Annotated in this window: 50 protein-coding genes, 2 pseudogenes and 1 riboswitch (2 of these 53 only partly in view); of the genes and pseudogenes, 38 read left to right on the top strand and 14 right to left on the bottom strand. The window is 43.7% G+C overall.

Annotated features, from left to right (window positions below; genetic code table 11):
• The 6 genes from napA to SPUTW3181_RS10890 form a co-directional block, all read left to right on the top strand.
• Positions 1–2,114, top strand: the 3' portion of a protein-coding gene (gene napA, locus SPUTW3181_RS10915) for a nitrate reductase catalytic subunit NapA (RefSeq protein WP_011789404.1). The gene continues 376 nt to the left of window position 1, outside the view; the window shows 2,114 of its 2,490 coding nt (coding positions 377–2,490); the start codon falls outside the window, past its left edge; the stop codon is at positions 2,112–2,114.
• A 10-nt stretch (positions 2,115–2,124) separates the two neighbouring features.
• Positions 2,125–2,610 (top strand): nitrate reductase cytochrome c-type subunit, encoded by a 486-nt coding sequence (locus SPUTW3181_RS10910; protein WP_011789403.1) that lies wholly within the window; start codon positions 2,125–2,127, stop codon positions 2,608–2,610.
• 8 nt (positions 2,611–2,618) lie between these two features.
• Complete coding sequence (locus tag SPUTW3181_RS10905) at positions 2,619–3,206, top strand: cytochrome c3 family protein (protein WP_011789402.1); 588 nt, start codon at positions 2,619–2,621, stop codon at positions 3,204–3,206.
• 144 nt (positions 3,207–3,350) lie between these two features.
• Entirely contained in the window at positions 3,351–3,731 is a 381-nt protein-coding gene (locus SPUTW3181_RS10900) for a DUF1801 domain-containing protein (protein ID WP_011789401.1), read from the top strand.
• A gap of 8 nt (positions 3,732–3,739) precedes the next feature.
• The gene (locus tag SPUTW3181_RS10895; protein ID WP_227498113.1) at positions 3,740–4,078 is read left to right on the top strand and encodes a hypothetical protein; all 339 of its coding nucleotides are present in this window, start codon (positions 3,740–3,742) and stop codon (positions 4,076–4,078) included.
• Positions 4,079–4,165: 87 nt separating this feature from the next.
• Positions 4,166–5,326, top strand: a complete 1,161-nt coding sequence (locus SPUTW3181_RS10890) for a cupin domain-containing protein (RefSeq protein ID WP_011789399.1) — start codon at positions 4,166–4,168, stop codon at positions 5,324–5,326.
• Between the two features lie 118 nt (positions 5,327–5,444).
• Here the strand turns inward: SPUTW3181_RS10890 and SPUTW3181_RS10885 are convergent, their stop codons facing one another.
• Positions 5,445–6,836: an SLC13 family permease gene (locus SPUTW3181_RS10885; RefSeq protein ID WP_011789398.1), complete on the bottom strand. Its 1,392-nt coding sequence runs from the start codon at positions 6,834–6,836 to the stop codon at positions 5,445–5,447.
• Between the two features lie 80 nt (positions 6,837–6,916).
• On the opposite strand from SPUTW3181_RS10885, the gene SPUTW3181_RS10880 reads away from it, so the two are divergent.
• The 3 genes from SPUTW3181_RS10880 to SPUTW3181_RS10870 all read left to right on the top strand — a co-directional run bounded on the left by SPUTW3181_RS10880 (position 6,917) and on the right by SPUTW3181_RS10870 (position 9,642).
• On the top strand, positions 6,917–7,717 hold the full coding sequence (locus tag SPUTW3181_RS10880) for an AraC family transcriptional regulator (protein WP_011789397.1): 801 nt from the start codon (positions 6,917–6,919) through the stop codon (positions 7,715–7,717).
• Positions 7,718–7,770: 53 nt separating this feature from the next.
• On the top strand, positions 7,771–8,064 hold the full coding sequence (locus SPUTW3181_RS10875) for a YciI family protein (RefSeq protein ID WP_011789396.1): 294 nt from the start codon (positions 7,771–7,773) through the stop codon (positions 8,062–8,064).
• A gap of 570 nt (positions 8,065–8,634) precedes the next feature.
• Positions 8,635–9,642: a class I SAM-dependent rRNA methyltransferase gene (locus SPUTW3181_RS10870; RefSeq protein ID WP_011789395.1), complete on the top strand. Its 1,008-nt coding sequence runs from the start codon at positions 8,635–8,637 to the stop codon at positions 9,640–9,642.
• Positions 9,643–9,710: 68 nt separating this feature from the next.
• Here the strand turns inward: SPUTW3181_RS10870 and SPUTW3181_RS10865 are convergent, their stop codons facing one another.
• The 3 genes from SPUTW3181_RS10865 to SPUTW3181_RS10855 form a co-directional block, all read right to left on the bottom strand.
• Positions 9,711–10,160, bottom strand: coding sequence for a carboxymuconolactone decarboxylase family protein (locus SPUTW3181_RS10865; RefSeq protein ID WP_011789394.1), 450 nt, complete (start codon positions 10,158–10,160; stop codon positions 9,711–9,713).
• Positions 10,161–10,197: 37 nt separating this feature from the next.
• The gene (locus tag SPUTW3181_RS10860) at positions 10,198–11,094 is read right to left on the bottom strand and encodes a helix-turn-helix domain-containing protein (RefSeq protein ID WP_011789393.1); all 897 of its coding nucleotides are present in this window, start codon (positions 11,092–11,094) and stop codon (positions 10,198–10,200) included.
• A 244-nt stretch (positions 11,095–11,338) separates the two neighbouring features.
• Positions 11,339–12,208: a universal stress protein gene (locus SPUTW3181_RS10855; protein ID WP_011789392.1), complete on the bottom strand. Its 870-nt coding sequence runs from the start codon at positions 12,206–12,208 to the stop codon at positions 11,339–11,341.
• 316 nt (positions 12,209–12,524) lie between these two features.
• On the opposite strand from SPUTW3181_RS10855, the gene SPUTW3181_RS10850 reads away from it, so the two are divergent.
• The 4 genes from SPUTW3181_RS10850 (at position 12,525) to SPUTW3181_RS10835 (ending at position 17,807) form a co-directional block, all read left to right on the top strand.
• The gene (locus SPUTW3181_RS10850) at positions 12,525–13,262 is read left to right on the top strand and encodes a tRNA (adenine(22)-N(1))-methyltransferase (protein ID WP_011789391.1); all 738 of its coding nucleotides are present in this window, start codon (positions 12,525–12,527) and stop codon (positions 13,260–13,262) included.
• Between the two features lie 254 nt (positions 13,263–13,516).
• The gene (locus SPUTW3181_RS10845) at positions 13,517–16,603 is read left to right on the top strand and encodes an EAL domain-containing protein (RefSeq protein WP_011789390.1); all 3,087 of its coding nucleotides are present in this window, start codon (positions 13,517–13,519) and stop codon (positions 16,601–16,603) included.
• Between the two features lie 120 nt (positions 16,604–16,723).
• Positions 16,724–17,257: an NUDIX hydrolase gene (locus SPUTW3181_RS10840; protein ID WP_011789389.1), complete on the top strand. Its 534-nt coding sequence runs from the start codon at positions 16,724–16,726 to the stop codon at positions 17,255–17,257.
• Positions 17,258–17,318: 61 nt separating this feature from the next.
• On the top strand, positions 17,319–17,807 hold the full coding sequence (locus tag SPUTW3181_RS10835) for a DTW domain-containing protein (RefSeq protein ID WP_041408384.1): 489 nt from the start codon (positions 17,319–17,321) through the stop codon (positions 17,805–17,807).
• A gap of 50 nt (positions 17,808–17,857) precedes the next feature.
• Here the strand turns inward: SPUTW3181_RS10835 and trhA are convergent, their stop codons facing one another.
• Positions 17,858–18,541, bottom strand: coding sequence for a PAQR family membrane homeostasis protein TrhA (gene trhA / locus SPUTW3181_RS10830; protein ID WP_011789387.1), 684 nt, complete (start codon positions 18,539–18,541; stop codon positions 17,858–17,860).
• 377 nt (positions 18,542–18,918) lie between these two features.
• Here trhA and SPUTW3181_RS10825 point away from each other — a divergent pair, with 377 nt between their 5' ends.
• The 9 genes from SPUTW3181_RS10825 (at position 18,919) to SPUTW3181_RS10785 (ending at position 29,625) form a co-directional block, all read left to right on the top strand.
• Positions 18,919–19,980 (top strand): hypothetical protein, encoded by a 1,062-nt coding sequence (locus SPUTW3181_RS10825; RefSeq protein WP_011789386.1) that lies wholly within the window; start codon positions 18,919–18,921, stop codon positions 19,978–19,980.
• 167 nt (positions 19,981–20,147) lie between these two features.
• Positions 20,148–20,246, top strand: a riboswitch (TPP riboswitch).
• Positions 20,247–20,446: 200 nt separating this feature from the next.
• Positions 20,447–22,567, top strand: coding sequence for a phosphomethylpyrimidine synthase ThiC (gene thiC, locus SPUTW3181_RS10820; protein WP_011789385.1), 2,121 nt, complete (start codon positions 20,447–20,449; stop codon positions 22,565–22,567).
• Positions 22,568–22,569: 2 nt separating this feature from the next.
• Entirely contained in the window at positions 22,570–24,474 is a 1,905-nt protein-coding gene (locus tag SPUTW3181_RS10815) for a bifunctional hydroxymethylpyrimidine kinase/phosphomethylpyrimidine kinase (RefSeq protein WP_041408184.1), read from the top strand.
• Complete coding sequence (locus tag SPUTW3181_RS10810; RefSeq protein WP_025007649.1) at positions 24,467–25,369, top strand: HesA/MoeB/ThiF family protein; 903 nt, start codon at positions 24,467–24,469, stop codon at positions 25,367–25,369. The genes SPUTW3181_RS10815 and SPUTW3181_RS10810 overlap by 8 nt, the downstream gene beginning before the upstream one ends.
• Before the next feature lies 1 nt (position 25,370).
• Entirely contained in the window at positions 25,371–25,574 is a 204-nt protein-coding gene (thiS, locus tag SPUTW3181_RS10805; RefSeq protein WP_025007650.1) for a sulfur carrier protein ThiS, read from the top strand.
• 1 nt (position 25,575) lies between these two features.
• Positions 25,576–26,340: a thiazole synthase gene (locus tag SPUTW3181_RS10800; RefSeq protein ID WP_011789381.1), complete on the top strand. Its 765-nt coding sequence runs from the start codon at positions 25,576–25,578 to the stop codon at positions 26,338–26,340.
• Positions 26,337–27,452 (top strand): 2-iminoacetate synthase ThiH, encoded by a 1,116-nt coding sequence (thiH, locus tag SPUTW3181_RS10795; protein ID WP_011789380.1) that lies wholly within the window; start codon positions 26,337–26,339, stop codon positions 27,450–27,452. Before SPUTW3181_RS10800 ends, thiH begins: the two co-directional genes overlap by 4 nt.
• A gap of 101 nt (positions 27,453–27,553) precedes the next feature.
• Positions 27,554–27,817 (top strand): hypothetical protein, encoded by a 264-nt coding sequence (locus SPUTW3181_RS10790; protein ID WP_011789379.1) that lies wholly within the window; start codon positions 27,554–27,556, stop codon positions 27,815–27,817.
• A gap of 5 nt (positions 27,818–27,822) precedes the next feature.
• A complete protein-coding gene (locus SPUTW3181_RS10785; RefSeq protein WP_011789378.1) occupies positions 27,823–29,625 on the top strand; it encodes a putative metalloprotease CJM1_0395 family protein in 1,803 nt (600 codons plus the stop codon).
• A gap of 44 nt (positions 29,626–29,669) precedes the next feature.
• On the opposite strand, the gene SPUTW3181_RS10780 is transcribed toward SPUTW3181_RS10785, so the two are convergent.
• The 4 genes from SPUTW3181_RS10780 to cmoA all read right to left on the bottom strand — a co-directional run bounded on the left by SPUTW3181_RS10780 (position 29,670) and on the right by cmoA (position 34,158).
• Positions 29,670–30,581, bottom strand: a complete 912-nt coding sequence (locus tag SPUTW3181_RS10780; protein WP_011789377.1) for a LysR family transcriptional regulator — start codon at positions 30,579–30,581, stop codon at positions 29,670–29,672.
• 106 nt (positions 30,582–30,687) lie between these two features.
• Positions 30,688–32,439: a M3 family metallopeptidase gene (locus tag SPUTW3181_RS10775; RefSeq protein WP_011789376.1), complete on the bottom strand. Its 1,752-nt coding sequence runs from the start codon at positions 32,437–32,439 to the stop codon at positions 30,688–30,690.
• Positions 32,432–33,430 carry a tRNA 5-methoxyuridine(34)/uridine 5-oxyacetic acid(34) synthase CmoB gene (gene cmoB / locus SPUTW3181_RS10770; RefSeq protein WP_011789375.1) on the bottom strand — a complete coding sequence of 333 codons (999 nt, stop codon included), beginning with the start codon at positions 33,428–33,430 and terminating at the stop codon, positions 32,432–32,434. The genes SPUTW3181_RS10775 and cmoB overlap by 8 nt, the downstream gene beginning before the upstream one ends.
• Complete coding sequence (gene cmoA / locus SPUTW3181_RS10765; RefSeq protein ID WP_011789374.1) at positions 33,427–34,158, bottom strand: carboxy-S-adenosyl-L-methionine synthase CmoA; 732 nt, start codon at positions 34,156–34,158, stop codon at positions 33,427–33,429. Before cmoA ends, cmoB begins: the two co-directional genes overlap by 4 nt.
• A 149-nt stretch (positions 34,159–34,307) precedes the next feature.
• Here cmoA and SPUTW3181_RS10760 point away from each other — a divergent pair, with 149 nt between their 5' ends.
• The 14 genes and pseudogenes from SPUTW3181_RS10760 (at position 34,308) to SPUTW3181_RS10690 (ending at position 51,765) form a co-directional block, all read left to right on the top strand.
• On the top strand, positions 34,308–37,121 hold the full coding sequence (locus tag SPUTW3181_RS10760; RefSeq protein ID WP_011789373.1) for a transporter substrate-binding domain-containing protein: 2,814 nt from the start codon (positions 34,308–34,310) through the stop codon (positions 37,119–37,121).
• A 184-nt stretch (positions 37,122–37,305) separates the two neighbouring features.
• Positions 37,306–39,084 (top strand): aspartate--tRNA ligase, encoded by a 1,779-nt coding sequence (gene aspS, locus SPUTW3181_RS10755; RefSeq protein ID WP_011789372.1) that lies wholly within the window; start codon positions 37,306–37,308, stop codon positions 39,082–39,084.
• A 239-nt stretch (positions 39,085–39,323) separates the two neighbouring features.
• Positions 39,324–40,070, top strand: coding sequence for a YebC/PmpR family DNA-binding transcriptional regulator (locus SPUTW3181_RS10750; protein ID WP_011789371.1), 747 nt, complete (start codon positions 39,324–39,326; stop codon positions 40,068–40,070).
• 103 nt (positions 40,071–40,173) lie between these two features.
• Positions 40,174–40,695 (top strand): crossover junction endodeoxyribonuclease RuvC, encoded by a 522-nt coding sequence (ruvC, locus tag SPUTW3181_RS10745; protein ID WP_011789370.1) that lies wholly within the window; start codon positions 40,174–40,176, stop codon positions 40,693–40,695.
• Positions 40,692–41,309: a Holliday junction branch migration protein RuvA gene (gene ruvA / locus SPUTW3181_RS10740; protein ID WP_011789369.1), complete on the top strand. Its 618-nt coding sequence runs from the start codon at positions 40,692–40,694 to the stop codon at positions 41,307–41,309. The genes ruvC and ruvA overlap by 4 nt, the downstream gene beginning before the upstream one ends.
• Before the next feature lie 14 nt (positions 41,310–41,323).
• Positions 41,324–42,328, top strand: coding sequence for a Holliday junction branch migration DNA helicase RuvB (gene ruvB / locus SPUTW3181_RS10735; RefSeq protein ID WP_011789368.1), 1,005 nt, complete (start codon positions 41,324–41,326; stop codon positions 42,326–42,328).
• A 940-nt stretch (positions 42,329–43,268) separates the two neighbouring features.
• Positions 43,269–45,473 (top strand): annotated as a pseudogene (locus SPUTW3181_RS10730) (TonB-dependent receptor plug domain-containing protein); the annotation flags it as partial.
• Positions 45,474–45,548: 75 nt separating this feature from the next.
• Positions 45,549–47,104, top strand: a protein-coding gene (locus SPUTW3181_RS10720) for an IS3-like element ISSpu6 family transposase (RefSeq protein WP_086022278.1) whose coding sequence is annotated in 2 segments (ribosomal slippage) — positions 45,549–46,011 and positions 46,011–47,104 — 1,557 coding nt in all. Because the reading frame shifts where the segments join, the coding sequence is not laid out codon by codon here.
• A 40-nt stretch (positions 47,105–47,144) separates the two neighbouring features.
• Positions 47,145–47,459, top strand: a pseudogene (locus SPUTW3181_RS10715) (TonB-dependent receptor); the annotation flags it as partial.
• A 199-nt stretch (positions 47,460–47,658) separates the two neighbouring features.
• A complete protein-coding gene (locus SPUTW3181_RS10710) occupies positions 47,659–48,339 on the top strand; it encodes a response regulator transcription factor (protein ID WP_025007657.1) in 681 nt (226 codons plus the stop codon).
• Between the two features lie 195 nt (positions 48,340–48,534).
• Positions 48,535–49,662 (top strand): M14-type cytosolic carboxypeptidase, encoded by a 1,128-nt coding sequence (locus SPUTW3181_RS10705; RefSeq protein ID WP_011789364.1) that lies wholly within the window; start codon positions 48,535–48,537, stop codon positions 49,660–49,662.
• A gap of 11 nt (positions 49,663–49,673) precedes the next feature.
• The gene (locus tag SPUTW3181_RS10700) at positions 49,674–49,991 is read left to right on the top strand and encodes a hypothetical protein (protein WP_011789363.1); all 318 of its coding nucleotides are present in this window, start codon (positions 49,674–49,676) and stop codon (positions 49,989–49,991) included.
• Positions 49,988–50,269 (top strand): YeaC family protein, encoded by a 282-nt coding sequence (locus tag SPUTW3181_RS10695; protein WP_011789362.1) that lies wholly within the window; start codon positions 49,988–49,990, stop codon positions 50,267–50,269. The genes SPUTW3181_RS10700 and SPUTW3181_RS10695 overlap by 4 nt, the downstream gene beginning before the upstream one ends.
• 302 nt (positions 50,270–50,571) lie before the next feature.
• Positions 50,572–51,765 (top strand): amino acid aminotransferase, encoded by a 1,194-nt coding sequence (locus tag SPUTW3181_RS10690; RefSeq protein WP_011789361.1) that lies wholly within the window; start codon positions 50,572–50,574, stop codon positions 51,763–51,765.
• Between the two features lie 59 nt (positions 51,766–51,824).
• Here the strand turns inward: SPUTW3181_RS10690 and yvcK are convergent, their stop codons facing one another.
• A complete protein-coding gene (gene yvcK, locus SPUTW3181_RS10685) occupies positions 51,825–52,748 on the bottom strand; it encodes a uridine diphosphate-N-acetylglucosamine-binding protein YvcK (RefSeq protein ID WP_011789360.1) in 924 nt (307 codons plus the stop codon).
• A 330-nt stretch (positions 52,749–53,078) separates the two neighbouring features.
• Here yvcK and SPUTW3181_RS10680 point away from each other — a divergent pair, with 330 nt between their 5' ends.
• Both SPUTW3181_RS10680 and SPUTW3181_RS10675 read left to right on the top strand, forming a co-directional pair.
• Positions 53,079–53,891 (top strand): glucosaminidase domain-containing protein, encoded by an 813-nt coding sequence (locus tag SPUTW3181_RS10680; protein ID WP_011789359.1) that lies wholly within the window; start codon positions 53,079–53,081, stop codon positions 53,889–53,891.
• Positions 53,884–54,507, top strand: a complete 624-nt coding sequence (locus SPUTW3181_RS10675; protein WP_041408182.1) for a DUF2987 domain-containing protein — start codon at positions 53,884–53,886, stop codon at positions 54,505–54,507. The genes SPUTW3181_RS10680 and SPUTW3181_RS10675 overlap by 8 nt, the downstream gene beginning before the upstream one ends.
• Positions 54,508–54,593: 86 nt before the next feature.
• On the opposite strand, the gene ttcA is transcribed toward SPUTW3181_RS10675, so the two are convergent.
• The 4 genes from ttcA to SPUTW3181_RS10655 form a co-directional block, all read right to left on the bottom strand.
• Complete coding sequence (gene ttcA / locus SPUTW3181_RS10670) at positions 54,594–55,526, bottom strand: tRNA 2-thiocytidine(32) synthetase TtcA (RefSeq protein ID WP_011789357.1); 933 nt, start codon at positions 55,524–55,526, stop codon at positions 54,594–54,596.
• A gap of 88 nt (positions 55,527–55,614) precedes the next feature.
• On the bottom strand, positions 55,615–56,547 hold the full coding sequence (gene uspE, locus SPUTW3181_RS10665; RefSeq protein ID WP_011789356.1) for a universal stress protein UspE: 933 nt from the start codon (positions 56,545–56,547) through the stop codon (positions 55,615–55,617).
• Between the two features lie 175 nt (positions 56,548–56,722).
• Complete coding sequence (gene etrA / locus SPUTW3181_RS10660; RefSeq protein ID WP_011789355.1) at positions 56,723–57,475, bottom strand: electron transport transcriptional regulator EtrA; 753 nt, start codon at positions 57,473–57,475, stop codon at positions 56,723–56,725.
• Positions 57,476–57,530: 55 nt separating this feature from the next.
• A protein-coding gene (locus tag SPUTW3181_RS10655; protein WP_011789354.1) for a sulfite exporter TauE/SafE family protein crosses the window boundary here: on the bottom strand, positions 57,531–57,671 show its 3' end. Its footprint extends 552 nt past the window's final position; 141 of the gene's 693 nt are visible here — the last part of the coding sequence; its start codon lies beyond the right edge, outside the window — the gene reads right to left on this strand; it ends in the stop codon at positions 57,531–57,533.

Raw genomic sequence — 57,671 nt, 5'->3', positions numbered from 1 at the left:
TCATGGCGCAAAAATGGAAAGAAACCCTTAAAGCAAAAGGGCCAACGGCCGTTGGGATGTTTGGCTCTGGCCAATGGACGATTTGGGAAGGTTATGCCGCCGTTAAATTAATGAAGGCGGGTTTTGGTTCAAATAATATCGATCCTAATGCTCGTCACTGTATGGCGTCAGCCGTGGTCGGTTTTATGCGTACCTTTGGTATCGATGAACCTATGGGATGCTATGACGATATGGAAGCTGCCGATGCCTTTGTGCTATGGGGCTCAAATATGGCTGAAATGCATCCTATTCTGTGGAGCCGCGTCACCGATCGCCGCTTGAGTGCAAATCATGTCAAAGTGGCTGTGCTGTCAACCTTCGAACATCGCTCCTTCGATCTGGCCGATTTACCGATAGTTTTTACCCCACAAACTGACTTAGCCATTCTAAATTTTATCGCTAACTATATTATTCAAAACGATAAAGTGAATTGGGACTTTGTTAAAAAACATGTCAATTTCCGTGAGGGCACAACGGACATTGGATATGGCTTACGTCCAACCCATCCACTTGAACAAAAAGCAAAAAATGTCAAAACAGCAAGTGATTCTACCCCCATTGATTTTGAGGCCTTCAAAGCCTTTGTTGCCGAATATACGGTTGAAAAAGTCAGTAAATTATCTGGTGTTTCAGAAGATAAATTAGTGGCGTTGGCAAAATTGTATGCTGATCCTAATACGAAAGTAACGTCGTTCTGGACCATGGGGTTTAACCAACATACTCGCGGTGTGTGGTGTAATAACCTTATCTATAACATTCATTTATTGACCGGAAAAATATCTACCCCAGGAAATAGTCCGTTTTCATTAACTGGGCAACCTTCAGCCTGTGGTACTGCCCGTGAAGTGGGTACTTTCTCCCATCGCCTACCTGCCGATATGGTGGTCACTAACCCTGAACACAGAAAACATGCTGAAGAAATTTGGAAAATCCCAAGCGGCATTATTCCACCCAAGCCGGGTTACCATGCAGTTGAACAAAACCGCCGTTTAAAAGATGGCGATTTGAACTGTTACTGGGTGCAAGTCAATAACAATATGCAGGCAGCCCCCAATATCAATGAGGAAGGTTTACCTGGGTATCGTAATCCTGCCAACTTTATTGTGGTCTCCGATGCTTACCCAACGGTTACTACCCAAGCTGCTGATTTGATTTTGCCAACTGCGATGTGGGTCGAAAAAGAGGGCGCCTATGGTAATGCCGAACGCCGTACTCAGTTCTGGCATCAAATGGTACAAGCACCCGGTGAATCCCATTCGGATCTATGGCAACTGATGGAATTTGCTAAGCGCTTTACCACCGATGAAGTGTGGTCACAGGAAGTGCTGGCCGCAAATCCCTCTTTCAAAGGGAAAACCTTGTTTGAAGTGTTGTACCAAAATGGCAACGTCGACAAGTTCCCTCTAACAGATACCGATCCTAAGTTTTTGAACAACGAAGCAAAACATTTTGGTTTTTATGTCCAAAAAGGATTATTTGAAGAATACGCGACCTTTGGCCGCGGTCATGGTCACGATTTAGCCCCCTTCGAAGCTTACCATGAAGCCCATGGTTTACGTTGGCCAGTGGTCGATGGTAAAGAAACCAAATGGCGCTTCCGTGAGGGAAGTGACCCCTATGTGAAAGCGGGTAAAGGCTTTGAGTTTTATGGTCATCCCGATGGGCGTGCCGTAATTTTTGCACTGCCCTATGAGCCACCAGCAGAGTCGCCAGATGAAGAATACGACATTTGGTTATCGACAGGCCGTGTTCTCGAGCATTGGCATTCAGGGTCCATGACGCAGCGTGTGCCTGAGCTTTACCGCGCGTTCCCCGATGCAGTGTGTTTTATGCACCCAGATGATGCCAAAAAACGTGGTCTTCGCCGCGGCGATGAAGTGAAAGTCGTATCACGTAGAGGTGAAATTAAAACACGAGTCGAAACTCGAGGTCGTAACAAACCGCCAGTAGGCCTTGTGTTTGTACCTTGGTTTGATGCTAGCCAGCTCATTAATAAAGTCACCTTAGATGCGACAGATCCTCTGTCAAAACAAACTGACTTTAAAAAATGTGCGGTGAAGATCGTTAAGGTATAAGGAGTACAGAATGAAAACATTCAAATTAGTCAGAGTGTTAGGATTGCTTGCATTCGGTTCATTGTTCATGGTCAACGTGTCTGCAACCAGTATTCCTGAAGATAAAATTGATACGCTGCGTTTAGCACCTATCAATGTTGAACCTACACCACCTGCGATGCAAAAGGTGCGTAATACCGATGTGAAAGAAGTGCGTAATTATCCGATGCAGCCTCCGGTTATACCGCACAAAATAGATGGTTATCAGGTTGATATTAAAGCTAATAAGTGTATGGCATGCCATGCCAGAAGTCGTACTGGGGAGTCACAAGCTCCTATGGTTAGCGTGACGCACTATATGGATAGGGATAATAACTTTTTAGCCGAGCTTTCTCCGCGTCGCTATTTCTGTACTCAATGCCATGTGCCGCAGTTAGATGCTAAGTTACTGGTCGAAAATGACTTTGTAGATATGGAACATCTGATTAAAGCCAATATTGAGCAGAAAAAACACTAGGAGTTAGTATGTTAGATAAATTGAAAAAGATCTGGCAAGTACTCAATCGTCCGAGTGTCCATTACAGTCTAGGCTTTTTGTCTTTGGGTGGGTTTGTGGCGGGTGTGATCTTCTGGGGTGGTTTTAACACTGCGCTGGAAGCAACGAACCAAGAAGCGTTTTGTATCGGTTGCCATGAGATGGAAAATAACGTCTACCAAGAGTTGCAGTCGACTATCCATTTCACTAACCGAAGTGGTGTACGGGCAACTTGCCCTGATTGCCATGTGCCACATAATTGGACGGATAAAATCGCCCGTAAAATGCAGGCATCTAAAGAAGTATGGGGCAAAGTGTTTGGGACCATTAATACGCGTGAAAAGTTTGAGGATAAACGTCGCGAACTGGCAGAGCATGAATGGGAGCGTTTAAAGGCAAACGACTCTTTAGAGTGTCGAAACTGCCATAACTTCACCTATATGGACTTTACGAGACAATCACCAAGAGCGGCGCAGATGCACTCTACATCACTGGCCAGTGGTGAAAAAACCTGTATTGATTGCCATAAGGGAATAGCCCACCATCTCCCCGACATGAAGGGGGTTGAAGGGTTCTAATCTCGTTAACATCTTATCTCCAGCCAAAGGCCAAGTGCACTCCACACTTGGCCTTTTTTATGCCCTTATCTATCAAGGCTGTTTTATCCTGGATCTCAATACGATAACCTTAAGGTTAATCATGTAATCAATGGAGTTTTCGTTATGGATGATGTATCGCCAATTACGCAGCACATAGCGGATATTCGTTTGCTCAGCCCATCATTGGCTGAAGTTGCACGAGATCTAAGGCTGTTGATTTTCGCCGTGGCACAACAGGCCGCTATCCCAGTGACGGAGGAGATCAAGTACGGTGGGATCCTCTTTAGCACGACAAAGCCCTTTTGTGGTATTTTTGCTTATCAACAACATGTGTCATTGGAATTTAGTGCTGGTGCAAGTTTTCAGGATGCCTACAGCTTACTTGAAGGAAAGGGGAAGTTTCGGCGCCATATTAAGATCTTATCAAACGGTGATATTTCGAATGAAACACTCCAAAAAAAACTTACCGACTATATTTGGCAAGCACTTAAGTTAACGCTATGAATCCTATAATGAATAATACGAAATGGCGTGAATACATCACGCTATTAGCTTCCCATGGTGTGTATCTGCAATTACAGCTAGTAGGTGAAGCGGATTTTCCCCTCGATTATGAAGCCTCAAATCAAGTGTTATCGGATATTAAGACTGCAGATTGTCTGTTTGTGCAGCGGCGCATTAGCTACAAATCTATTTATGCGATTAGGATCGCCAAAACACTGTTTCCTACGGGGTTGCCTGATGCCAATGCATCTTCCCTGACTGAGCTAAAAATACAGCTAGCACAGCTTGGTCTGTTACCGCTGAGCGAAGACGATGAGTTTATTTTTATTCATGGGTATACGACTTAATGCTTTGTTGATCCCATCGAGTTTTCTCATATTGTCTTCCTGTTAACATTGCCGTTTATGTATAACAGTTTGCCCCGTGAGCATCCCATGCAACTTGAGATAAATGGTTTAACCCCCGCTGAATTTTTAGCCCAATACTGGCAGAAAAAACCGTTAGTCATCCGCCAAGGATTTAAACAGTTCCAAGACTTAGTCTCCCCAGAAGAATTGGCTGGCTTAGCGATGGATGAGCTAGTGGAATCGCGGCGTGTTTATCAGCAGGCTGGGCAGTGGCATGCCGAATTTGGTCCCTTTGACTCCTATGAAAAGTTAGGCGAGCGAGACTGGACTTTGATTGTGCAAGCATTGAATAACTGGGTGCCCGATGCTGAAGCGTTAATCCAATGTTTTGATTTTATTCCTCGTTGGCGCTTTGATGATGTGATGGTGAGCTACGCGACACCTGGTGGAGGTGTTGGTCCACATATTGATCTTTACGATGTGTTTATTTGCCAAGGTTCTGGTCGTCGCCGCTGGCGAGTGGGCGATCGCGGTCCACACCGTGAATTTGCAGCCCATCCTGCGCTGCTGCACACTGAAGCGTTTGAACCTATTATCGATACTGAATTACTGCCTGGCGATATCCTCTATATTCCTCCTGGATTTCCACATGATGGGATTACTCTTGAAGAATCACTTAGTTTCTCAGTGGGTTACCGTACAGCTTCGGCAAAAGATATGTTCAGCGCCTTAGCCGATCACTTATCCGAACATGATCTAGGTGCACAGCAGATAGCCGATCCTGAGCGCCAAGTTTCACATCGTAGTGGTTGCGTGGATAATAACGATTTAGCGCGTTTACGTAGCCAGCTTACGAGTATGTTAAACGATAAACTGGTGAGTGAATTCTCGGGCCGCTATCTCACCCAATCCAAATGTGCCTTGGACTTACCCGATGAGCCGTTGGATATCACCCAAGATGAAGTGCTCGCTTGGCTCGATGAACAACCGCTTATTCGCCTTGGCGGTTTACGTTGTTTGTATTTTGATGTCAGTGTTGAGCAAGGAACAATATTTATTAATGGTGAACGATATCAATTGCCTGTGGAACTGGCAGGGATAATCCCACTGCTTTGTGATATGAGTCAACTAGATAAAACGGCTTTACTGCCTTGGTTAGATAATGCCGACGGTCTCGCACAGCTTACAGAGTGGGTGAATCTTGGTTATTGGTATTTTGAAGATCTTAGTGATCAAGAGACATTTTAAATATGTTTTAAGAGGGATAACGCCGTAGCGTTTACTTTGTCTATTTCGTTTGTTATTGAAAACGCCAGCATAAATGCTGGCGTTTGTGTTAATCAATAAATCAATCAAGTGGCACGCCCTAGGCTATCCAACCGAGCCACAACCACCATAGATAGTCCATTGGCATCAGTACGACTATCGTTATTATTGCTAAAGGTAAGGTGATTTTGAGTAATTTTGCTAATGGTTCCTGAGAGAGTTGCATGGCTAGAATTAAGGGAGCAACTTGATAAGGAAAAATCACCGTTGAGAAACCGAGCACTTGGGTCATTAATACCGCAGGAATAGAGAAACCAGTCGCATCGGCAAAGTCCGCTGCCATAGGAGATAGTACAGTGGGTACACCCGGAACCGTGGCAACTAAACCCGTTAGTGTAGAGATTAATGATAAGGACATAAAATTCAGGAACGATTCACCCTGTTGTAAGGGTAGCCATTCACTAAACACTTGTCCTAGTGCAGTTCCAAGCCCAGAGTGATTGACCAATGTGCCAAGTCCTAATGCTGCAGCAACAAAAATAACGGTAGCAAAATCGACAGCGCTATTAAAACGCTTAGGTTCTAATACGCCCCATTTGGGCAATAACAGAATGATTGCCGTTGCAAGTCCAACCCAAGCAGGATTAATACCATGTAGTGTGTCTGTTACCCAAAACAGTAGGGTGATGCACAGTACTACCGCGACTTTCCTTTGCATGGCTAGATCATAAGTTTCATTTTCTTTCTCTTTACTACGCCACTTTTTATCAATATGTGCAGGAAAGAAATACACCACCAACGTAATTATTAAAATCGACTTGAGCAAACCTAAGATTGGAAAATGCAGCAAGAGATACTCAGTATAACCAAAATTGATGTTAAAGAGGCGTTCACTGGAACCTGCCAAGATCATATTCGGAATATTAGATGGTAACACTGCAAAACTTGGCATATTACAAGACAGTGCTAAGGCCGTTGCAATACCCATACGTCCATTACTGCCTCGCTCAAACCCAACTTGCTCGGCTAAAGCCATGCCAATTGGCACAAGCACAACCGCACGGCCGACGGATGATGGCATAACAAAACCAAGTAGTACTGCACTCAGGACAAGGCCTGCAATCAAGTAGAGATAACGGCTAGTGAGCATGGGTGAAAGTAGTGAGGCCATTCTGCGGCTTAACCCTGATTCTGAAATGGCACTGCCTATCACAAAACCAGAAATGATTAACCACACCGCAGTCGAACCAAACCCAGAAAAAAGCAGACTTGGTTCGATAAGGTTAAAAATGGTCGCGAGAGCAAAAAAGATCAGACCTGCCATAAAAGGGGGAAAGAAGCCTGTGCTCCAAAACATCAGTGTCACTAATACTACGCCAGCACTATAGGAAAATATCGTCGGATACTCACTTAGAGGAAAAACGGCCAACAAGATGGCGATGAATAATGCACTAGTAAAGGCTATTTTTTTTACGCTATTGACACTTTTCATACTCAAAGACCTGACGGGTTGCCTACTTAGAAGAGGGATCTTAAGATAGCGTACTTACCTTGACGTTTTAAGATGGCTATATGTCAGACATTGTTCCTAAAGCGACATTATTAGCACCCAGTAATGCCGCATTTATCATCGATCCCCATAGACCTGTACTCACCCATGCTCGTAATTTGGATGCCGAAGCGGGTATTGAACCCCATGCACACCCAAGGGGACAGTTACTTTGGGCTGTAAAAGGAATTTTACGGGTTCGTAGTGAAAGTGCAGTATGGGTGGTTCCATCAACCCATGCGGTCTGGATCCCTTGCAATTTGTCCCATCAAGTCAGTAGTGAAACCTATGCTCATACTCGCAATCTTTACATTGACCCAAGCTATAGTGTCAGAGAACATAATAAGCAAGTGGTCATGGTGACCATGACGCCACTGATGCGGGAAATTATCCTCAGATTGTGTGAAGCGGAATCAATGGAGGCAGGGCGCTTACTTAGGCTTGGTTTAGCGGCTATCGACGAGCTAGCTACACTCGATAGTGTTGATGCTCATTTACCCGCAGGAAAAGATCCAAGGCTTAGTCGTCTTATCCAAACAATTATTCGTCAACCTAAAGTTAATTACTCACTGACAGAACTGGCCGAAATAGGGGGGGCAAGTGTGCGAACCGTTGAGCGACTCTTTAAAGCAGAAACGGGCCTCACTTATCGGCAATGGCGACAAAGATTTCGCTTATTAAATTCTCTTGAGCGATTAACCCAAGGAGAAAGCACGACGAGGGTAGCGCATAATCTAGGTTATCTAAGCGTTAGCAGTTTCAGTGCGGCTTTTAAAATGCAATTTGGTTGTACGCCACAGGATTACTCAAAACATAAGCGTTAAGCGGTTTTACTTGTTCTATTATGTTAGTTTTTTCAGTTATTTAAAGGATACCTATGTTCGTTGTCTTGCTTACTTATAAAAAGCCTATTGCGGAAGTAGAGTTACATTTAGCCGCCCATATTGCCTATCTTGATGAGCATTTTGCCGCAGGGACTTTCGTCGCCTCGGGCCGCAAGGTGCCACGTACTGGCGGTGTTATCTTAGCGAAGGCTGAATCTCGAACGGTGTTGGAGGCTATTTTGCACCAAGACCCATTTAGCATTGCTGATGTTGCCGAGTTTGAGGTGATCGAGTTTGTACCAACGAAGACAGCGCCTGGATTAGAGTCATTAATTGAAGTGATTTGATCTTTGATGACGTGTAAATGCTTAAGCCGTAAGGAACTGTCGGATTTTTGTCTCAAAAGAGTTATTTTCGCCATACTTTGTTAGCGTTTGCGACTGCCAGTCACAGTGGCAAAAGCTAGCACCGGATACGGTATTTTTAGAGGATCAGCGATATGGGCATCTGTTACCACAGGAAGACTCTACGGCTTGCTTTAGCCTTATACTTCAAGGATTCAGCGAACTGAATAGCAAACGGCTGACATAAGTTAGTTTGAAATGCACTAAGAATGGGAGAGCATTCGGAAAACGGCTTAAGTTAATCGCATACTTAACCTAGCAGAAACCCGAGTGCTAAGGTTCATGTAATGATTATCCCAAACTGATCACCATGAGTAGTATCTAACGCGATATCCAATAATGCTATTTAGAGTTCGATGCTAAGGTCACCGCGACATTGTGAGATCGAGCCAAAGCCGATTATTTCGCACTGGCTTGGTGAATTTCTCCGATATTGTGCGACCTAGTTTGCTATTATGCCGTTTTCCCTCTTGAAACCTTACGCAGGTTTCCACTGCGCGAGTCCCGCTTTTTATGTCTATTCAAATGCTGTTATCGACGGCTCTGGCGAAACGCCATGATTTTTTACAACAAGCTGAACAGGATCAAACCGATTGCTTTCGGGTGTTCCATGGCACTGTCGAAGGCATAAGTGGCTTAAATGTCGATCGTTACGGCGATACTTGGCTAGTGCAGAGTTTTCATCAGACCTTAACCGACGAAGAGTTGACCGATGTCGGCACTGTTTTGTTGCAACAGGCCGATTTGCCGATTGTGTATAATGACCGTTCATTAGGCCATTCCCGCGTATTGAACATCTTATCACCCGCAATGGCAGAAATTGCGAGTGCTGAGCGGGTGATGCAGGAAAATGGCATTAAGTTCAGCACTAAACTGCGCCACGAAGGGCAAGATCCACTGTTATTCCTCGATATGCGTATTGGCCGTGAATATGTGCGGGCACACAGCCAAGATAAAACCGTGCTGAATTTGTTTTCTTACACCTGCGGTATTGGTACGGCGGCAGCTATTGGCGGCGCGACTCGGGTGATGAATGTCGACTTTTCTTCCTTTGCCTTAGCCACGGGAAAAGCGAATGCGGCGTTAAATCAGGTATCGAATGTGTGCGAGTTTGTGCAGAGCGATGCGTTTCCGGCACTGCGCCAATTAGCAGGCTTGAGTGTCGGTGGGCGCCGAAATCAAAAATTACCTAGCTATCCCAAATTGGTGCAAACTCAGTTTGATCTAGTGTTCCTTGATCCCCCGCGTTATGCCAAGAGTGCCTTTGGGATTGTGGATCTCGTCAATGACTATCAAGGCCTGTTTAAGCCTGCATTACTGGCAACTATATCAGGAGGGACTATTGTCTGTTGCAATAATGTGGCTAAGGTAGAGCGCCAAGCATGGTTCGACAGTTTAGTGCGCTGTGTTGAAAAACAAGGCCGTACAGTTACTGCGCACACTTGGCTCGATCCCCATGAAGATTTCCCCTCGTTCGATAATAATCATCCGCTTAAAATAGTGGCATTGACGTTAAGCTAACAACATAGCGATACAAGCGAATAGGGCACCAAAGTCAGTGCCCTTTTTATTCGTCTTTTATATTGCAATTAGATGGGCTGTAAATGGAAGGCAATAGCAACGCGGTTCCAGCCATTAATGGCAATAATTAAGCTGGTGAGATCCACTATTTCTTTCTCTGAATAATGTTCGGCAAGCTGAGCATATTGACTATCAGCCATAGGGGCCGACGCAACTTGGGTGAGTATTTCTGTCCACACTAAAGCCGCACGTTCCCGTTTATCAAATATTCCATCGATTTCATGCCAAGCGGCAAGCAGATCTAAACGCAGTTGATCTTCACCATCACTTCTGGCTTCCTGTGCGTGCATGCGCTGGCAAAAAGCGCAGCCATTTAATTGTGATGCCCTCAGTTTCACTAAATGCACCAATAATGGTGGAAACTGCGAGTCAGCGGCGGCTTTATCTAAACTATTTAGTGCTTGGGATAGTGCGGGTTGTAGCTGATAAATTTGTTGGTGTGGTATACGTTCTGACATAAAAACCTCCTATAAACTGAGGCTTCAATATAAGTAGTTAGCGTTGCGTTAGATTGGAGATTTGCGACATTTTGCGTTTTTTGTATTGCCCTGGTGTTTGCTGTGTCACCCTGACAAAGTGTTGATGTAGATGAGCTTGATCGTAAAACCCACAATCAAATGCCACCTGCGCTAGATTAAGTTCGGGTGATTGACTAAGTAGATCGCGGGCGATTTTGACTCTGTTTAACTGCTGTAGTTGTGCCGGAGAGAGTCCCGTTTCTTGTTTAAATCTGCGTTCAAATTGGCGGCGGCTTAGGGCAAGTTGTCCATAAAAATTCTCTAAACGGGTTTGAGGTTGGATAAGCCTTGGTAAACTCATTTGCACAATCCCTGCGGTAGACCATGTTCCCCTATCAAGTTGTGGCTTGATTAACTGTAATAACCACTGTTCGAGTTGGGCGATACGTTGCATTGGCTGATTGGTGTCTGCGAGTTGTGATAATAACTGATTTAATCCTGGTAGGTGCAATTGAGTGGCTTCGATTACAGTATGTGAACTTGTTTGCTGAATCTCTTGCACTGCAATTCCGAGTAAATGAAAAGCACCGCCGGGATGAAAACGGACGATCATTTGTTCTATTCCGGGGACAAATGCGTGGGAATGTAGACTCTGACCACAGTGAAAAACTACTTTAGGTTCATCGGAGTTTGTATTAAGGCTTGGTGCTGGGAAATAGAACTGTAGGCTGGTACCGCCGTCAGGATAGAAAGTTTGTTCGATACTCTGCGGTAAATTTGTTGCCACCTGCAGATGAAAGTAACGGTGTACCCATGGGCGAAGTGACGCTAAGGGCTGAAAATGCCTAAAACCTAAGTGCGCTAGCGAGCTCTCGAAACGCGTAAAACGATGTATTTCTAATAAATCGGTCCTGTACTGCAAGGCAACCACCATTAGGTAAGGTTATTTAGATTAATCTAACCGATAGATGATTGCACTAACAGTTGACTGGAGTGCTTATCATCGGTGTTAAGAACAATTTGCTAAGAGCCCCGATGAGTAAGGGCTGTTAGCGAATGACTTATTTCCATTGAGTTAAACGGGTCAATATTTGCCAGTAATATCACCTCAGCTAAGACTGCATACTCATTTTGGCTGACAGCCTGTGTTTATAAAGTAAGCTGACAACTGCTTAACATTATGATTCTGAAATTGAATTTTTTGGCACCACAAGGACATTGCTGCGCATACGGCTGAGGATAGCTTCTGCCGTATTCCCTAAAACATAACCTAATAATCCTTGTCGTTGTCGAGCGCCTATCACGAGATAACGGCTTTTTAGACGGCAGGAAAGTTCAAATAAGCATAACTCAGGATCGCCCGCAATCAGGTGGATATTTTCCGGTGCTAACCCTAATACCTTGAGTTTATCTGCATGTTTTTGATGGGCAGACTCTATCACTTCGTGGATATTGATCACATCCATGTCACGTAGTATGGGGGGCACACGAATAACATGGGCTAAGTGCAGCTCAGCCCCTGTAGCATTGGCAAGCATTTTGGCCTGTTCGACAACCAAGTCATTCAGTGATTTTTTTTGCGGATTTGAGGCATCGAGATCAACTGCCATCAAAATTGTGTTCGCTTTATTCAAGGGATTATCACAGAGCAGCATAAGGGGCACTTGAGTGTGACGGATTAAATGCCAGTCAATCGGTAGATAGTGCTCTTTGTTGTCGATACCTTTGATAATCATATCAAAACCATGTCTTGCTGAGTGGTGGCAGGCGTGCTCATAGAGGGATTTACTCCACACTAAATGCAGTGGTATTTCACTCGCATCAATATGTTTTAACTGCTCACGTACTTCTTCTTCTCGACGTTTCATCAATGCTTGCTGGGCCACAGCTGCTAAGCGGGGATTATAATATTCAGCTCCAGAGAAATATTCATAACAGTAGGCAAAAACTTCTGCTTGTTTGTTGAGAACATTAGCCAGTTTCATTCCTTCTGAAATGGTATCAGTATGTGCATTTCCCTGTTGTGCAACGATAAACACTTTACTCATGTATGTTCACTCCTATTTTCTATTGCTATTTTCTATTGCTAATAGTTCTTAGCGACTTAGGTAGCTATTTCTCCTTAATTGAGTATAGCTAGGGTATTCAATATCCGAATAATGCTTAGCCTATTGAGCTAGATAGAAATTAACTATAACTGAGGCATACATTCAGGGGAATGCAACCTAATGATGATGTGATACTTTTGTTTTATGCTCGACGGTGTTGGGTCTTATAGTGTGACGCCTTTTTATCCGTTAGGTTGTTTATGCTTGGATCAGGTAAAATACGGCTATTTTTGTATCACAGTAATAGGGCATAAGTGTGAAAATTAGCCAGCGTTTACAACACATTAATCATATGGTGCAAGGGCATTGTGATCATATTTGGGATTGTTGTTGTGATCATGGTTTACTTGGCATGATGTTACTTAAAAGAAATACGGCCAACCAGGTACATTTTGTCGACTGTGTAGCCCCTTTAATGTTGCAGTTAACCCAAGATTTACAACGTTTTTTCCCTAAGCAAGCCTTTAGTACTGGGCACAGTGTTGCTCAAAACACACTGGGTATTAGTCAGTGGCAAGTGCATTGTCTAAATGCTGCTGATTTACCCATTGAGCAAACAGACATCACAAACACACATTTGATTATTATTGCGGGAGTGGGTGGTAAGTTATTAATTGAACTCGTTCAAGCACTCATCTCTCGTCATGGTTCAAGACAGATAGAGTTTATTTTGTGTCCCGTGCATCATAATTATTATGTTAGGCACTCCCTAGCCAAGTTGGGTTTCTTTATTCAGGCTGAGACCCTACTAGAAGAGAATCGACGCTTTTATGAAGTGCTTCATGTGACCCTCGAACGTCCTTGTCATGGTCATCCAGTTACATTGACGGGTTCATTAATGTGGGAGGATTTAGATAAAAAGGATCTTGATTTAGCTAAGCGTTATTTATCCCAAGTGATAGCCCATTACCAGCGAATGCCAAGTGATTTGCAAGTTCCTTATATTATTCACGCCTATCAGTCTCAGCTTGCACAAATTTCTAACGCTTTTTAAGTTTAAATATCAGCCTGCTTGCATCTCTATTCATTGTTATTAATGGCTTTTAGAGTAGAAACTGCTAAGTTTAGTCTTGTGGATTAAATATTGATTAATGGCATTGTGAATATCAACCCATGGGTAGATTGATTTGTATCTACTTGATATCTATTAATTGGATTGCGATTCGTGGCAGTTATTGAAGATTGAATTGAAGATCTAGAACGTCGAGATACTAGCTAATATTGATCAATAGGAGTGATATCGAACTAATGTATAATTTTTCACGGCTCCAATTTATTGTAGTTGCAGTTGCAAGCTATGCTCTCCTTGCTTTAGGTTGGATATACTTTTCAGATCAATTATTACTTTTTATTACGGATCAACAGACTGTTTTCCGTTTTTCCCTTGCCAAAGGCGTGTTTTTTGTACTGACATCCGCATTGGTTTTTTTGTTTGTCTTGAATGCCGTGCCAGATCGCCATATTGCGCCCTCACATCGCGCCATTGAAATCACTTTCTCTCGTTCTGTCTTTCTCGGTCAAAGTCCTTGGTTCCGTTATGGAATTGCCGTACTTTTCCCATTGTTAACGCTATGGTTTGCCCATTATTTAACCCTTGAATTACAAGCACGGTTGCTATTATTGCTTTTTACATTACCTATATCCCTAAGTGCGATTATGGGAGGATTTGCCCCAGGTTTATTAGCTACATTAATTTCGACTCTGTGTGTGTACTTTTTGGTTTCGAATGTGGAAAAGTCACCGCTTGATATGATGCTCAGTTGGCTACCGTTTGTTAGTTTAAGTGTGAACGGCATTCTTATTAGTGGTTTAAGTGGTTATCTAAGAGCCTCATTACGAAAATCCGACTTAAATCATCAGCTCCTTGAATCCATGGTTTCACAAACAACAGATGCCATTTTTGTGAAGGATTTACAAGGGCGCTATGTGGTTGCCAATCAAGGTGCCGCAGCGTTTGTGGGTAAATCAATGCAGGAAATGATTGGTCAAAATGATGATGCATTATTTGAACCCATATCAGCGGCATTAATCCATCAAAAAGATGAGGCTGTACTGAAAGAAAAGAAAGTCACCACACATAAGGAACACTTACAGCTAAAGAGTGGTTTAGCTGTATTTCAAGTCACAAAAGGCCCTGTTGTTGATTCTAAAGGTGAAGTTCGTGGTCTCTTTGGGATTGCAAGGGATATTACCGTACAGGAGCAAAGTGCTGAATTGATCCGTAAGAGTGAGGCAGGGCTAAGGCAAGCCCAGCAATTGTCAGGTATTGGTAGCTGGGAGTGGGATCTTGTGACCGATACCCATACTTGGTCTGAGCAGGTTTTTGAAATCTATGGATTATCACCAAAAAAAGCACTGGATATTGAACAGGCACAGTCACTGTTTCCCCCTGAAAGTTGGCAAAAGCTTAATCATGCCGTAACCCAATGTTTAGACACTGGTGAACCCTATGAATGTGAAGCTGAGTTTTATCGTGCTTATACATCACCCTGTTGGATTAAGACTCGGGGACAAGCAACGCGGGATGAACAAGGACGCATCATTAAGTTACAAGGTACAGTGCAGGATATTACCCAAGCTCGCCTGCTTCAACAGCAAATAGCAGCGCAAACTGCACAGTTACAACGAGTCATTCAAGGTTCGGATCAAGGTTACTGGGATTGGAATGTAACGACGGGCGAAGTTCAAATCAGTCCGCGATTTGAAGCCATTTTAGGGTATCAAACCGGTGAGATGCAGCTTAAAGCGACAAACTGGGCGCAATTTGTTTGCCGCGAAGATCAACGTGAAGTGAAAAAAGTGGTGTTACAACATTTACGGCACCTCACTCCGAGTATTGAACTTGAAGTGAGATGTAAAAAGAAATCCGGTGAACTTTGTTGGGTACTTTGCAAAGGCGGCATAGTAGAGGTTGATAGTAAAGGTCGCGCTTTGATGATTTCAGGAACCCAAGCGGATATTACCCAACTTAAAAATCACGAAGCTGAATTAGATAAGGTTGCAAATTATGATGCCTTAACGGGATTACCTAACCGAAGATTATTACTTGATCGATTTAAACAAGCGATATCGAGAGTAAACCGTGATGGCAGGCTATGCGCAGTCTGTTTTCTCGATCTGGATGGCTTTAAAGCCGTTAATGATCATTATGGTCATGATGTTGGCGATCAACTTTTGGTCGCAATAGTGGACAACCTTTCTAAGATCATGCGTGAGCAAGATACATTAGCGCGAGTTGGTGGTGATGAATTTGTGGCACTATTTGATATTTGTTCAGAGGCGGAATGTACCCAAGTGCTTGAGAGAATGTTATGTGCAATAGATCAAACTGTCTTGATTGGGGATAAAAATTTGCGCCTAAGCGCCAGCATTGGGGTGAGTTTATATCCAGAAGATAATGTTGATCCTGATATTCTGTTACGCCATGCCGACCATGCTATGTATATGGCGAAAGCGGCTGGGAAGAACTGCTTTCAAATGTTTGACCCTGACGTCGATCGTAAGTTGCTTGCTCAACGAAAATGGTTAGAAGAGCTCAAATCAGCCTTTGCGAAGCGTGAGTTTGTGCTTTTTTATCAACCCAAAGTGAATCTTGCCACAGGAGAAGTGATCGGAGCCGAAGCCTTGATCCGTTGGTTACACCCACAACGTGGTCTATTATCACCCAGTGTATTTTTGCCTGATATTGAAGGGAGTGAACTTGAAATCCCGCTGGGTGAATGGGTGATCAACAACGCTATAGCACAAATCCAGCGTTGGTATCGTAGTGGAAAAAATATCAATATCAGTGTGAATGTGAGCGCCAGACAGTTACTGGCGGATCACTTTTATGATTTCCTAAAACAAACATTAGCTAATTTTGCTGATGTGAATACATCCTCCCTTGAGCTAGAGATTCTAGAAAGTGCTGCAATTAAAGATATGACGCTAGCGATTGGCATTTTGAAAGAATGTGCCAGTCTTGGCGTGCATTTTTCCCTTGATGATTTTGGTACAGGTTATTCTTCTTTAACTTACCTACGCCAATTACCCGTCTCAGCCCTTAAAATCGATCAAAGTTTTGTGCGTGATATGTTAGTTGACCAAGATGATTTAAGGATAGTCGAAGGTGTAATTCGCCTTGCAAGTGTGTTTAATTTAGCCGTTATCGCTGAAGGGGTTGAAACCATTGAGCACGGCAGAGTACTTGCGACACTGGGATGCCAGATGTGTCAAGGCTATGGAATTGCAGTTCCGATGACGGCAAGTGATTTTATGGACTGGTATGATAATTGGCCTACACAATATCAACAGATTAAAAATGAGTTTAAACATATGAATGAGCAACAGTGCTAAGACTAACCCAAGTAATAGGGTGTTTTGCTTAGGACTTACAGGTGTAACCGAGAATTTTTTGATCCGCTTTTCGTTATTTTTGGTTTAAGCTGCTGCTCTTTTTCGCTGACAGGGCCATACATGCGTCTCCTTAAATCCACCCAAGATCCTGCGGTAAATTTACTCACTGCGAGAGTTTTTCACCGCCGAGCAGCACGAGCCATAGTGCTATCTGGTGATGATATTCTCCTGCTCTATACTCAAAAATACCATGACTATAGCCTTCCTGGTGGTGGCATTGATGAGGGAGAGAGTGTCGAAGCTGGACTTATCCGTGAATTGCGCGAAGAAACGGGCGCTATTGCGATTAAAGTATTAGCTCCCTTCGGCTGCTATGAAGAGTTTCGTCCATGGTATCGTGAAAATGCAAATGTTGTGCATATGGAATCCTATTGCTATCAATGTGAAATTGATATCGACTTAGGCGTACGAGGATTAGGGACTCCTACCTTAGAAGCCCATGAGATCAAAAATGGTATGCGACCTGAGTGGATTAATATCCATCAGGCTATTGCTCATAATGAAGATGTGCGGCGTCATTCACCTCATAAAGGTCAATCGATAGAGCGCGAAACGTATTTACTAAAACGGATAGTGGAAGAGCTTTTAAACTAAATAAATCAATATGATTTGTAAAAACGTATTGGTTAACTTTTTGCTTAGAGGGTAGGTGACAGTGCAAATTATTTTACTTACCCATGAGCGTGAATTAGTACGAGCAAATAATACTGGACGGCTCGCTATAACGGCCTTTCCCGAAAGTGTTATCCGCATACCTTGGTCAAGAACTGCACCAGATCCAGCCTTAGTCGCTGCGTTAGCCTCTCAAGAGGCTAAGCTTTTATTTCCAGCGGCATCAGAGAAAAATCTCAAGCAAGATATGCTAATTAAGCCAGCATTAACACGACCAAAACAAATTGTGATCCTCGATGGTACGTGGCAGGAGGCTCGAAAGATGCTACGCCAAAGTTCGTATCTGAAATCGGCAGCAAGAATTGCATTACCGTATAAGGAAAGTGGTTCCACTTTTGTATTAAGGCGCAATCAGCTAGAGGGCGGGCTTTGCACTGCGGAGTGTATTATTGCCCTTTGGCAACAAGTGGGCTATGAAAATCAAGCCACACAATTAATGTCGCTATTTACCGCGCTCAATAACCTTAATTGAGCACTTGGCAGGATGCTTTGATTCCAATTTATCAGCTTGAATATCCGTATTTAAATAACCGTTAAGTAAATGCAAAAAAAATGGCTCATAGCACCTCCCAATACAAACAGATGCCAAATTGCATGGTTGAATGGAATGCGTTTCCCCACATAGAAAATGACGCCTAGGGTGTAAAATAGTCCGCCTAAAATCAATAAGTTAAACCCAAGTGTTGACATGGCTGTGGTTAAGTCACCTATGATAGTCACGCATAGCCACCCCATTGTCAGATATAGCGCTAAACTGAGTTTTTTAAACTTATGAATAAATAATGTTTTGAACAAAATCCCGCCAATTGCTAGCGACCAAATCGCCGTTAAAATCACTATCGATTGTGTTCCCTGTAGGCTTATCAGCATCAAAGGTGTGTAAGTTCCTGCAATCAGGCAGTAAATTGCACAGTGATCAGCGATCTTAAGTTTATGTTTCCAGCCTGAATGGCTAACACTGTGGTACAAGGTTGAACATAGAAAAAGCACTATGATACTTGCACCGTAAACGAAAACGCCCGTAAGTTGAATTATCGTAAGATGGTCTTGGCTTTTTAGCAGCATTAGCACCAATGCCACTATCCCTGCGATCACACCTAGGCCATGGGATACACTGTTAGCTATCTCTTCATTAGTACTATATGGCATAAATTTAGTATTGGTTTTTGTTGAGTTTTGTTGCTCGATAATACTTTGGCTTGGCATGGTGGATACGCACTTTCAAACGATGGTAATAGAGTTTACCAGTTAGCAAAATAAATCACCATATTTAAGCGTACACTTGTAAGCTAAATATGCAGCTTGCTTTTATTGCTTCTCTTCTAGCCCAATTGTTATCCCGTTTTCCTGTCTTATTGTCTCAACTGGCAAGTATCTTATCGAGTATTGGGGTAAGTGCTACGCTTGGAGCTTGTGTATTTATGTTGAACTTTGCTCTATTTGTCTCCTCTAATCTGCGTCAAGCACTCACAAATAAATATAATTATTGGATAATTCACTTTCAATATTCACCGACAAAGTGCAATCGTTCCACGTTAAGTACTATCGAAATCAATTGTATACACAAAACCTAAGGATGGATTTTGCCTTTTCAACGTCAACCCCATGCTCTGTCTTTATTTGTATCACCTGATCTCCGTGCTACGGGTGAGGAGGATGCAGATGGTGCTTTGCTTGCGCCGACAATATTGTTGCCAGAAGATAAGACTTCTATTGTGTTTCAACATAAACATGATCTTGGTGATCTAGATGATGCTTTAGCGCCTGCTTTTACCGCTAATAAGGATTCGTTAGTTTGCGATCGCGGTGTAAGCCAGCCGTATAATAAAGGGGTAAGTCTGTTATTTTTTGTGCTTCTAGTGCATGCAGGTTTATTTTTACTGATCTATATTTTGTGGCGCCCGCAGTTAAATCCCTTTGGATTGAAGGAAATAGAAAGCCGTGGCCCTAAAGTGGCAGCGATCAAGGCTTACTTTATTTATGCTCCCGCGGTAGAGAAAGCCGAAACCTCAGAGTCCGAAACTGAGATAAAGGCCGAGGATAAGATTGAATCAGCAAATTTTGTTGCGTCTATAGCTATTCCCGCCCCGCAAACTCCAGTTGAGCCTCAACCAAACAAAACTCAATCAATAGTCCCAAGTGAAGAACAACCCGCTGAAGCGATAGCAAAAAAACCAACGCATACGTTGGATACCACAGAATTAAAGCCGCAACTTGGTGCTAAGAGTTCGCCTGCAAAAGAAGGTGAAAGCACAATAGCGACAAGCTCAAGCATGAGTTTATTCACCCAGCATTATTTTGAGCGTCAGCGAGAGCAAGCGCTCGATGACCTCGTGATTGAACAGGCCGATAAATTCACTCGGAAATCGAATATGAGTGAAATGAGCCCAGAGATGGAAGTGTTATTTGTTCCTAACGCCGATGATTTCGCTGGCAGAACGAGTCACGATTTACCCTTAGATCCAAATCGTATTGTGCGTAAAGGGGATACTTGTTATCGCGTGGTACAAGTCGGCACTCAAGTTAATCCATACGCCGAAAATTTAGGCTTCCCATTTGACTGCAGTGGCAAAAAAATCAATCAAGCTATTGATGATGCCATTCAATCTCGATTAAATAAAATGATGCTCAAACCCCATAAATAGTGACTTTATTTTATGATCTATTTTCACGCCAATTATAACTTTGTTAGCTTCATTTTATTTACTCATTTAAAAACAATGTGTTATGAATCTATATTTTGGATTGATAGTTAAGGGTTTTAATTGTTTTTTTCCTTGTTTGTTGCTGCCACTTCTGTCTATACTGCGCACTCATCTTGTCGGAGTGCCTCTTGGCTGAGACCGTTTATTCGGGATCCGTTGAACCTGATCAGGTTAATACCTGCGAAGGAAACAAGCGTAATAACACACATTAAATCGCGAAAATAGACGGCTTTAACACCTGTTTACTCAGCAGTGCTTTAAGTCTTAATGTTTAGATTTAATTGTTATTGAGCAGGGTAACTCAATTTTTGAAGCCAGTGTTGGTCACAAAAATTGATTGCCATGCCAGCTATCAACAACGCAATTCTCCAGACAAGCAACTCCATTTTTTAACGTGAGATTGCTTATGTCCAGTTCAAACCAAAACCTAGCTATAGCTGCCAATGCTATAGAAATCACAGCGCCAGAATCGACAATCCTTAATAAATCGGCTGAGTCTCGTCAATCAACAGTGCCTAAGGCGCCGAGTCGCCGCGAAACCCGCGCGCAGGCCCAAGCCTTTATTGATACGTTAGCGCCACTGCAACATCCTAATTCACAAAAGATTTATCTTGAAGGTTCAAGTGCCGATATTCGCGTTGGTATGCGACAAATTATGCAGACTGATACGCTGGTGGGCGGTACAGCTGATGCGCCTATCATGGAAAAAAATCCGCCAATCCACGTGTACGATTGCGCCGGACCTTATTCCGATCCTGAGGCCGATATCAATGTGCGTCTCGGCCTTGTTAAATTAAGACAAAACTGGATCCTAGCCCGCAAGGATACAGAGCAATTACCCTGTGCCACCTCAGACTTTACCCAACAAAGACTCGCCGATGATGGTTTAGATCATCTGCGTTTTGAGGCGGGTTCGAGTGCGATTGTCCGCCCACGCAGAGCGCTGCAGGGTAAACGCGTCAGTCAATTACACTATGCCCGTCAAGGGATTATCACGCCCGAAATGGAATATGTGGCGATCCGCGAGAATATGGCACTCGCCGAAGTACAGGATGAAATCCTCAATCGTAAAGCCAAGGGCGAAGCCTTTGGTGCCTTAGTTGGTGAGCCGATTACCGCCGAATTTGTCCGCGCCGAAGTTGCCCGTGGCCGCGCGATTATCCCGCTGAATATTAACCATCCCGAAGCCGAACCTATGATTATCGGGCGTAATTTTCTGGTGAAAGTGAACGCCAATATCGGTAACTCGGCGGTGACGTCTTCCATCGAGGAAGAAGTGGAAAAGCTCGTCTGGTCAACCCGTTGGGGTGCAGATACTGTCATGGATTTATCCACGGGTCGTTATATTCACGAAACCCGCGAGTGGATCATCCGCAACTCGCCCGTGCCCATCGGCACAGTGCCGATTTATCAAGCACTGGAGAAAGTGAACGGCGTAGCAGAGGATTTAACCTGGGAAGTGTTTCGCGATACCTTGATTGAACAAGCGGAGCAAGGTGTTGATTACTTTACGATTCATGCTGGTGTACTGCTGCGTTATGTGCAGATGACGGCTAAACGCGTTACTGGGATCGTTTCCCGCGGCGGTTCAATCATGGCCAAATGGTGCTTGAGCCATCATAAGGAAAACTTCCTCTACAGCCATTTTCGTGAGATCTGTGAGCTTTGCGTTGCCTACGATGTATCCCTGTCTTTAGGTGATGGTATGCGTCCAGGCTCGATTGCCGACGCTAATGATGCCGCCCAGTTTGCAGAGCTTGAAACCTTAGGTGAGCTAGTCAAAATCGCATGGGAATACGACGTGCAAACCATTATCGAAGGGCCGGGACATATCCCGATGCAGCTCATTAAAGAGAACATGGACAAGCAGTTAGTTCATTGCGATGAAGCGCCGTTTTACACCCTTGGCCCGCAAATCACCGATATCGCACCTGGGTATGATCATTTCACCTCCGGCATAGGCGCGGCCATGATCGCTTGGTACGGCTGCGCCATGTTGTGTTATGTAACACCAAAAGAACACTTAGGATTACCGAATAAACAAGATGTTAAGCAAGGTTTGATTGCTTACAAGATTGCCGCCCATGCCGCCGATGTGGCCAAAGGTCATCCGAGTGCGCAAATTCGTGATAATGCGCTGGCAAAGGCGCGGTTCGAATTCCGCTGGGAAGATCAATATAACCTAGGGCTCGATCCTGACACCGCTCGGGCTTACCACGATGAGTCCTTACCACAGGAATCGGCCAAAGTCGCGCATTTTTGTTCTATGTGCGGCCCTAAATTTTGTTCGATGAAAATCACCCAAGATGTGCGCGCCTATGCCGCAGGTTTAGAGGCGGCACAAACGAAGGCAGAGCAAGTTGAAGCGGCTGCCCAAGCCATGCAAGTCACTATCAAGACGCCGCAGGAGTTGGAAGCGGCCATGGCACTAAAATCGGCACAATTTGCCGCTTCGGGCGCCGAGATTTATCAGGTGATAGACAAGCATGTAAAAGACAAGCTCGTCGCCGAAGCTGAGGAAGCCTAATTATGCAGGGTATTCATGGGGGGAAATTGCCCATGAGTACCGCTCGCCCCGCGATTGTTTGGACCATAGCCGGTTCAGACAGCGGCGGCGGTGCCGGTATTCAGGCGGACTTAGCCACGATTCAAGATTTGGGTTGTCATGGTTGCAGCGTGATCACCACTGTGACGGCGCAAAGCTCAGTGGCGGTCACTTTAGTCGAGCCCGTGTCAGCTGCGATGTTAATGGCTCAGTTGACCACTTTACTGTCAGACTTGCCACCCAAAGCAATCAAAATCGGCTTACTGGCTGATCAATCTCAAGTCGCATTATTGGCAGATTGGATCGCGAGTTTTAAAATCCACTATCCATCTGTGCCTGTGATTGTCGATCCTGTGATGGTCGCCAGTTGTGGCGATGCATTAGCAGTAGATAACTGTCAGGATATAAAAAGTACGGCCAAATCAGCCTTAGATTTTAATCCTTTCAAAGGCTTAATCGAACTTATCACGCCCAATGTGCTTGAACTTGGGCGGTTAACTCACAGTGATGTTTCAACGAAAGCACAATTCGCTGCTGCAGCACAGGCTTTATCCCAGAGTTTAGATTGCAGTGTGCTCGCTAAAGGTGGCGATGTGAGCTTTGGTTGCACTGATATTCTTGATGATACTCAAACTCACGATAGCACTTATGCTCAAACTCAGGCTAACGTTCATGTTAGCACTCTCGATAGCAACGGCTGGGATCATGGGCTTGCCGAGGATTATCTGGTTTGCCATCAAGTACGCGCGAGCTCTGAGCTACATCAAAATGGGTGCTTCTGGTTAGCAAGCCAGCGGGTTAATACCCGTCATAACCATGGTAGCGGCTGCACTTTGTCATCGGCTATTGCCGCCGTGTTAGCGCAAGGTTCTGTATTGCAAGATGCGGTGGTGGTTGCCAAAGCCTACGTGAGTCAAGGCTTAAGCGCGGCGATTGGTTTAGGGCAAGGTCCAGGGCCGTTGGCCCGTACGGGGTGGCCCAATGACTTGTCCCGCTATGCCAAGATAAATCTGTGTGATGGCAATTTTATTAGTCATCACCTCAATCAACATCTTGATGTTAGAAGTGATTTAGTTGCAACAGTTTTATCTGCAACAGATCAGGCAAATACAACTTCGACGCCAGCTCAATACATCTCATCCCACGGTTTTAAAGTGCTCGATGCCGATCTTGGTGTTTATCCCGTGGTGAGCGACTTAATCATGCTGGAAAGTTTGTTAGCTGCAGGCGTTAAAACCGTGCAGTTACGGATAAAAACCGACATCAGCGAGTTATCTAGTGCAGCGCCAGCCGAATCTGATTTAGGCAAATGTGAGTCAGGTAAGTCTGAGTTGGTTGGCTCTGAATTAGAAGTACAAATTCAAACGGCCATTGCCTTAGGTAAGCATTTTAATGCGCAGCTTTTTATCAATGATCACTGGCAGTTAGCGATAAAATACCATGCCTTTGGGATACATTTAGGCCAAGAAGATCTCGCCGTTACCGACTTAGCGGCCATTCAGTCGGCAGGGCTCGCATTAGGTATATCCAGCCACAGTTATTTCGAGTTGCTATTGGCGCATCAATACTCGCCATCCTATATCGCCCTTGGGCATATATTCCCAACCACGACTAAGCAAATGCCTTCTGCGCCTCAAGGATTAGCAAAACTTAAACATTATGTGGCGTTACTTCAAGACCATTATCCCTTAGTCGCTATTGGCGGTATTGATTTAGATAATCTGGCAAAGGTGAAAGCCACTGGGGTGGGCAATATTGCTGTGGTGCGGGCAATAACCGAGGCTCAGGATCCGTTAGCAGCGTTCGCAGAGCTGAGCCAAGCTTGGGAGCAATGTAGCTTGTCTGAAGAATTGGCTGTAAAGCATGAGTTGGTTGCTAAGCATGAGTAAAAACCAACCGCTTGCTCACGCAGAGGTTCTTTGCAACGGTACACAAAGCGCTCATACACTCAGTGATGCCGATTTCATCCGTTATTCTCGGCAAGTCTTATTGCCAGAAGTCGGTGAGGCAGGGCAATTGCAACTGGCCGACGCTAGCGTTGTTATTGTTGGGCTTGGCGGCTTAGGGCAATTGGCGGCGCAATATCTGGCCTGTGCTGGCATTGGCAACTTGACCTTAATCGACATGGATAAGGTTGAAGTATCGAATCTACCAAGACAATTGCTATTCAACGATGCCGACATTGGACTCAATAAGGCGCGAGTTGCCAAGCAAAAGCTCAAAGGCTTAGCGCCGCAGTGCACTGTTACTGCCCATGAAACAGCATTTAGTGCTGAGACATCAGCTCATCACTTCGCTGAGGTTTTACAATTAAAACAACAGGGGAAAAGAGTGCTAGTGCTTGACTGCACAGATAATTTTGCGACTCGCCAATCCATTAATCGCTGCTGTGTCGAAGCAGCTTTGCCTTTAGTCAGTGCGTCAATTGCAGCATTTAGCGGTCAATTGTTCGCGGTCGATCAAATGCAGCTCCCCTCTGGTGGTTGCTATCACTGTATTTTCCCCGCACAGACGAGAGTGTCGCAGAGTTGCAGTACCCAAGGTGTACTCGGCCCCAGCGTGGGCGTGATGGCGTCAATGCAATCTTTGGTGGTCATGCAACTCTTGCTGAGTGTGGACAGCGGTTGCGATGAACCGAAAAATGCCTTGTTGGGGCGTTTTTGGCGCTTTGACGCTAAATCACTTTCATGGACAGCGGCTGTATTAACGCGGGATCCCCACTGTGATGTGTGTGGTCCCAAAGGGGCTTATCTATCATCAAATAAAGATAGTCTTGAGGTTTGATATGATTTTAATTCACATAAACAATATCCCGCAGTTGTTATCTGAACCGACGTCACTAGAGGCTGTGATCCTCGCACAAAATATTGCGCTCGATTCAGTTGCTATCGTGTTGAATGCTGAGGTCGTTCCGCGCAATCGCTGGCAATCTATTCTCTGCCAAAATGAAGATAAATTAGAACTTTTTTCAGCAGTGGCGGGAGGCTAATATGTTAAAGATTGCCGATGTGGAATTTGAATCACGGTTATTTACCGGAACGGGAAAATTTAGCAATAGCCAAGTGATGCTTGAGGCAATAAGGGCTTCAAAATCGCAGTTAGTCACAGTTGCGATGAAAAGAATTGATTTTAAAATTGGGCTTGATGATTTACTCACGCCGTTACGTCAAGTGGGTGTACAGCTATTGCCTAATACTTCTGGGGCGAGAAACGCCAAGGAAGCGGTGTTTGCGGCTGAGCTTGCCCGTGAAATGCTGGGAACTCGTTGGATTAAGCTCGAAATCCATCCAGACCCTAAGTACCTAATGCCCGATGCGATTGAAACCTTAGAGGCGGCCAGAATCCTTTGTGAGAAAGGCTTTATCGTGTTGCCCTACGTGCATGCCGATCCTGTGCTGTGCCGTCGTTTGGAAGAAGTGGGCTGCGCTGCTGTTATGCCACTGGCGAGTCCGATTGGCAGTAATCAAGGTTTAGTCACTGAAAGCTTTTTAAAAATCATCATAGAGCAGGCGCGGGTGCCAGTGGTGATTGACGCTGGCATTGGCGCACCTTCACAGGCTGCGCGGGCAATGGAGCTGGGCGCCGATGCTGTGCTCGTCAACACCGCCATCGCCAGCAGCGCGTCGCCGATAGTGATGGCCGAGTGCTTTAAAGAGGCGGTGCAATGCGGCAGACGGGCCTTTGAAGCTGGGCTTGGCCGAGTACAAACGGGCGCGGTACAGACCAGTCCTCTGACAGGATTTTTAAATCAATGAGTTTTGTAGCGGAATTTGCCAACATCCCACGGGATAAACTGTTACTCGATTTGTATTCTTGCACAGCCCAAGATGTCGAGCGGGCGTTAGTGAATCCAGCAGGGGATTTACGCAGCTTACTGGCCTTGTTATCACCTGCGGCTGAACCTTATATTGAAACCATGGCGCAGCAATCTGCGGCGCTTACGCGGCAGCGATTTGGCGCGAATCTTGGCATGTATTTACCGCTATATGTCTCGAATCTGTGCGCTAATGAATGTGATTACTGTGGTTTTAGCATGAGTAACAAACTCAAACGCAAAACCTTGAATAAACAGGAGTTGATGGCTGAAATAGCCATTATCAAAGGCAGAGGTTTTGATTCTATTTTACTGGTGTCGGGTGAGCATGAAACTAAGGTCGGTATCGATTATTTCAAGCAAATGTTGCTGCTTGTGAAGCAGCAATTTAGCCATGTGGCGATGGAGGTTCAGCCCATGAGTGAGGACCATTATTGCCAGTTAGTCGCGCTAGGTTTAGATGCTGTGATGATTTATCAGGAGACCTATCAGCCCGAGACTTATGCTCGTCACCATTCCCGAGGTAAAAAAATGGATTTTGCCTATCGTTTAGCAACACCGGACAGAGTTGCGGCGGCGGGGGTCGATAAAATTGGTCTTGGGGTGTTACTGGGGCTGGATGATTGGCGTTTAGATGCGTTAATGATGGGATATCATCTTGACTATTTAGAGCGTCGCTATTGGCGCACTCGCTTTAGTATTTCGCTGCCAAGGTTAAGGCCTTGTACTGGCGGGATCACCCCAAAAGTTATTCTATCGGATTTAGGTTTAGTACAAATGATTTGTGCATTTAGACTTTTTAATCATCAGCTTGATATCAGTATGTCGACAAGGGAAAGCCCTGAGCTGAGGGATAATCTTTTGCCACTTGGAATTACTCAAATCAGTGCTGGCAGCTCGACACAACCGGGCGGCTATCAAGCACCCGACAGTCAACTCGATCAATTTGAGATAAGCGATGATCGCAGCGTCGAGCAAGTCATCGAACAGATGCAACGGCAGGGTTTTAATCCAATATTCAAGGATTGGGAATCTGCATGGATAAACAGCTAGTTTTTGCGGGAAATAAATGGCGCTAAGGTTGATAAAGGCTGTACTTTAGCAAACTGTTGGTCAATAATTGTTCTAGTTATTACCACAGCGGGATTACCGTTATGCAAATACAATCTGCCTATTCATCTGGTGTACAAGGTTTGCAAAGTGCGCAATCTGGGTTAACTCAAGCTACAATTGATGTGGCTAAATCGACACCAGCTCAAAGTGCAGCGCCTTCGGAATCGACTAAAGACGTTGCACAAACCGATAAAACCTCGGCCTTACTCTCTGCTAATCAATCTGTAAGGCAAGCGGAGGCCGCTACTGAAGTGATAGAAACTGATTCAGAGACAATAGGAACCATCATTAATATTAAGGTGTAAACACTATGTCTGCCGTGGCGCTGTCACCCAAGGTTGGAGCGTCACCCACTTCTGTTTTGGAACATGATAAGTCGTTTGGACAGAGCCGTACTTATCAAGAAACGAATGGACAAAGTAGTCAGCCTGTTAAGCTGAACTCTCCAAAAATAGAAGCGAGTGGGGTATTTGAACCATCATTTTCTAATGCGCTAGCGCATGGTGGCTCTGCTGTTACTATAACGAAAGCAAATCCACTATCAAGTAAGCACGTTTCTACCTCATCCAGTGATATTTCCGTCACCGTAAATCAGACGTTAAATACTGATAATATTGTTTCTTCTCAGAATGTTGCAGTCTTACATGCGGAGCCTGCCAGTTTTAGCCTATTGACGGGCCCACGCTCAATACGGGGGGTGAGAGAAGGGCAAATAGCCACAGTTGCACCCAACGATTTTTCACCCTTGGCGACATCAAACGGACAATCCAGTACCACGGCTTTATTAACCCCAGCGTTAACACTTTTTGTTCCAGATGGGAGACACATCTCTGCTTTAACACCAGAGCTAATGACTGGAGATTATTCTCCTGTTGCTCAAATACAGGGCTCACAGGTCCATTTAGGGATAAAAGATGTGTCATTGACTCCTGAAATACCCAATGCCAATGTTCCTGAATATGCAAATAAGCAGGTGATTCCTTCAGCGAATACAAGGAATACCGTTATTACAGATGGTACTGATAGTTCTATTTCTTATCCTCAGACTGAGCAAACTGATAATCAGGCAAAGAATGTTCCGCCACAAAAGAGTCCTGAGGAGCGGTTTATTGAGATGTTTGGCAAAGCAACCCCTTTTAAATCAGGTGATAATGAGGAGGATGACAAAACTGAGGAGAGTAAGCAGCAAGCTCTAGCTGCAATTTTTACGAATGATGCTGGTAAGGAACAAACAGAACAAGCAGAAGCAGAAGCTTCAAAACAATTGGATGAACAAACACAAGCTCAAAAGGTTCAAGAGAAGATTGCTGAGCAGCAACGTGTTCAAGTTGCAGAGCTTAAAGCCCGAGATGCGGAAGTTAAAGCCCATGAACATGCTCATGCAACCGTTGGTGGACAATATGCCCAAACGCCAAATTTTAAATATGAAAAAGGAGTTGATGGACAACGTTATGCCACTGATGGAGAAGTGCAGATCGATGTTTCTATTGTGGCAGGTGATCCGCTAGCAACAATCAACAAAATGAAGCAAGTATATGCTGCAGCAATGGCTCCAGTTGATCCATCGAGTGCAGATATTCGCGTTGCGGCTGAAGCATTAAAAAAGATGAATGAAGCGAAAGCATTACTTGCAGAGGAACGTCAGAAACAAATCATCGATTTAGAAACGACTCAAACCTTGATCGAAGCTGATGCGCAGGTTGAGAATTTACCGCCGCTTAAGCCGCATACTTTTACCGTTACAGGGGAGGTTGATGCTGCAGGCAATATTGTTCAACCACAAGATAGCGGCATAACACCCGTATCTGAGCTTATCGATAGAATAAAGCAAGGCATTGAAGCAAAGGATAATATTCAGGCACAAGTCTCATCTACCACTGTTGCCTCTGTAAATGAGCAAACTCAATCAGAGATAAAAGATGACATAACCCAGCCTATTGAACCACCCACAGCAACATTAGCAATAAACTCTGACAGGCTAGATATGGGAAATATGAAGCCGAATTCTGCGGTAATAAACCGTTTTGACTCATCAAATTTAAAGAACGAAACTATGGCAACCCGTTATTACGCTGCGGTTGCACAATTGAATCAGCCAGTTTCAAGCCTCTAACACCTTTTGAAATCAACTAAAGTAAATGTGCATATTCAGTTTTTTTAATGACCTGTATTTGGTATTGCGATCCCATGATGTCGTAAAATGAACGAAGCGAGCAATTTAGAAGCCGGGCCTTGGTTATCTCGGTTTGGGATCACCAGACTCAACATTATTCGACGTTTTTGACTACCTTCGAGATGTAAACGGACTAAATTACCCGATGATAATTCCTCCTGTACTAAAAACGATGGGATCCAGCAAAAACCAATACCACGATTTAAAATCACTTTAGCTTCGTGGAAATTAGAAACCGTCCAGCGTTGTTCTGCTTTTAACCAACCAATATCAACATTTGACTGTACGCCTGTATCTTTAATCACTAGCTGTAAATATTGCGCTAGTAGTTTATCGTCTTCAATAATCCCTAAGTCCGCTAGAGGATGTGTTGGGTGGCATACCAGATACAATTCCTCTTCACATAGAGGCTCCGCTAAATATCCCTTAGGTGCAATACCCGCACAGATAGCAATATCAACTTTATTTTGCGCGATAAGTTCTTGGGTGCCTGTAATTACCGAATCCAGCATAATAATGCGGGTGCCGCGGCTATGGGGTAAAAAAGCATTGAGAGCTGACACTAAACTTTCCATTGGATAAATGATTTCACGGGCAATGGTGAGTGTGGGTTCCCAGCCTTGCTCTAGATTGCTGGCAAGTTGTTCCAATTCATTAACGGCTTGGGTGACATGCCGTGAGCGGCGCAGTAGCACTTCGCCCTGCGGGGTGAGATAGGCTTTACGGCCTTTGACTTCGAGTAGTTCGATACCTAGCTGGTGTTGTAATTTGGCAACCGCATGGTTGAGAGATGATTGACTCTTATTGAGTTTTTCTGCCGCTTGGGCATAGCCTCCAAAATCGACAACTGCTTGTAAAATACGCCATTGTTCCAGAGTGGATTTAGCTCGAGTCATAATAGTCCCAAAAAAGCGATAGATTTAGCTTATAATGTCGACTTCTTATCTATTTTTCAATTAAATTACGGTATTAAATGAAAGACTATTGCGCTAATGGATGTGCTTACCGCGACATATTCGCAATATATTGAATAAGACTCGTTGGATCGGTAGGCCCCTCGATAAATGCGCTTAATTGTTCGCTTAAACTAAGTGAATCTTCGTTTACAACGAGAAGATTAAATAAACTGAGTTTATCGGATCGATTGGCTGTTATTTGATAGATGAGCTTTGCTAGCGCTTCTTGCCAAAGGGATTGATAGTAAAGCGGCCCTTCATTGGCAATTGCATTAAAACTATATGGATAGTCATCCACTTGTGACCACTCTTGTCCAAAACTGTATGTAAACTCGGTGGCGAGATCCCCATAGCTTTGCTGAGATTGAGCTTGATAAACGTTCAGGGCTACTTTGGCTCGAAATACCTTGAGCTGCTTTGTGTAAGCTTTTACAAGAATTTCGCGTTCATTTAAATAGGTTTGTTCATAGTGTGGAAACAGTTCGTTTTGAAGTATTTCAGCTAACCATAAACTACCAATATGATGGCTCTCCTGAATTGAATCTTGCGTATTATTGAGGTAAAAGTGGCTACCTTTTGCTAGCGATGTTACCGCTTGGGCCAAAGCGTGGGTAAATTGTTCAACATCTTTGTGCGTACTGAGTTGAGGTTTGAGATCTAAGGCTTGTTGACCAAATTGCTGCCCGATAACACCTTGACGTAGCGTTTGCTGCTGATGACGCTGGCGTGCAACATCATAGGAAATATAGAGTTCACCTAATAATCTGCGCTGGTGGTAAACCCTAAATATTGGGTGTGAAGATTCTTGGATGTTTATCGTTTCAATAGGCTCAAAATGGAGCCCCCATTGCTGTAGATAAGCAAAACTTTGAGCCAATATGTGTGCCGTTAGTAATTGCGGCGCTTGTGCAAATGCCTTTTGAGGCAATATTTGCCCAAGATCCCAAGGGGCTATCCCTACTGAGTGCGTTTGAGTATCGAGAAATGCCTTAACAAGCTCAGGTGATGATAAGAGTTGTGTACTGAGGCTGAAACTGGCGTGATCGGCAAAGCCTGCGGCCCAAGCGGTTTGTTGACGAAGTGCTAAAATCTGGTTTAATGCATCGCGATTGCGCTGATGTGCACGAGCTTGATAAGCTTGCCAGACTTGCGCGCGGCATTGAGGATGTGGTTGTTTGAGTAAATAGTGGGCAACCGTACCTGAAAAATGACGCAGTTGCGTATCTGCAACCTCTTCCCCATGTGATGCAAGGATCGCGTCTGTTTGATCTTCAGTAATCAGTTGGCACTTTTTATCATGGATATCGAGACTAAATTGTTGACTCGCTAACCCTTGGCTTATCGTCGCTTGAGCCGTATGTAGTGTTGCTTTTTCGGTTATTGATAACTGAGAGTCTATCAGTGATTGCAACTTACCGCTTAGCAGCATCTGCTCCCGATCACCTTGTGATAAAGCGTGGGTTAGCTGATGAAATTCAGTTTGATTGACGAGTTCCGACAAGGTGTCGGCAAGGCGTAATTGGCATTGTAATAACCCAGAACGCTCGTCAGCGGAGAGCGTAAACCCGCGGTAATAATTCACTCTATCATTGATATTATTAAGCCCAATGGTTTGCTGCTCTAAGATCAATGCCTGCTTTGCAATAGATAAAGGAAGTTGCTCTTCTGCATAAGCTGCTGCTAAATCAATTCTAGGTAAGCGTAGACACTGCTCAACAAGCAATGGCACAGGGCTTGGCGCGGCATAAATGAATCCGCTAAACAATAATCCAAGTGTCAGTAAAGTGAGTTTACCCATTAACTGTTTCTTGGTTAGGCTGGTTTTTTATTGCAATAATCGTCGCTCGCTTAGGCGCTGGATAACCCTCAATTGTTTTAGTGATATCAGTGGGATCAAGATATTCAAGCAGTGACTCATTGGGCATCCAGTCTGTACGTCGTTGCTCTGCAAGGGCTGTGACATCGGTATCGACACAACGGATATCAGTGAAATCACATTTCTTTAACCAGAGCATGAGCGCGGCAACTGACGGAATAAACCATACATTATTCATCTTGCCATATCTATCTTGAGGCACGAGTACGGCGTTTTCGTCGCCATCTATCACCAAGGTTTCTAGCACGAGTTCACCGCCAGTACGTAACTGATCACGCAATTGCAGTAAATGATCGATAGGCGAACGTCTGTGATACAAGACGCCCATAGAGAAAACCGTGTCGAATGCATCCAGCGGTGGTAATTCTTCAATACCCAGTGGCAAAAGGTGCACAGGATGATGGGCGCCCGCTAAACGTTTTACCGCTTCAAACTGACATAAAAACAACGGCGAAGGGTCGATGCCCACTACGCGTTTAGCACCTGCACCTAACATGCGCCACATGTGATAACCGCTGCCACAACCAACATCAAGCACTGTGCGATTGTTTAGCGGTGAAATATGCTGCTTAACGCGATCCCATTTCCAGTCACTGCGCCATTCGGTATCGATATGAATGCCGTGAATGTGGAAGGGCCCTTTGCGCCAAGGCATAAACAGGCGCAGTAGATTCTCTAGCTTCTCTTTCTCGCCAGGACTGAGTTGCTCGCCGCTGCCGACGGTGACGCTATCGACAAAATCCACTTGGTCGGGTGCTGGATAGTGCAGCTTGTTGAGCACTTTTTCCCACTTGGGCAAATTACCGTGTTTATGATCTCGTTGCCACTTGCCTAAAATGCTCGGCAGGGTTTCGAGCCAGTGTTGTAGATTGGAATCGGCGATTTGTTGGTAAAACGAGCTAAAGCTGATCACTTGATGGCCACCATAGAAGCAAAGTTAAAGCATTGGAACCAGAGACTAAAGTGACTAAAGCCTTGGCGGGTGAGTCGTTGTTGATGCGTGGTTAAGGTGTCGGGCTTCATGACATTTTCCAGCGCACTGCGTTTTTGGCTGATCTCCAGTTCACTGTAACCATTGGCACGTTTGAAGTCCAAATGCTGTTCTTCGAGTAAGGTTTGGATCGGGGCATCATCGAAGCGAATTTTTTCCGAGAGCACTAACATCCCGCCTGGATTCAGGCCTTGATAAATCTTCGCTATCAGGGTTTCTCTGTCTTCTGGTGGTAAAAACTGCAATGTAAAGTTGAGTACCACCAATGATGCATTTTGAATATCGATATCGCGAATATCACCGCAAACCAGATCGACATCCGTATCGCTGACATAGGCATTCAGGTTCTCTTGGCAGCGTGCGACCATAGATTCACTGTTATCGACAGCAATAATGCGACATTGGCGACCTTGGATTTGGCGACGAATACTTAAGGTCGCGGCACCGAGTGAGCAACCCAAATCGTAAATTTGAGTATTTGGCATGACGAAACGATCTGCAAAATCGCCTATGGTATTGATAATTTGCGTATATCCAGGCACGGAGCGGCGGATCATGTCACTGAAAACGCCTGCTACACGGTTATCAAACTGGAAATCGCTAATGTGCTCGTTTGGTTGAGCGTAGATAGTATCTTGAGAAGTGTTCATCTGGAATTATCTCGGAAATTCAACCCAGCATTTTAACGAATCAGATTGATTTGCAGCAAGTCTTAGGCTAGTAATTTGCGATAAATTTTTGTCTAATATGGCATAAATAACAAAATCATTACATGTACATCCAGTACTAAGGGCTCAACTTGAAGTTTGTGGTCTACTTAATTGTGATCTTGTGCAGCTATCTTTTGAGCATTACAGGGCAGGCGAGTCCATTGCCTAATGAGCCATTAATCATCGTTATGGGTGAAGACAGTTTTCCCTATCAATATGTGGATAGCGAAGGAGAACCGACAGGATTACTGGTTGATCTTTGGAAAGAATGGGCTAAGCAAACCCATACAGAAGTGGTGTTTGTCGCACGCCACTGGAATGAATCTCTCACTCAATTACAAAAAGGTAAAGCGCACGCTCATCTTGGTATGGGAATAACACCAGAAAGAGAGCAACTATTTGATTTTTCGACTCCGATTGCTGATGTTGATGCTTATCTTTATTTACACAAATCATTACGTAGTAAAAAATCAATCAAGGAATTGATTCCCTATCAAATCGGTGTTGTAGCAGGCTCATATCATGAAGCGCAGTTACAACGAATGGAGTCTAAATTAGTTTTAAAGCGTTATGAGAGTCGTGAAAAACTGCTTGCAGGCGTGGCCTCCTCAGAAATAGTGGTATTCGCTGGATTAGAAGGTTACTTGAAAGATCCCGCATCATCCCAAGATATTTCGGCTAATTTTCCTAATACAGCTCGCATAAAAATTAAAAGTGTCCAGTTTGTCCCCGCGACAGTTAAAGGTAACCAAGCATTAGTCGATAAGATTAATCGCGGTTTTATGGCTCTTGACCCTCAGTTTATCCAGCAGACTGAACGGCGTTGGTTGGGGATCCATAGGCAAAAATCTGGGTTGATTATTGCTATGCAACAGGGTGTTGAACCCTTTGTTGATCTCGGTGTTGATGGCTTACCCCATGGTTTGTATGTAGATATGTGGAAATTGTGGTCCGAAAAAACGGGAATCGATATTGATTTTATCACCGGTGACATGAATGCCAGTGTTGATGATGTACGTCGTGGTCTAGCGGATGCACATATTGGTTATCCAGAAAGTGATGACTTAAAAACTGGACTTACCCGAGCTTGGCCTCTCTATACAGTAAAGAGTCGACTGTTTATTTATCAGCAACAATTAAATGATATATCCCAATTAAAGGGCAAACGGATCGGTGTTGTACCGACAGCACCTTATTTGGTCTCACTTAGGCAGGCTTTGCCTGATGTGTCTTTACGCTATTATGACAGTATGGATGCAATGGTGACAGCCGCCAGAACTGGTGAAATTGTTGGCTTTGTTGCAGCAGGGGCTTGGACATCTCATTACCTACTGCTTAATAAAGGCTGGTCTGACTTCCATCAATATCCCGACTTAGCGTTTTCGACCAATATCTATGTGCTTACTCGCAGTGATGATCCTGGACTTACGCAACGAATTGAAAATGGTTTTAACAGTATAACTCCCAAGGAATTTGCAGATATTGAGCATAAATGGATGCTCAACCCTCAGGATCATATCTTCAATCAAACGGAGCGTAACCGCATTAATTTAACGGCTATAGAGCAAACCTATCTTGAAAGTTTGGCTGAAGTGCGTATGGGTTATCTTAAACATTGGCCACCCATGGAGTTTACGGATGAACAAGGGGAGTTTGCGGGTATTAATAGTGATATTGCGCGGCTGTTAAAAGAAGAATTACACCTTAAGCTGACTCCCATTGCTTTTGATGACTGGCATGCGTTAATTCAAGCACTGCAAAAAGGCGATATTGCTCTTGCAGGCAGTGTAGCCAAAACGGCTGAGCGGCAACAACGATTACTGTTTAGCGACCCATATTGGCCGTCACCTTGGGGGTTAGTCTCACAACTCGAGCAGGTTTCTGTGTTTAACATCGCTCAGTTAGCAGGGCAAAGAGTCGCTGTGGTTGAAGGCTATCATTTGGTAGCGCAATTAATGGCATTACAGCCATCACTTAAATTGGTGCTAGTGACGGACACTAAAGCAGGGGTGAGTGCAGTGGCAAATGGTCATGCGGAGGTGTTTATTGACAAAGTGGTCACACTGGCCTCTGAGCTTAAAGGTGGGGAGTTTCCCACTCTCAAAATGTCGCTATTAAGTGATTTGGCCGATCAACATAGTCATATTGGGGTCAATCCGGAATTTGAACCCTTAGTGCCACTGATTAATAAAGCGTTAGCTATCATCGATAATCAACGTCAACAACAGATATATTCCCACTGGGTCTCATTTACGGTTTCAACGGATAACAGCCATTATCTTCAATGGATCCGCTACTTACTGTTCAGTGCCGTAATATTAACTATTGTTATGATAGCGGTGTTGGCGGTCAATAGACGTTTAAACCTTGAGATAACACGGCGAATTTCAGCGGAGAAACGGTTACAACATGTTGCAAACCATGATGTATTAACCCAATTACCTAATCGCGCGTTGTTAGATGACCGCTTAGCTCAAGCGCTATTATCACATCAACGAGATCAAGCCTACTTTGCTCTGTTATTTATTGACTTAGATGAGTTTAAGCAAATTAATGATCAGCATGGTCACCCAATAGGAGATTCAATACTGACACAGGTAGCACAAATTTTACTTAGTTCAGTGCGAAACTCTGATACCGTGGCGCGATTTGGCGGCGATGAGTTTGTGATCCTACTAAATCGTGTACAAGATCTCGATGCCGCGACCCAAGTTGCTGATAATATCCTGCAGTCTCTTTCCTCGCCTTTGCTCATAGAAGGACAAACGGTGAGGGTTGCTGTCAGTATTGGTGTCGTACTCTATCCCCGAGATGGTGATACTGCAATTGGGTTGTTGAAAAAGGCTGTTCAGCTAATGTACCAAGCCAAAAGTAGTGGGGGACGTTGTTACCGTATTTCTTGACGCTTTTTTGAACGCTTATACACAGATAATGTGTTCACCTCTAGTCAAGGGCGTAAAACTGTTTGATACTTCACCGCCTAAGAGTGAAGTACTTTGGTAATCGGTATTATTTGACTATAATGCCGCTTTTATCTCGTTTTGATTATTTCCAAAGCACCGGTTTCCGGATAAAGGATAGAGTTAGATGCGCAGTCATTATTGTGGAGACGTCAATAAGTCTCACGTTGGACAAGAAGTTACCTTGGTAGGTTGGGTTAATCGTAGCCGTGATTTGGGTGGCGTTGTCTTTTTAGATTTAAGAGACAGAGAAGGTCTCGTCCAAGTGGTTTATGATCCAGACTTGCCTGAGGTGTTTGCTGTGGCCAGCACACTGCGTGCCGAGTTCTGTGTTCAGGTAAAAGGTGTGGTTCGCGCTCGTCCAGATAGCCAAGTTAATGGTCAAATGAAGACGGGAGAAATTGAAGTATTAGGTAAAGCATTGACCATTATCAACGCTGCCGATCCGTTGCCGCTGAGCCTAGATAACTATCAGAACAACAGCGAAGAGCAACGTCTTAAGTATCGTTACTTAGATTTACGTCGCCCAGAGATGGCGCAGCGTTTAATGTTCCGCGCTAAGGTCACCAGCGCAGTGCGTCGTTTCCTCGACTCAAACGGTTTTTTAGATATAGAAACCCCGATCCTAACCAAGGCTACGCCAGAAGGTGCCCGCGATTATTTAGTGCCAAGCCGTACTTATAAAGGCCAATTCTTCGCGCTGCCACAATCACCACAGCTGTTTAAACAGCTGCTGATGATGTCAGGTTTTGATCGTTACTATCAAATCGTAAAATGCTTCCGTGATGAAGATTTACGTGCTGACCGTCAACCAGAATTCACCCAAATCGATATCGAAACCTCATTTATGACGTCCGAGCAAGTGATGGCGAAGACCGAAGAAATGATGCGCGGCCTGTTCCTTGAAATGCTCAATGTCGATCTCGGCGAATTTCCACGAATGACCTATAACGAAGCCATGCGTCGTTTCGGTTCAGATAAGCCAGATTTACGTAATCCATTAGAGCTGGTGGACATTGCCGATTTACTCAAAGAAGTGGAATTTGCGGTATTCTCAGCCCCTGCCAACGATGAAGAAGGCCGTGTTGCTGCACTGCGTATTCCGGGCGGCGCAGCACTGTCTCGTAAGCAAATCGATGATTACACTAAATTTGTTGGCATCTATGGCGCTAAAGGCTTAGCGTGGATGAAGATTAATGACCTAAACCTTGGCTTAGAGGGCATTCAATCACCTGTGCTGAAATTCTTAAATGAAAGCATAGTCAATGAAATCGTGAGCCGCACAGGCGCGCAAACTGGCGACATTATCCTGTTTGGTGCAGATCAGGCGACTGTGGTTGCCGAATCTATGGGCGCACTGCGTCTTAAAGCCGGTGAAGATTTCAGCTTATTGCAAGGTGAATGGCGTCCACTGTGGGTGGTTGACTTCCCGATGTTTGAGAAAATCAACGGCAACTTCCACGCAGTTCACCATCCGTTCACCGCACCACGCGGCGTAACGGCGGCAGAACTTGAAGCCAATCCAGCTAATCGCGTTTCCGATGCCTATGATATGGTATTGAACGGCTGCGAATTAGGCGGTGGTTCAGTGCGTATTCACAACCAAGAAATGCAGTCTGCGGTATTCCGTATTCTGGGTATTACCGACGATGAAGCTAAAGAGAAGTTCGGCTTCCTGTTAGAAGCGCTGCGTTATGGCACTCCGCCACATGCGGGTTTAGCATTTGGTTTAGACCGCATCATTATGCTGATGACGGGCGCAAGCTCAATCCGTGATGTAATGGCGTTCCCCAAAACGACCACTGCCGCTTGTCCGCTGACTAACGCACCAGGTTTTGCTAATCCGCAGCAGTTAGCTGAACTTGGCATTGCCGTTGTTGAGAAAGCTGTTAAAACAGAAGGCTAATTTTTGTAAAACGACTTTCTGTGGTCATTTTATGCGTTGTATCAAACACCGAGGCATTAGCCTCGGTCTATTTTTAGTGGTATATCATTTTATTGCTTATCAATAAGTTCATCCTTAGCTTTTTCAGCCCCATAACACCTTAGATGATTGGTAAGCTGTGCAACAATATATACCAAGTAACCTTAAATGATGAATGCAGCATCTTGAGATTACTTAGGTATCACAAGAGGAGACTTCCCATGGCAGGTCACAGTAAATGGGCCAACATTAAGCACCGTAAAGCAGCGCAAGATGCTAAACGCGGTAAACTCTTTACTAAATTTATTCGCGAATTAACTGTAGCTGCCCGTGAAGGCGGTTCAGATCCCGATTCTAATCCACGCTTACGAATCGCCATCGATAAAGCCCTCGGTGGCAATATGACCCGAGATACGGTTGAGCGCGCGATTAAACGCGGCGCCGGTGAGTTAGAAGGTCAGCAACTCGAAACCATTCTCTATGAAGGTTATGGCCCAGGCGGCACCGCTGTGATGGTTGAAACCATGACGGACAATCGTAATCGTACTGTGAGTGGTGTACGCAATGCGTTTAGTAAATCAGGCGGTAACTTAGGCACGGATGGTTCGGTTTCTTATCTATTCACTAAGCGTGGCGTGTTATCCTACGCGCCTGGGATCGATGAAGATGCATTGATGGAAGCGGCGCTTGAAGCGGGCGCGGAAGACATTATTAGCTATGATGATGGCGCGGTGGATGTGTTTACCAATCCCGTTGATTTCTATACGGTGAAAGAGCTGCTCGATAAAGCCCATTTTGTGGCGGATAATGCCGAAATCGCTATGATAGCCTCGACGAAAGCAGAGCTTCATCTAGAAACCGCTGAAAAATTTATGCGCCTTATCGACACCCTTGAAGATCATGATGATGTGCAAGAGGTGTATCATAATGCGGAAATCTCCGATGATGTGATGGCAAGCCTAGGCTAGATTGACTGTGAGCTGAATTGGGGCGTCAATTGATGCCAATTTCAGATCGCAAACGCTAACGTAGGAACAGGGACGCAAATGTAGATCCCATATAAGGTATTTAATGGCAATTATTTTAGGTGTTGACCCAGGTTCTCGGATCACAGGCTACGGCGTGATCCAATGTCAGGGACGACATCAGATTTATCTCGGCAGTGGTTGTATTCGCACTTCATCTGAAGAGCTTTCTGGCAGACTTAAACAAATATTTGATGGGATCACTGAGATTATTCGGCAGTATCAACCAGATGAATTTGCAATCGAACGCGTATTTATGGCCAAGAATGCTGACTCAGCCCTAAAACTTGGGCAAGCAAGAGGGGCGGCCATTGTTGCGGCGACGGTGGCAAATTTACCTGTAGCCGAGTACAGTGCAACACAAATAAAAAGTGCGGTAGTCGGTACAGGACGAGCTAAAAAGGAACAAATACAGCATATGATCCAGCAACTACTGAAATTACCTGCCGCACCTCAAGCGGATGCAGCAGATGCTCTCGGCGTTGCTGTGTGTCATTATCACACTCGCCAAAGTTTAATTGCATTGAGTGGCCGAGCAACGGCAAGAACATACGGACGGTACAGATGATAGGTCGTTTACGTGGTGTGCTGGTTGAAAAACAAGCTCCCGAAATACTGATGGATGTTAATGGTGTCGGTTATGAGTTACAGATGCCACTTACCAGCTTTTATGAGCTGCCAGAGATCGATCACGAGACTGTGGTATACACCCATTTTGTTGTGCGTGAAGATGCTCAACTCCTTTATGGTTTTATCACTAAGCAGGAGCGGGCATTGTTCCGCTTACTGATCAAGACCAATGGTGTTGGTCCAAAACTCGCCTTAACCATTCTTTCTGGCATGACGGCATCGGAGTTTGTTGGTTGTGTTGAGCGCGATGATATTGTCACTTTAGTGAAGTTACCGGGAGTGGGTAAGAAAACCGCCGAGCGTTTACTTGTCGAAATGCGCGATAAGCTCAAGAGCTTGATGGAAGCATCTGCAGGCTCAGAGCGTGAGTTCGTGCTGCAATCCAATTATTCACCCACGCCTACGGTGAATAGTGCCGAGGAGGATGCCATTTCTGCTTTGATCTCTTTGGGGTACAAACCACCACAAGCGAGTAAATCGGTTTCTGCTGCTTACAAAGAGGGCATGGATTCAGAAACCTTGATTAAAGCTGCACTTAAGTCGATGCTCTGATTAAGGGAACCATAATGATTGAAGCAGATAGACTCATCCAGCCGCAACTTCAAGTACAAGATGATGTTGTGGATAGGGCAATGCGGCCTAAATTACTTGATGAATATACAGGGCAAGATGACACTCGCGCTCAGCTTAAGGTTTTTATTCAAGCAGCCAAAAATCGTAATGAAGCCTTAGATCATATGTTGATTTATGGTCCTCCAGGGCTAGGTAAAACGACATTAGCGATGATTGTTGCGAATGAAATGGGCGTTAATATCAAATCCACCTCAGGTCCTGTGCTTGAAAAAGCAGGGGATTTGGCCGCATTACTCACGAATTTAGAATCCGGTGATGTGCTATTTATCGATGAAATTCATCGTTTAAGCCCAGTAGTGGAAGAGATATTGTATCCAGCAATGGAAGACTACCAACTGGATATCATGATAGGTGAGGGGCCTGCAGCGCGTTCCATCAAGCTTGATTTACCGCCATTTACTTTAGTAGGTGCAACCACTCGAGCAGGGGCATTAACATCTCCTTTGCGTGCTCGTTTTGGTATCCCACTTCGACTTGAATTTTATAACATTAAAGATTTAAGCACGATTGTAACGCGCTCTGCACAAGTGATGGGATTAGAGATCGATACAGAAGGTGCGTTTGAGATTGCACGACGTTCTCGTGGTACACCAAGGATAGCTAATCGCTTACTTCGCCGTGTGCGCGACTATGCCGAGGTTAAACATGATGGTGCGATCACTCAATTTGTTGCCGATCATGCGCTGGATCTACTCGATGTCGATAATGAAGGGTTCGACTATATGGATCGAAAGTTGATGTTAGCCATTATCGATAAGTTTATGGGTGGGCCTGTTGGCTTAGATAACTTAGCCGCTGCAATAGGTGAAGAACGCGAAACTATCGAAGATGTGCTAGAGCCTTTTTTGATCCAACAAGGGTTTATCCAAAGAACTCCCAGAGGACGCATTGCTACGGCACGTGCGTATCAGCATTTTCAGTTGATCAAACCTGAGTAATGGCCCTTAAATGGCGACCGTTGGTCGCCTTTCGTCATATCAATTTTGTATAGAAGCGCTTCATATTACACTTCATTCCATGTTTCGCCATTTAGAGTTTGTCAAAGCGAACAACATCTCATCTCGAAACATCATTATATCCGAGTATTAAAATCAGCTTGTTTTTAGCTTTACGCCATTATTTCAACCCAAGACATCATATGGTTGGAGTTAAATTGATTAGTTTAATGGCACTCTACAAATATTTACATCTGTATCAATATCAGAACCTAAAAACAGTATTTTACATGTCTATATAAAATAATAAGCAAAAATGGGCAGTGGGCTCTAATTCGAATTCATACCAAAACACACAAGAGAATTAAATCGTTAGCACTATTCTAGAACACCATATTTGATTAAATCACTTATACCAATCAAATTGATGCATATTTGTTAATTATTTGTTTGCAGTGAAAATCTTGTGCATAAAAATTACATTTTATTCATTATGTATCTTCTCTATATAGAGTCTTTGCTTTGTATTGTCTTGCTTTCCTATGTTTATAAATTTTAGTTATGCACAAATAGACGATAATTAATCGATATACAGTGTTGTGTTTTTCATCTGTTATCAAGTGAGGCGTGTGATCTATATCACATAAATCGATAATTACATTGTATGTTAAATGTTATTTTATTAACAGGGTTTATTGCTGATTATTACTATTTAACTGGCGTAAAAAACTTTTTTAATTAAAAAACATGAATTCATAATTTTAAATAAACAATAATGCAACAAATAAGGTCATTTATAAAAACAATAATATTTATTTAGTTAAATTTTTGCGCATTGACTGAAGTAAAGTGAATCATCAGTATCAAGCGCAACAGTAGTACAGCAATAGTTGTACAAGCTGTAAGCATAAAAATAATAGTAAGATCTAGGGAGCATTCAAACATGATCAAAAGAACCAAAGTCGCGTCGGCTATTAATGTCGCAATCGTTACTTCCATCTCTGCGGGTACATTTGTTGCGTCAAACTCATTCGCGGCTGAAGAAACGGCGAAAGTAGAGCGTATTGAAGTAACAGGTTCACGTATTCAACGTCAAGATATGGAAACAGCTTCTCCTGTGACCGTAATTGATGCTGCAGCGATTAAAGCGGAAGGTTTTACCTCAGTAGACCAAATGCTACAAGTTCAAACCTCTATGGCAGGTGCTGCTGTAGGGTCAAGTACAAATAATGGTGCTGATGGTGTTGCGCAGGTTGATTTACGCGGTATGGGATCACAACGTACATTAGTACTATTAAATGGCCGCCGTATGGTGAACTCAGGTTCTGGAGCGGATAGCTCTGTGGATTTGAATTCTATCCCTGTAGCTATGATTGCCCGCGTTGAAATTCTGAAAGATGGTGCTTCAGCGGTTTACGGTTCTGATGCAATTGCGGGTGTAGTCAACATCATCACCAAGAAAGACTTTGAAGGCTTCCAATTAGATTTTAATGGTAGCGGTACGGATAAAGGTGATGGTCGCAATGGCGATGTTAGTGCATTATACGGCTTTAATACCGATGGTGGTAACTACACATTTGGTGCGGCGTTTTCGGACCGTCGCGATGTAATTCAAGCGGATCGTGATTGGACAGCAACAGGAGAAAGCTGGAGTATTCCGACAGGTGCATTGGATTACATGGTTAAAGATGCAAATGGTAATTGGGTAGACCAAGAAGAAGTATACGATTATACACAAGACAGCTATTATCAAACTCCGAGCGAACGTCGCAGCTTATTTGCAAATATGACCCAAGAGCTGGGTAATGATGTGGTATTAACTGCAGATGCAATCTATACAAATCGTCGTTCCCATCAGCAAATGGCCGCTCAGCCTGCAAATATTGGTCTAAATGTTTGTGGTAATGCTAATGTTCCAGCTGGTGCTCCATGCATAACACTAGACAGTGCTATGACAGCCGCAGGTATAAAAGCAAATGATAAAGGTTTAGTTAACTACCGCCGTCGTACCAATGAAGTCGGCCCTCGTATCTACACTCAGGATACCGATACTTGGCGCTTATCTGGTGGTTTAGCGGGTACTTTAGATGTACATACGGGTATGAATTGGGATGTCACCTATACCTATGGTAAAAACAAAGCTGAAACCGCAGTAGAAAACTCTATCAACGCTACAGATATGGCCACTTCTATCTATGCTAACCCAGATGCGTGGTTTAGTGGTGCACCACTAACACAACAAACTATTAATGCTATCGGTTATTCTGAGAAAGCAAATGGCGGCAATGAACAGCAAACATTGTCAGCGGGATTAAATGGTGAGTTATTTGATCTAAAAGCAGGTGCTGTTGGCTTTGCTATCGGTGCTGAATATCGCCGTGAAAGTGGTTTTTATAATCCCGACCCAATTGTAGTTGCAGGTGAAAGTACTGCAGCACAGCAAGATCCAACGGATGGCAACTATAATGTTGTCTCTATTTTCCAAGAGGTCAGTGTACCATTTACTGAGAAATTAACAGGTGAATTTGCACTGCGTTTAGATGATTACTCTACTTTCGGTAAAGCAACCACGTGGAAAATTGGTTTAACTTATACCGCTACCGATGACCTGATGGTTCGTACTGTGGCAGCGACTGGATTCCGAGCACCAAGTGTAGCCGAATTATATGGTGGTAACTCTGGTTCATTTGATTATTTGAAAGATCCATGGGGCAATATTAAAGATGCTCAAATCTTAGTAAATCGCACATCAGATCCAGATCTGCAACCTGAAGAGTCTGAATCTTACACGGCCGGTTTAGTATATTCACCGAGCTACATCGATGGTATGTCTGTTACATTAGATTACTGGCGATTTAAGTTAGATAACGCTATTGCACGTATGGATACTCAAGTTGGTTTGAATGCTTGTCATGCAGGTGATGCGTCAGCTTGTGAAACTTTCAATATCGGTGCAGGTGGTAATTTAGATAATTTAACTAACGCACTGACTAATGTTGGTTCACAAGACACTAGCGGTATTGATTTCAATTTAGCTTACAGCTTTGGATTGATTGGTTTAGACTGGAAAGTTAGTAATGACACCACTTATCTAGTTAAGTTTGAGCAAGATGGTGAGGAATATACGGGTACAATCGATGGTAACTTCCCCCCTGTGTCAGGATTGTTGTCACCCCTAAATAATCATTATGTTTAAAGACAGGGTGCGGCAAAAGAGAACGATATGGCTCGGTATTCACCAGAACGTAAAGAGGCGATCCTTAAAAAATTATTACCTCCTCACAACTTAACGGTCGCAGAGGTCGCTCGGGAAGAAGGCATCGCGGTGCAAACCTTGTATCATTGGCGAGATATTGCCAGAAAAGAAGGTCGCCCCGTGCCAGGTAAAACATTAACAGCCGATGATTGGTCGGCTGAAGCAAAACTTGCCGTGATTATTGAAACAGCGCCGCTGTCGGAAGCGGAGATAAACCAGTATTGCCGTGAAAAGGGCTTGTTCCGCGAGCAAGTACAGCAGTGGAAACAGGATTGTTTAGCTGGTTTTCAAACCTCAGAAGTACAAACTAAAACCATTAAACAGCAGGCTAAGGCTGACAAAGCCGAAATCAAATCGCTGCAACGGGAATTGCGCTATAAGGAGAAAGCGCTGGCTGAAGCTGCTGCGTTACTGGTGCTCAGAAAAAAGCTCAATGCGCTCTGGGGGGACGACAGCGAGGAGAGCTAACCCCTTTGCCTGAGCGCATAGCATTGATTGCCTTAATCCAAGAGGCCTATACCAATGGTGCTCGCCTTTATAAGGCTTGTGCAGAAACGGGCCTCAGTAAGCGTACCTATCGACGTTGGTATCGAGAAGGTCAAGTACAAGCTGATTTAAGGCCGACAGCAGCTCGACCAGAGCCGGCCAATAAACTCGAAGAACATGAGCGACAACAGATATTAAGCGTGTGTAATCAAACGGAGTACGCCAGCTTACCCCCGTCGCAAATTGTGCCAACATTATTAGATAACGGGATTTATATCGCCTCGGAATCCAGCTTCTACAGAGTGTTAAATGCTCATGGTCAACTTAACCATCGTGGCCGCACTCAGGCTGCGGTCAATCGAAGCAAACCGTTGAGTTATCGGGCAGATGGGCCGAATCAAGTGTGGTCATGGGACATCACTTATTTAGCCTCAATCGTCAAAGGCCAGTTCTACTATTTGTACCTGTTTGAAGATATTTACAGTAGAAAAATAGTGGGTTACGAAGTTCATGAGCAAGAAAGTGGGGAATATGCCGCTGCGCTAATCCAACGCTGTCTGTTACGCGAGCAATGCTTTAACACGCCATTAGTGCTGCATTCTGATAATGGGGCGCCGATGAAGTCACTGACCATGAAAGCCAAGCTGGAAGAGCTTGGTATTACGGCATCATTAAGTCGGCCGAGGGTGAGTAATGACAACCCCTTTTCAGAGTCGTTATTTAAAACGTTGAAATACCGCCCACAGTGGCCGGCATCAGGTTTTAGCTGCTTAGCAACAGCAAGAGAATGGGTGGAAAAGTTTGTAACCTGGTACAACGATGAGCATAAACACAGCCAGCTAAATTTTGTCTCACCAGGGCAACGTCATGCACTGCAAGATGGCGCTATTTTAGCGAAGCGCAAGAAAGTGCTTGAGGCGGCGAAGGAAAGAAAACCGATGCGTTGGTCTACAGAGATCAGAAATTGTGAAGCGGTTGGCGCTGTAACACTCAACCCAGATAAGGCACCAGAAGAAGGCGTAATAAATGCAGCTTAATATTTAAACAAAGAGTGACAACTATCTTGAAAAACACCGCTTCGGTGCTTATGCGCGTGTTCGTAACAACTTTAGCATCTCTGCAGGCCAAGACGATTGGAGTGTAATGTATTTTAACCGTTATATTGGTGATATGCGTGACCTCGCAGAAGGTAATAAAGTAGGTGATATTATTTACCACAACATCTCAGGTACATATCATATCAATGATATGACAACCGTTAGTTTAGGCGTTAAAAACTTTACTGATGAAAAACCTGTTACTGTTTCTAACGGTAGCGATGGTGGTACAGTTCCAGAAGTTTACGATACTATCGGTCGCACCATTTATGGTGGTGTAACAGTTAAGTTCTAAATTTAAACCTTTAATTTTAAAAAGCGCCTTAGGGCGCTTTTTTATTGCCGAAAGGGAACGAAGTATTTGTTATCGAACTTGACATCATTACTCGGATCACATTTTAACTGTAACTTATCTTTACGCGTGTTTTAGGACTAGAGACACCTGTATAGCTATGGTAATATAAATGATATCGATTCTCGTTTGGATATTAAGGATGAGTAAAATACTTTTGGTCGATGATGATCCCTTGTTCAGAACTTGGTTAGCTGATGCCCTTATTGCTCATGGGCATGAAGTAGAGTGTGCTACTAATGGTTTAGACGGGCTAAATCGTATTCGTGCTGGTTTTGCAGACGTGATCATGCTTGATTTAGTGATGCCACAGATGAATGGATTTGAGGTATTAAAAGCCCGTGAGTGTTCAACGCCTGTTATGATGCTTTCAGCCCGAGATAGCGAAGATGATCGCATTATGGGTTATGAGTTGGGGGCTGATGACTTTTTAAGTAAACCATTTAGTATTAAGGAGTTGATCGTTAGACTGGGTGCACTGGAGCGCCGCCTACATTCACATCGGATCATGCAGCATAAAACCGAACACTCCCAAGTTAAATCGGTTAATTTTGATGAAACTAGCTATCGCATTACGATTGGTAATCGCGGGGTCGATCTTACCCAAACTGAGTTTCGACTCTTTAAGTATTTATTCGAACGCAAGGGGCAGGTGATTACGAAACAGGAGCTTCAACGTTCAGTTTTACAAAAAGATCTTGGACGCTTTGATCGTAACTTGGATATGCATATCAGTAATACAAGACGTAAACTCGCGAAAACCAGTTTACCGCGTAATTTGATTAATACCGTGCGTGGGCAAGGTTACAGTTTTACGGTTTAGGCTTTTGTCCGACATAAGGCGGGATTGACTGCTCGCTGTCATCGGTTAATAAAAAGCCGACTGATTTCACATTAGCTGAAAATACTGGCTTTCATTTTCACCTCACGCGGTTTTGGTTTATTCTATCGGGCATAAATTATGGGTGTAGCATGTGTCATCAATAGCCCTCACATGAATAAACGAGTAGGAATCATTATGCGGATCAGTGCCAATTTTGATGGTGGAAATATCCAAGTAGTCAATCTTGATAATAAAGATGATATTCAACTTGCGATCCGCCCCGATGCCGGTGGCGAGTTTTATCAATGGTTTAATTTTCGATTTGAAGGTAGCGTTGGTCATCAATACACGTTAAATATCATTAATGCAGGTACCGCTTCTTATCCAAAAGGTTGGGAGAATTATCAAGCTGTTGCCAGTTATGATCGCCAGCACTGGTTTCGTGTGCCGACACAATATCAAGATGGCACATTAACTATTCAACTTGAGTTAGATTGTGATGCAATCCAACTAGCCTATTTTGCACCTTACAGTTACGAACGCCACTTAGACTTACTCAGCAGTGCTCAATTGCATCCTGATGTTAATTTAGAGCATTTAGGCTTAACCTTAGATGGTCGAGATATCACGCTTGTGAAAGTGGGTAATGCCCATCCTTCCAAGCGTAATATATGGATCACAGCCAGGCAGCATCCTGGCGAAACTATGGCTGAATGGCTAGTTGAAGGCTTAATTAACCGTTTGCTTGATAATGACTGCCCAACAGCAAAATCTCTGCTCGATAAAGCAAACTTTTACATTGTGCCCAATATGAACCCCGATGGTAGTGTTAGAGGGCATCTTCGTACCAATGCGGTAGGTGTTAATCTTAATCGCGAGTGGCAAAGCCCAAGTTTAGAAAAGAGTCCTGAGGTTTATCATGTTGTAAATAAGATGAAACAAATTGGCGTCGATTTATTTTACGATGTGCATGGTGATGAAGGTTTACCCTATGTATTTCTTGCTGGCTGTGAAGGCGTACCGACATATAGCGACAGATTGGCACAGTTACAGGCCGATTTTAGTCAAGCATTAACTTTAGCCAGTGCTGATTTTCAAACTCAATTTGGTTATGCTAAAGACGAACCGGGTCAGGCTAACTTAACCGTGGCATCAAATTGGGTAGCACAAACCTTTGAATGTTTATCCAATACACTTGAAATGCCATTTAAAGACAATAATAACTTACCCGATCCTTTTGTTGGCTGGTCGCCAGAGCGTAGCATTTATCTGGGTGAAGCCTCGTTAATCGCCATGCTGGCTGTTGTGGATAAATTGAGATAAATGAGGCGGATATGGCATTAATTGAATGTCCTGTATGTCGTAAGCGTATGTCCAGTAAATCGAGTGCTTGTCCCCATTGTCAGGCAAAAACGAATGGAGACAATGAGTCCTTATCGAGGATTAGCCATATTCAAAAATCCAGCAGTTTAATGAACCAGAGTTTTATTACGATGACACTGTTTATTGCTGGCGTTGTGATCTGGTTTTGGGGAGGTGAGCCTGCCGAAGGGATGCGTGCAAATATCGCCGGTATCTGTTTTGTATTCGGTTTTGTAGGTTACCTCGTGACTCGAATAAGAATTGTGTTACATAAACGGAAAAGTGTATGACTGACATAAATCAAGTGATTGACCAAATGCCCCTCGAAGTCTATGAAAGATTGCGTAGCGCAGCAGAGTTAGGCAAGTGGGAGGATGGCACTGTATTGAGTGAAGCACAACGTGAATCAACATTGCAAGTGGTCATGCTTTATCAAGCTCGTAAGCTTGATCAGACAGAACATTTTACAATCTCAGCCAATGGCAAAATTAACGAATTGTCTAAAGCGGAATTGAAAAAGCAATTTCGTGGCGAATCGATTGCCGAGTTCAAAGTTCAAGATCTCTAATCTTGTCGCTACAGCCACTGTAAATGGTGGCTTGTAGCATAGATTTGATTACAGAAAGATTCTGCACATAAGTCGTGTGCGCTAACCGTGATAAAGTTGATTTTCAGCGTCATTTATCAGTAGTTCAGCGTCATTTATCAGTAGTGATTAGAAATGGTGAATCCAATCGTACTTTTTTTCATTAATCACTATTGAGTACAACAATTTCTCAAAGATGCTATCTAAGGTGCTATTCCCCTCCTTAAGACAGTGGTATAAATAAGCCAAAATTTCCCTACACGCGAACATTTAGGACAATAGTCATGATTTTCTCTCAAGTAGTACTCGCTCCTGCAGATCCAATCCTTGGTTTAACAGATACCTTTAAGGCAGATCCTCGCCAAGATAAAGTGAACCTTGGGGTGGGCATTTATAAAGATGAAGCAGGACAGACCCCCGTATTAGCGTCTGTTAAAAAGGCCGAGGCATTGCTTCTTGAGCAAGAAAAGACAAAAAACTATTTAGGTATTGAAGGCGTTATTGCCTATAACCGCGTTGTACAAGAATTATTGTTTGGAGAATCGAGTGAGCTAGTTGCTTCTGGCCGCGCCGTTACCGCACAGGCCCCTGGGGGTACTGGTGCATTGCGTATTGCCGCTGAGTTCTTATTGCGTAATACACCCTCTCGTACCGTGTGGGTCAGTAATCCTACTTGGGCTAATCATCAAAATATTTTCGAAACGGCGGGTTTGACCGTTAGAGAATACGGTTACTACAACGCAAATGCTCACGATATTGATTTCGATGCCATGATGACAGATATCTCGGCTGCAAATGCAGGCGATATCATTCTACTACATGGTTGCTGCCATAATCCGACGGGGATTGATTTAACCTTGGCTCAGTGGGACTTAGTTGCACAATTATGTGCAGATAAGAAACTGGTTCCCTTGTTCGATTTTGCCTATCAAGGTTTTGGAGTCGGGATAGAAGAAGATGCGGCAGGTTTACGTTTAGTGGCATCTAAGGTGCCTGAATTGCTTATTGCTAATTCTTTTTCTAAAAACTTTGGTTTGTACAATGAACGTATTGGCGCTGTAACAGTGGTTGCCGAAAATGCAGATGCGGCTGAACGTGCTTTCAGCCAAGTGAAACGTACTATCCGTGCAAATTACTCTAACCCTCCTGCACATGGAGCCTTGATTGTTAGCACGATTTTAGGCGATGCATCCTTAAAAGCGCAGTGGGTACAAGAAGTCACTGAAATGCGTGAACGTATTGCGAAAATGCGCACGCTGTTTGTTGATAGTTTAAAGGCCGAAGGTGTGACGCAAGACTTTAGTTTTATTTCTCGACAAAGTGGTATGTTTAGTTTTTCAGGTTTAAATAAAGCACAAGTTGCACGCCTCAAAGATGAGTTTGGTGTCTATATTGTTGGCTCAGGACGCATCAGTGTTGCTGGAATGACGAAAACAAATATGCCAGTGATTTGTAAAGCTATCGCTCAAGTGATTTAAGCGGCAAGACAGCACATAGTAGAAGGACAGCAAATGCTGTCCTTCTTCATTAGTATGGGTTAAGAGGCGAGAGGATGCATTGTCAGATCCAATTTTAGACGTAGCAATGCACTTAATGCTTCCCGAAGACCTGCGTGATCGTGCAGATTGGGGTTATGATGATTCTTTAAAGGGAAGTCATTAATAAATGAACCTAAGCGAATTTGATCACCATGGCGTAGCACTTGGCTTATAACAGGACGACCAATAACCTGGTGGCACCAAGAGATCCGCTGTTCTAGGCTAAATTGACCCGCAGGAGATAACTCTGGATACAAATTATCGATAAAGATTATCTGTGCTTTAGTTGCGGCTAAACTTTTAGCGAAACGTGGTAACAGTAGCGGTGGCATGATACTGGTTAAAAAGCTACCTGGTCCTATGATAATTAAATCCGCATTAAGTACGGCCTGACAGGCTTCAAAAGTCGCATCTACCTGTGGTTCAAGACACAATGCGATAGGTACATCCGCCATACTATCTACATTCGTTTCACCAAAAACCTTACTCCCACAGGCTTGGATTGCGACTAAATGAGTCGGCTGCTCTGACATAGGGATAAGTTGAGTTTCAATATTCAATAAGCTACGAATAAGATTAACGGCTTCAAGCGGTCGAACACAAAGCTGATCGAGTGCTAGCAAAATAAGGTTGCCTAAATTATGGCCACTCAGTTCAGTTTCACCTTGAAAGCGATATTCAAATAGTTCAGAGCCAATGGAAGGGCGGTTAGCTAGGTGAGAAAGGCAGTTGCGAAGATCACCCCATGCAATGCAATTTTGTTGTGCTCTAAGGCGACCTGTTGATCCTCCATTATCAGTGGTGGCCACAATTCCCGTAAGGCGTTTACCTAGAAAATCAAGCGAAGAGAGCACTCTTCCTAAACCATGGCCTCCACCTATGGCAACGACATGATTAAATTGATTTAACATTTGATATTGCATATGGGTTGTTCCTTCCTGAATACCCTAAAAAATCCTGCTTTGTCACTGGGTTATTTCCATGCCATAGATGGTCAATGCTAAGGCTGGAGGTATGTTATTACTCAAGTCACAACTTGAGCCCAATGGGGAACCTTAGTATAAAAGCTCAGTCAAAAGCATGCACTAAAAATTAGTTTCAATACAAAAATACTCAATGGTTACATCAGCTATCAATATTTTGGGTCGTGTTAAAAAAAGAGGTTAACAGTACAAATTTCATTTAATTCAATATATGACATATAATCTGGCGTTTATTTTACCATTACAGGTAGCTATTCCTAAGGTGACTTATTGAAAACAGGTAGAGTTGGTTCATTTACATTGGCGTTAGCCATAGTGATATTAGCGATTTTTTCGTTAAGGGTTTTGCTCATTCCTGAGGTGAGTCAGCCAGAGTCCATTACCAGTCAATTGGAACGCGCAGTTACTCCTGTCACTCAAATCCCTGACTTTTCGGGAATAAATGATATAACGGAAAAAAAGAAAGCTTTTTTTGACTTTTTACGCCCGATTATTCAACAGCAAAATGCCATCATTGAAGAGGAACGTGATTTAATTAGTGATGCACTGACTGAGCTGGAGAATGGCGGTACTCTTTCATCGTCACAGTTAACACAATTAAATATGCTGTGTGATAAGTACCAATATGCAGCACGTAATATCGATATTAAATCTTTGAATAGTTTGCTAAAACGAGTAGATATTGTTCCTGAGTCGATGGTACTTATTCAAGCTGCAAATGAATCAGGATGGGGGAGTTCACGTTTTGCACGCGAAGGATTTAACTTTTTTGGGGAATGGTGCTTTTCAACAGGCTGCGGCATAGTTCCTTCATCACGTGGCTCAGGAAAAATGCATGAGGTAAAAGTATTTTCATCCGTTGATGCCTCAGTGTCATCTTATATGCGTAATTTAAATTCAAACCCTGCTTATGCTTTATTCCGTTCAATCCGCGCTGATTTACGTTCACAAGAAGTAGAACCAACAGCCAATCAACTCATCTATGGGTTAGTGAATTATTCTGAAAGACAAGAAGCTTATATCGATGAATTACTCGATATGTTACGTCATAATGAAAAATATTTGGTAAATGCTGATGCTTAAGAAATACTTATTTATTGGGCTATACTTTTTGGTTGGTGCAGTAAATGCAGAGACAATATCTCTTGAATATAAAGGCTTTTATGATAGGTTAAAACAAGTCGCTAAAGGTAATTTTCAATTGGTTGAAATAGCATTTAGTGTGCCTATACAACAAAATTGTGTCATTCAGAGTGGTACAATTTCCAGTGAAAAAAACTCAACGCCATTAACTTATACCAAACAACAGCGCTTATTTATTCCTTTAGATGATGATTTAAAAGATCAACGCGCTTTGGTTAACTTAGTCTTTGAAGGTGCTGCTAAAGAGTGTGGTATTACAATGCAGGTTAGGGCAAAACAGGCCTTAGCTGAATACGATAAAGCACGTTTACAACAAATTACCACTGAAATGGACCGTCTACTTGGAACAATGCAAGGCTTTCCTATGCGTTATTTTAAGGCTCCAATAGCCGGGTTAAATTTTGAATTTACACCAGAGCAAGACGTTTATGCCGTACTTGATGGCAGAGAACAAACGATAAAAGGGAATTTTAAATTAACAACATCCGAGCTAGAAAATCTCAGTATGTTAAAATTTAGTCAGCCGCCAAATGTTGTCAGTCCTTGGGTAAAATAACATTATTTCACCTAAAATTATGACCAAAAAGCCCACATTATGTGGGCTTTTTAGCTTAAAGCATGGTTTGCTTTAGTGGATATTGTTTAAGCTTCATAAAAGCTGACAACATCGATACGCTGCGCAGCATCTAAATCGATATGACCGCTGTTAGCAATATCTAGAAAATCGAAGGCGGGTAAATCAGCCTCGGCAACGTCACCAGTCATTGGTACATCGGGATCGCGCTTTAAAGAAATAAAATCAAACTGTTCACGATCGACACCCTGTGATGGAGCCGTGTTCTGCATGGCAGTAAAAATGGTTTCAATACGGCCAGGATATTGTCGATCCCATTGATTAAGCATATCTTTAACCGCGGCACGTTTTAAATTTTCCTGTGAACCACAGAGATTACAAGGGATGATTGGAAACTGTTTAAGCTGTGCATATTCCTCTAAATCTTTCTCACGACAATAGGCTAGGGGCCGTATCACAATGTTGGCGCCATCATCAGAAAGTAATTTAGGGGGCATTGCTTTCATTTTCCCGCCAAAAAACATATTTAGAAACAGGGTTTCAATGATGTCATCTCTATGGTGACCAAGAGCAATTTTAGTTGCACCAATACGTTGTGCAAAGCCATACAGCGTACCACGGCGAAGACGAGAGCACAGTGAACATGTTGTTTTGCCCTCAGGGATCTTATCCTTCACGATAGAATATGTGTCTTTTTCGAGGATATGATAAGGCACCTTGAGTTTATCGAGATAAGCGGGAAGAATATCCTCTGGGAAGCCTGGCTGCTTTTGATCTAAATTGACGGCAATAATTTCAAATTGAATAGGCGCACGTTGCTGTAAATTCATTAGAATATCGAGCATAGCATAACTGTCTTTGCCACCACTTAAGCAACACATAACACGGTCGCCATCCTCAATCATATTGTAATCTGCGATGGCACTCCCCACCTCACGACGCAAACGCTTTTGTAATTTATTAAGACGGGTAGTGTGTTTTTTCGATAATTCTTCAGACATAGCTTCCAACATAAAAAAGCGCCCAGTAACTGAGTTTCAGGGCGCGTATTATTCCAGCTATCTCATGCGGGGTAAAGAGCCGTGTGGTTTAGGTTTCTTCTAAGGGGGATTTATAACCATCGGGTTTGATAGCCAGTAAGTCGCAATTGATGCTATCGATAACATGCTCAGCCGTATTACCGATAAGTGCGGCTGAAAATCCTGTTCGCCCTACGGTTCCTAGGATGACTAATTCAGCATCTAACTGAGCAGCAAGATCAGGTATAACATCTTCAGGTAACCCCTCTTTCACATGACAGTGATTGCTATCGATACCATAGGCATTCGCGAGATAACTAACACGATCTTCATGTTGGATACGGATAGTATTGTTATAGGTCTGTGCATCAAAGTCTGGTAATTCAATGGCTAAATTAACGGGTGTGCCAGGGTAGCCATTAACTAAATGCACCTCAGCGGCAAACTTAAGCGCAAGATCTTTTGCATGTTCAATAATTTTACCATTGAGCATTTGATGATCGGTATCTTCGGTAGCCACATTGACGGCACACAGAATTTTGCCTGCAGCCGGCCAGTCACGTTCTTTAACCATGAGCACTGGAACAGGTGCTTTACGCATTAAATGCCAATCAGTTGGTGTAAAAATGACCGCTTTGAGTTTGTCATGGGCATGAGTGCCCTTAACAATCAAATCATAGTGGCCAGCGATGGCGTGGTTAATAATGCTTTCAAAAGGACGATTGTGCCAGATTACCTGGGTATCAATACTGAGCTGTAAATGACTGTATGCGGCAAGCAGATCTTGAATCCAAGCCAAGCGTTGATCGATAACGCCTTGACGCATAGCTTCACGTTCTTGGCTCGATAAAATCGATGTCATTTCATAGGAGAAATCAAAAATAGAGAGAAACACAGTCACATGGGCGTTACTTTTACTGGCCAAGGTTACCGCACGGGCGAGTGCAACTTGATTTTCGGTAGTAGGGTCTACTACAACCAGTATTTTTTGATAATCCTTCATAACATGTTCCTTTAGTCATAGGCTCAGATTCATCATGAGCCTTTGGCAGTTAGCTGTATTGTTCTAGATCAAAACTCATTTAAAAAACAGCGTCTAAGCATCCAATATCCTACTTTATTGACATCACTATAAATGATCATTTTCTCTTTCACTTAATCTGCAACGAGCAATTTACTTATCTTGCAATTCGGGAATTCCCAGCGAGTAGGTTAAGTTCTTGATGATCAACAATAGTGATGTACTTTCCTTTCACTTCAATTAATCCTGATTTTTGAAAACGTCCTAACAGGCGGCTAATCGTTTCAACAGTTAAACCAAGATAGTTACCAATATCACCTCGTGTCATAGTGAGACGGAATTCTTTCGGTGAAAAGCCACGATTACCAAAGCGATTGGCTAAATTACTGATAAAAGCGGCAAGGCGTTCTTCGGCATTCTTTTTGCTGAGTAGGAGGATCATTTCTTGATCGCTCATGATCTCATTACTCATTAGACGCATAATTTGTTGACGCAACTTAGGCATAGTACCAGAAAGCTCATCAAGAATATTAAATGGGATTTCACAAACCATAGATGTCTCGAGTGCTTGTGCAAAACTTTGGTGCAGTTGGGCGTGAATACCGTCAAAACCAATCACATCACCAGCTAAGTGAAAGCCTGTGATTTGCTCATCCCCTTGTTCGGTAATGGTATAACTCTTAATAGTACCGGAGCGAATGGCAAAGAGAGATTTTAACGGATCTCCCGACTTAAATATTTGCTCGCCTTTTTGAATGGGTTTTTTACGCTCAATAATATCATCAAGTTGATCAAGCTCATCTGCGTTGAGGGTAAAAGGAATACAAAGGGTTCCCATACTGCAATCGTGACAATGGATTGCGCACCCGCTGGCTGCAGGACGACGATTTTTATTTTGTTCTATTGTCATGTCGGTTCTCAAGTTTATCCACTGAAGCCATGTTAAACCAATTCACTCACTTGGGCTAGTTTAGCTGCGACAGTGCGATATATAAAGTTTGGCCACCAAAGGCAACTAATAGTAAACCACTCAATAGTCTAACCGTTTTCTTTTGTACCCAAACAGCAAGGTGTTTAGCAGCCACACCAGCACTTAACAATGAAGG

Origin of the sequence: Shewanella sp. W3-18-1, assembly GCF_000015185.1 — a bacterium.
Taxonomy (GTDB): domain Bacteria; phylum Pseudomonadota; class Gammaproteobacteria; order Enterobacterales; family Shewanellaceae; genus Shewanella; species Shewanella putrefaciens.
Note: the sequence above shows the minus strand (reverse complement) of the source record. Positions and strands in the feature narration are given on the sequence as shown.

Bases quoted from the DNA above. Each gene is read 5' to 3' on its own strand.
- ttcA (WP_011789357.1), bottom strand. From the start codon at position 55,526: ATGTCTGAAGAATTATCGAAAAAACACACTACCCGTCTTAATAAATTA.
- SPUTW3181_RS10865 (WP_011789394.1), bottom strand. From the start codon at position 10,160: ATGTCAGAACGTATACCACACCAACAAATTTATCAGCTACAACCCGCA.
- SPUTW3181_RS10855 (WP_011789392.1), bottom strand. From the start codon at position 12,208: ATGAGTAAAGTGTTTATCGTTGCACAACAGGGAAATGCACATACTGAT.
- yvcK (WP_011789360.1), bottom strand. From the start codon at position 52,748: ATGCAATATCAAATGTTAAATCAATTTAATCATGTCGTTGCCATAGGT.
- SPUTW3181_RS10875 (WP_011789396.1), top strand. From the start codon at position 7,771: ATGTTCGTTGTCTTGCTTACTTATAAAAAGCCTATTGCGGAAGTAGAG.
- SPUTW3181_RS10860 (WP_011789393.1), bottom strand. From the start codon at position 11,094: ATGGTGGTTGCCTTGCAGTACAGGACCGATTTATTAGAAATACATCGT.
- SPUTW3181_RS10800 (WP_011789381.1), top strand. From the start codon at position 25,576: ATGTTAAAGATTGCCGATGTGGAATTTGAATCACGGTTATTTACCGGA.
- cmoA (WP_011789374.1), bottom strand. From the start codon at position 34,158: ATGAACACTTCTCAAGATACTATCTACGCTCAACCAAACGAGCACATT.
- SPUTW3181_RS10880 (WP_011789397.1), top strand. From the start codon at position 6,917: ATGTCAGACATTGTTCCTAAAGCGACATTATTAGCACCCAGTAATGCC.
- SPUTW3181_RS10845 (WP_011789390.1), top strand. From the start codon at position 13,517: ATGTATAATTTTTCACGGCTCCAATTTATTGTAGTTGCAGTTGCAAGC.
- SPUTW3181_RS10895 (WP_227498113.1), top strand. From the start codon at position 3,740: ATGAATAATACGAAATGGCGTGAATACATCACGCTATTAGCTTCCCAT.
- SPUTW3181_RS10705 (WP_011789364.1), top strand. From the start codon at position 48,535: ATGCGGATCAGTGCCAATTTTGATGGTGGAAATATCCAAGTAGTCAAT.
- SPUTW3181_RS10910 (WP_011789403.1), top strand. From the start codon at position 2,125: ATGAAAACATTCAAATTAGTCAGAGTGTTAGGATTGCTTGCATTCGGT.
- SPUTW3181_RS10700 (WP_011789363.1), top strand. From the start codon at position 49,674: ATGGCATTAATTGAATGTCCTGTATGTCGTAAGCGTATGTCCAGTAAA.
- SPUTW3181_RS10790 (WP_011789379.1), top strand. From the start codon at position 27,554: ATGCAAATACAATCTGCCTATTCATCTGGTGTACAAGGTTTGCAAAGT.
- aspS (WP_011789372.1), top strand. From the start codon at position 37,306: ATGCGCAGTCATTATTGTGGAGACGTCAATAAGTCTCACGTTGGACAA.
- uspE (WP_011789356.1), bottom strand. From the start codon at position 56,547: ATGAAGGATTATCAAAAAATACTGGTTGTAGTAGACCCTACTACCGAA.
- SPUTW3181_RS10870 (WP_011789395.1), top strand. From the start codon at position 8,635: ATGTCTATTCAAATGCTGTTATCGACGGCTCTGGCGAAACGCCATGAT.
- SPUTW3181_RS10695 (WP_011789362.1), top strand. From the start codon at position 49,988: ATGACTGACATAAATCAAGTGATTGACCAAATGCCCCTCGAAGTCTAT.
- SPUTW3181_RS10815 (WP_041408184.1), top strand. From the start codon at position 22,570: ATGCAGGGTATTCATGGGGGGAAATTGCCCATGAGTACCGCTCGCCCC.
- SPUTW3181_RS10710 (WP_025007657.1), top strand. From the start codon at position 47,659: ATGAGTAAAATACTTTTGGTCGATGATGATCCCTTGTTCAGAACTTGG.
- SPUTW3181_RS10690 (WP_011789361.1), top strand. From the start codon at position 50,572: ATGATTTTCTCTCAAGTAGTACTCGCTCCTGCAGATCCAATCCTTGGT.
- SPUTW3181_RS10890 (WP_011789399.1), top strand. From the start codon at position 4,166: ATGCAACTTGAGATAAATGGTTTAACCCCCGCTGAATTTTTAGCCCAA.
- SPUTW3181_RS10775 (WP_011789376.1), bottom strand. From the start codon at position 32,439: ATGGGTAAACTCACTTTACTGACACTTGGATTATTGTTTAGCGGATTC.
- SPUTW3181_RS10780 (WP_011789377.1), bottom strand. From the start codon at position 30,581: ATGACTCGAGCTAAATCCACTCTGGAACAATGGCGTATTTTACAAGCA.
- SPUTW3181_RS10900 (WP_011789401.1), top strand. From the start codon at position 3,351: ATGGATGATGTATCGCCAATTACGCAGCACATAGCGGATATTCGTTTG.
- etrA (WP_011789355.1), bottom strand. From the start codon at position 57,475: ATGACAATAGAACAAAATAAAAATCGTCGTCCTGCAGCCAGCGGGTGC.
- thiS (WP_025007650.1), top strand. From the start codon at position 25,371: ATGATTTTAATTCACATAAACAATATCCCGCAGTTGTTATCTGAACCG.
- ruvC (WP_011789370.1), top strand. From the start codon at position 40,174: ATGGCAATTATTTTAGGTGTTGACCCAGGTTCTCGGATCACAGGCTAC.
- ruvA (WP_011789369.1), top strand. From the start codon at position 40,692: ATGATAGGTCGTTTACGTGGTGTGCTGGTTGAAAAACAAGCTCCCGAA.
- SPUTW3181_RS10905 (WP_011789402.1), top strand. From the start codon at position 2,619: ATGTTAGATAAATTGAAAAAGATCTGGCAAGTACTCAATCGTCCGAGT.
- SPUTW3181_RS10785 (WP_011789378.1), top strand. From the start codon at position 27,823: ATGTCTGCCGTGGCGCTGTCACCCAAGGTTGGAGCGTCACCCACTTCT.
- SPUTW3181_RS10810 (WP_025007649.1), top strand. From the start codon at position 24,467: ATGAGTAAAAACCAACCGCTTGCTCACGCAGAGGTTCTTTGCAACGGT.
- trhA (WP_011789387.1), bottom strand. From the start codon at position 18,541: ATGCCAAGCCAAAGTATTATCGAGCAACAAAACTCAACAAAAACCAAT.
- SPUTW3181_RS10675 (WP_041408182.1), top strand. From the start codon at position 53,884: ATGCTTAAGAAATACTTATTTATTGGGCTATACTTTTTGGTTGGTGCA.
- ruvB (WP_011789368.1), top strand. From the start codon at position 41,324: ATGATTGAAGCAGATAGACTCATCCAGCCGCAACTTCAAGTACAAGAT.
- SPUTW3181_RS10840 (WP_011789389.1), top strand. From the start codon at position 16,724: ATGCGTCTCCTTAAATCCACCCAAGATCCTGCGGTAAATTTACTCACT.
- SPUTW3181_RS10885 (WP_011789398.1), bottom strand. From the start codon at position 6,836: ATGAAAAGTGTCAATAGCGTAAAAAAAATAGCCTTTACTAGTGCATTA.
- thiH (WP_011789380.1), top strand. From the start codon at position 26,337: ATGAGTTTTGTAGCGGAATTTGCCAACATCCCACGGGATAAACTGTTA.
- SPUTW3181_RS10750 (WP_011789371.1), top strand. From the start codon at position 39,324: ATGGCAGGTCACAGTAAATGGGCCAACATTAAGCACCGTAAAGCAGCG.
- thiC (WP_011789385.1), top strand. From the start codon at position 20,447: ATGTCCAGTTCAAACCAAAACCTAGCTATAGCTGCCAATGCTATAGAA.